Source organism: Mycobacterium sp. (genome assembly GCF_035633495.1).
Taxonomy (GTDB): domain Bacteria; phylum Actinomycetota; class Actinomycetes; order Mycobacteriales; family Mycobacteriaceae; genus Mycobacterium.
The window spans coordinates 1-57,671 of record NZ_DASQEU010000112.1; the positions used below are offsets into that span (position 1 = coordinate 1).

Here is a 57,671-nt window from a genome sequence, read left to right on the forward strand (position 1 = left end):
TCCACAGCACCGCCCCGATGACCAGGAGGATGATCCCGATGGTCCACAGGATCGGGATACCGAACACGAATCCGGCGATGAGAAGAATGATTCCGAGAATGATCATGGCGTTTCCCTACTTTGATATTTGTTGGCGGACCGGACACGAGCACGACGCGACAGCGATGGCGCAAGCACCGCCGACCTGTCGATCTCGGCGACATTCGACCACCGATGCGTCAATGAGATCATGCGCGCCGACATTGCTGATTGGGTGGGCAAGCTGGCTGACGCGAGCAAGTCGGCGTCGACGATCCGACATCACTATTTCGTTGTGCGACAGATACTTTCGCAGTGCGTGGCAGACGGACGACTCACCGTCAACCCGGCCGATCACGTAAAGTTGCCGTCCGAGCGAAGCGCGGCCGGCGGCACACCTGGCGTCGTGGACGATCCCGACATGTTTCTCACTGCCGCGCAGGTGGCCTCGCTGGTCGCCGCGACGCCCTGGCCTTGCTCGGTAATGGTGCACCTGGCCGCGTGGTGCGGTCTGCGCGCCGCCGAGCTGGCCGGTTTGCAGGTCGGCGACGTGGAGCTTCCAGACGCGCCGATCAACCCGAACGCACCGGCTAAACCGGGCGTTCTGCACGTTGAGCGAACCGTCATCACGATCGACGGCGCGTTGGTCTATGACTCGCCGAAGACGAAGGGGAGCCGTCGCCGCGTTCCGATGATGAGCGGGACCACCGAGCTTGTCCGGGACTACCTGGCCGCGCATCCGCGCCGTGACGATCCGGCCGCGCCGCTGTTTTGTGCCGTGACTCTGAAGCCGTCCAAACCGACCGGTAAATGCGCCACCGATTCGAGCGGCAATCGGATCGCGCCGACCGCTGTCGATGCGCTGGCAGCGCTGTCGGCCGACGAAGCGGCCGATCGTCTGGTGTTGGATTGGTTGGCCCCGATTCGCCACCAGACCTTCTACAAGGCCGTGTTTCGGCCCGCTGTGGCTCGCTCCAACCGCCTTGGCGGTGGCGACGTGTTGCCGTCTGCGCTGAAGTTTCACGCCTTGCGCCACACTTACGCGAGTCTGTGCGCGGCGGGGATTCCCCCGCTACAGCATTCGCGTTTCATGGGACACGCGAAGGTGACGACAACACTGGCGATCTACACGCACTTGTTCGATGACGATCACGCCGAGACGATGGCCTCTCTGGAAGCGATGAGCCGACCAGCCAACGCGCCGAACGTCGTACGGATGCGCCGGGCTCGAAGCGTTTGACCGCCGGCGAAGTTCCGTGTCCATCAAAATGCCACCCAGCCACCCGCAGGGAACGCCATCCGGGCCTGGGATTAGGGGTTGGCGGGTTGAAGGATGGCGGCGGCGACCGGGATCTGTCAGGCCACCTTCTTGAGCATCGCGGCGACGAGGCGTTGCGCGTCAGGCACCGCCCACGCCGGATCAGCCGGCTCCATGGGGGAATTGACATCGCCCCCGACGGCACCGAAAACAGGGAGCAGCCTATTTGACCGACTGGCGCGGGTCACAAAGGCAACTGGACAGCCACCGGCGAGAATTCGCCTGCGCACGCTCGCGCAGTGGTGCCCGATGACATCACTCCCTTCAAACCGCAGGAGTCAACCGAAAGAGAGGTTGCCTGAATACCGGCAATGGCAATTCCTCCCGTGGGACGATCACCTCTCCAGGCTTCGAATCGGTTTTCGAACTTCACGAGGAAGTGAGATGGCAGACGGCACCCGACGATCGCGTGATCGAGACGGCACGGCGACTCGTCGCCGAATTGGACAACACCGAACTCGGCGTGCTGATCGGCGAACTCGCACAAAATCCCGCAGTACGAGGACAAGGCGCTGATACCTGCCCCGTGCCGGTGAAATACTCCGAAGTGGTCACGACCGCATCCAGCAGAAGACGGCAGGCGCATGAGCGAACCCATTCCCACTGACGGCCTCGCCTGCGAGGACATCCGGACCTCGATGCGCCCCGATGCCTTGCGCAAGGCGATCGCAGATCACCTGCGGTACTCCCTCGGGCGCCCGGCGGCCCTGCTGGAGCCCAAGCACTACTACCACGCCCTCGCGTTGGCCGTGCGCGACCGCATGCAGCAGCGCTGGACCGAGACCACCCAGACCTATCTCGACCTCAGCCGAAAGGTGGCCTGCTATCTGTCGGCGGAGTTCCTGCTGGGTCCGCACCTGGGCAACAACCTGCTCAACCTACAGATCGAGGAGGAAGCCCGCGCCGCCCTTGCCGCGCTGGGCCAGGATTTCGACACCGTGCTGGCCTGCGAGCAGGAGCCCGGTCTGGGCAATGGCGGGCTGGGGCGGCTGGCGGCCTGCTACTTGGACTCGCTGGCCACCCTCGAGCGGCCCGCCATCGGCTACGGCATCCGCTACGAGTTCGGCATCTTCGACCAGGAGATCCACGACGGCTGGCAGGTGGAGACGACAGACAACTGGCTGGCCGACGGCAATCCCTGGGAGATCGCCAAGCCCGAGTTGAACTATCGCGTCAACTGGGGCGGCCACGCCGAGCGCTACCGCGACGAAACCGGCCGTGACCGGGTGCGCTGGGTTCCCGAACGTGTCGTCAAAGGCGTGTACTACGGCACACCGATCCAGGGTTACGCCGTGAACACCTGCAACACCCTCACGCTGTGGAGCGCCAACGCGGTCAATGCACTTGCCCTGGACGCCTTCAACGCCGGCGACTACTACCGGGCGGTGCAAGACCAAGTCGTCTCCGAGAACGTCACCAAGGTGCTCTACCCCAACGACGAGCCCGAAGTCGGCAAGCAGCTTCGGCTGGCCCAGCAGTACTTCTTCGTGTCCTGCTCACTGCAGGACATCCTGCACCTGCTGGAGGACTTCGCCGGCCAGTCCGCCCGAGAGCTCCCCGACCGGGTCGCCATCCAGCTCAACGACACTCACCCCTCGATCGCTGTCGCAGAGCTGATGCGGCTGCTCGTCGACGAACGCGATTTCGACTGGGACGAGGCATGGCGGATCACCGTGGCGACGATGGCCTACACCAACCACACCCTGCTGCCCGAAGCGCTGGAAACCTGGCCGCTGTCGATGTTCGCCCGATTCCTGCCGCGACACCTCGAGATCATCTACGAGATCAACAGCCGCTTCCTAGACGAGGTGCGCGCCCGATTCCCCGGCGACGAGGAACGGGTGCGTCGCATGTCGCTGATCGGTGAGGACGGCGAAAAGCGCATCCGGATGGCCCATCTGGCGACCGTCGGTAGCCACGCCATCAATGGGGTCGCAGCGCTGCACTCTGAATTGCTGAAAAGTACTGTGCTCAAAGACTTTTACGAGATGTGGCCGAACCGGTTCAGCAACAAGACCAATGGCGTGACACCGCGCCGCTTCCTGGGCCTGGCCAATCCGGGGTTACGCAAGCTGCTCGACGACACCATCGGCGGGGAGTGGATGGTCGACTTGACGCGGTTGCGCATGCTGGAACCCCTCGCCGACGACCCCGCGTTCCAGAAGCGGTGGCGCGCGGTCAAGCGGGCCAATAAGACGCGGCTAGCCGACTACGTCTTGTCGACGACCGGTGTGGAACTTGACCCGGATTGGATGTTCGACATCCAGGTCAAGCGAATTCACGAGTACAAGCGCCAACACCTCAACGTCCTGCACATCATCTCGCTCTACAACCGGATCAAGAAGAACCCCGACCTTGAAATCCCGCCGCGCGCTTTCATTTTCGGTGGCAAATCAGCGCCCGGCTACATCATGGCCAAGCTGATCATCAAATTGATCAATGCCGTCGCCGAGACGGTCAATGCCGATGCCGACGTCAACAGCCGCATCAAGGTCGCCTTCCTCCCGAACTTCAATGTGCAAAGCGGACAAATGATCTACCCGGCAGCCGATTTGTCCGAGCAGATCTCGACCGCCGGCAAGGAGGCCTCCGGCACCGGCAACATGAAGTTCATGATCAACGGGGCACTGACCATCGGCACCCTCGACGGCGCCAACGTCGAGATTCGGGAGGAGGCCGGCGAGGAGAACTTCTTCCTGTTCGGGCTGACCGTGCCGGACGTAGCGCGTGTGCTGAGCGAGGGTTATCGCCCGGGCCGTTATGTCGAAGAAAGCGAGGACCTCCGCGAGGTTCTGGGCCTGATCGCTGAAGGCCGGTTTTCCCAAAGTGACACCGAGGTATTCCGTCCCCTGATCGACAACCTGACCCACCACGACCCGTTCCTGGTGATGGCCGACTACACCGAGTACATCGCCTGCCAGCAGCAGGTGAGCAACACCTGGCGCGACACCGCAGCCTGGACGCGCAAGTCAATCCTCAATTCCGCGCGCAGCGGCAAGTTCTCCTCGGATCGAGCCATCGCCGAGTACTGCGACGAGATCTGGAATGTCCACGCCGCCGCCGTGGATGCTGATCTCGGAGCAGCACGTCACGAAGGGGCTCTGGGCGGCTAAGTAGGCAGTGTAGGTCTCAAACGAGGCTTTTCCAGGACTTCGCCCAAGCTACATCGCCTTCGACATCGCACTCTGACCCCGGCGCTGGCCGAGGGTTTGCAACCTAGTCCTGATGATCCGTTCGACGAGCAGCTGTGGCGGGAGCGGATCGGTCGGTGGTTCCCTGAGTTGGTCGATCCGAGCGTGCGGGCGTTGACGTGGTCGCAGATCGGCGTGCATCACCAGTGGATCGAGGATCAGCTCGGTGTGCCGGTGACGGTGGCCACCATCGCCGAGCGGCTGCGCAACGACTATGGCGTGGAGGTGTCCGAGTCGACGGTACGTCGTTATGTGGCAACGACGTTCGCTGAGCAACGCAGCGAAGACAAGGTGACCGTGCCCCGTGGTGCCGTCGTGCCGGGCAGTGAAGCCCAGATCGACTATGGCCGCCTGGGTATGTGGTCTGATACTGAGTCTGGGCGCCGGGTCGCGGCGTGGGTGTTCGCAATGACTCTGTCGTGCTCACGGGCGTTGTTCGTCCAACCGGTGCTCAAGATGGACCAAACATCATGGAACGCATCGCATGTGGGGGCGTTCGAGTTCTTCGGCGCTGCGGTGGGCCACCGAGGTTTATGGGGTCCACAAGCACCGCGGCATTGACGGTGCGACCCCGGCCACGGTGTTCGCCGCGGTGGAGCGTGATGCGCTGATGCCGTTGCCGCGTCGCGCTACATGAGCGGACAGACCCTGGTGCTCGACGGCGGTCTCACCGCGCAGAGTCCGATCGCCCCGAGCCGCCACATCTTGCTCGACGGCTGACCGCGAGCCTCCAGATTCCCGGACGCCGGCCGTGAGGTGATCTCGCGGGAAACAGGTCGAACCTTGACGTCGAACTACCCGCGGGCCAACGCGGTTAGCGGTACACAGAATGATGACTATCTGTTCAAAGAACCGCATTCCGCGGAGGCGCGGGAAGCGCGCCCGCCGCCTGATCGGTGGTGTGGTCACTGCCGTATCGGCGACCGGTTGCACGAGCACCGCCGGATCCGGCGACACCGCTGCGCTCCAGCCTGGCCAGTTGCTCACCGCGTGGCAATTGACCACTGTGGCTGCTCTACCCAGTGCCGCCGAAACACAGCTGATCACCTACGTCTCCGACGATTCGCACGGGCGTCCCATCGTCGTGTCCGGCACCGTGGCGGTGCCGAAGTCGACGCCGCCGAAGGGCGGATGGCCGGTGATCAGCTGGGCGCACGGGACGACCGGCTACGCCGACATCTGCGCCCCGTCGGTGGACACCAGCGACGGTCCCGAACATGACTACCTCGGTCCGGTCACCGCAATCCCTGGATACCTGGGTAACCCGCGGCTATGCCGTCCTCCAAACCGATTACCAGGGCCTGGGCACCCCAGGCGGGCACCCCTACGTCGACGGCACCAGCGAAGCGAACACCGTGATCGACATCGTGCGAGCCGCCCGTACGCTAGATCCGGCGATCGGTACCGACTGGGTTGCGATGGGCCACAGCCAGGGCGGGCAGGCGGCACTGTTCACCGCGCAGGACGCCCATAAGCGAGCACCCGAACTCAACCTGAAGGCGGCGGTGGCGATCGCACCCGGCGGGGTGGGTTTGAGCGAGGCGGTCGACTTGGCCAAATCCGGCCGCCCGGAAGCGGAGGCGGCGCAAGCATTCTTGCCCGTGATTGTGCTCGGTGCCCAGGTGGTCGATCCGTCGATCGACCCGGAGTCGATCTTCACGCCGCAGGCCATGCCGCTGATTGCCGCGGCCCGCGCCGGGTGCCTGGTCCAGATCCGTGAGGTTCCACCGGTGCCGGCGGCGCAAGTGTTCAAGGCCGACGCGGATGTCAGTGCGCTCACCGAATATCTCCGGCGCCAAGACCCCACCAACGTCACTCCGCAGGTACCGACCATGATCGTGCAGGGCACTTCGGATACGTTGGTGACCACACCCGGCACGGACGCGCTGGTAAAGGCGATGTGCGGCAGGGACGTGGCTGTGGATTACCGCGTCTATCCGGGCCAGGACCACCGCGGCACGGTGCCCGCATCGCTACAGGATGCGCAGGATTTCGTAGGCCGGGCGATGAGCGGGGAGTCGACGACCGATACCTGTCAGCGCTGAGCGGCGACGACCCGAGATGCGTTCTCCCAAGTCATCTTTCGGATGATCGAATCGGGCAAACCGCGGATCTGTTCGTGGATGGTGCGCTGGGCAGACCAGAAATTCCACGTGAACACCTCCGCCGGAGTCAACGTTTGGCCGAGCCCTTTCCAGGTTCCGGTCCCGCCGCGGGTTGGTGGACGCCGCGGCTGCGGTGCGGAGCCGACCGACGGCAGTGAGGGTGTCGGCGACCATGCGTGCCGCACCTCGCGGGGATCCACAGGATCCCTTGCGGAGGCCGTTGCCCGAGAATCACCGGAGCACACCTGTCGGTGGTGACGGTGGTGATCAGCGCGTTCAGTCCACGGACCCCGGAGTAGCCATATCCGGAGCCTTGCTTGCCGTGGCCGTGGACTTCGATGATCGAATCGTCGATGTCGACCAGCACCCGCCCGACGGTGATGCCCGCCACGACCGGGGTCCGCTGGGCCAACGCGTCCAGGAACCGGGATGCCACCGCGTCGAGTTGGCGGACGTGGCCGAAGGTGAACTGGCGCAGGAACGAGCCCAACGTCGAGGGTGCATACGGGCGATGAAACAGGGTGGCCATCGCCCCGTGCCGGACCCGATTCAGATCCGCGATGGAGTCCGCGCCGGCGATCATCCCGGCGACCAGGGAGCCGATCTTGCGGCCCGCGTTGGCGCCCTTGTCGGTCGGTACGCCCAGGTGCTCGTCGGCGAGCTCGAGGAGCCCGGATCGCTCGGCCAGTGCCATCACCGGCACCAGCCCGGCGCACGACACGAGGTTCGGATCGTCGAACCGTGCCGCCCCAACGGGGCGGGTGTGAGATAGTTGCATCTGCGAGATGCCCTTCGTCGTGGCCGAATGTTATCCTCAAGAAATCTCATTCTCTCACTGCGACAGGGCATTTCGTGTCTACAACTCACACCGAACCGCTACCGAATCGGTGCATTCAGGCTAAGCGCCCAAAATGATCGCAGCGAGATCTGTTGCGCCCCAAACAGAGTCGGGATATAGGGTAGCTTACTGGTTACCCTGCATATTCGACTCGGGCGTATTGCTGCGTGTCGGCGCGCTGCCGACGGGGAACTGGTATTCGACAGTTTGTCCGTCCACCCTGAATTGGCGTTCCAGGTCCTGGTCTGGCCGACCGGCAAGTCCGTGAGGGGCTGCCAGCCCCTACCCCCTTTTGTGGTTGCCGTGTCATGAGGGCCACCTGCTCTTCATCCGGGAGCCGTCGTGACAGGATTGTCACGCGCCGCAACCCGGCCGGACGGTCGTTGGGTGAACGCCAACCCAGGAGGAATTCCGAGCATGCGAATGACCAGGGCCGGTACCGGCGGCCCGCCGCTGGTCTTCGTGCACGGGTTGGCGTGCGATAGGACGGACTGGCGCGCTCAGGTCGACTCGCTTGCGACGAGGACGACCGTCGTCACGTGCGACCTGCCCGGGCATGGATCGAGCGCGGGCGCACCGGCCGACTGCACCATCGAGGCCTACGGAGCCGCCGTAGCGCGGGTCCCGACGGAGCTCGGACTGTCACCGGCGATCCTCGTCGGCCACAGCATGGGGTGCCGCGTGGTCCTCGCGGCCAGCCGGGTGCAACCCGACGCCGTGTCCGGGCTGGTACTCGTGGACGGCAGCCGGATTGGCGATGGTGATCCCGTGGCCGCCGAGCGGGCCATGGCCGATGAACTCGCCGGGGACGGCTACCTGCGATTCATGCGTCAGTTCTTCGTATCGATGTTCGTGCCTTCGAGTGATCCCGCTCTCGCCAAGGCGATCGTCGACCGCGCGTTGCGCTTCCCCGCGGCGGTGGGCATGCCCTTGCTGACAGATCTGGCCGGCTGGGACGCCTGCGAGGTGGAGAGCGCCCTCGACGCGGTTCGTGTCCCGCTGCTCGCCATTCAGAGCACGACGATGGACTCGGCACGCGAGCGGGTGTCGCTGAGACCAGGCCAGCGTTCATCCTGGCTCGACCTGGTGCGTGCCCATGTGCCCCAGGCCGCCATCGAGATGCTGCCCGGGACGAGCCACTTCCCGCAGATCGAACTGGCTGATGAGGTCACCGCGCTGATCGCCGACTTTGTCCTGAAAGATTAGCCACCAACCCCGGGTCCTGTTCGCACCCGGTAATTCCACCGCCCGGCACACCCTGCTGGAGCGCCGCTGTGGCATCAGCCGGCTGACCGACCCCGATCGCTGTTTGTGTAACTCTCGCGCAGCGCCCAGCAAACGATTTCGCGACGGTTGTCGTGCCGAGCCACGGTCGAGCTACGGTCAAAATGGATACTGGTCGGGCTTAGCTGCCGCCGAACATACCGCTGAACTGGTATTTCGTGGAGCCGATGACGGGAATCGAACCCGCGTATTCAGCTTGGGAAGCTGATGTTCTGCCATTGAACTACATCGGCCTGACCAGCTGTGCTGGTGATCACGAAGGCTAGCACTCCCACCCGCTAGGCTCGTCGGGTGCTGCTCTCCGATCGCGACATTCGGGCTGAGATCTCCGCCGGGCGGCTGGGGATCGACCCGTTCGACGACAGCCTCATTCAGCCCTCGAGCGTGGACGTCCGCCTGGACAACCTGTTCCGGGTCTTCAACAACACCAGGTACACCCACATCGACCCGGCAATACGTCAGGACGACCTGACCACACTGGTCGAGCCGAAGGAGGGCGAGCCCTTCGTCCTGCATCCCGGCGAGTTCGTGCTCGGCTCGACGCTGGAACGGTGCACCCTGCCCGACGACCTCGCCGGCCGATTGGAGGGCAAGTCGTCGCTGGGGCGCCTGGGGTTGTTGACGCACTCGACGGCCGGCTTCATCGATCCCGGTTTCAGCGGCCACATCACCCTCGAGCTGTCCAACGTCGCCAACCTTCCGATCACGTTGTGGACCGGCATGAAGATCGGTCAGCTCTGCCTGCTGAGACTGACCAGTCCGGCCGAGCATCCGTACGGCAGCGCGAAGGTCGGATCGAAGTATCAGGGGCAGCGCGGACCCACTCCGTCGCGGTCCTACCAGAACTTCATCAGGCACTGACTACGCCGACGCGAGTAGGGTCGAATCGCGGGCTCGGAGCCGACGCGACGGGTGTAACGACCGAGCCGGTGGAGGCGATGAAACATCAGGGCGCGCTGTGGCGTTGAGTCCTCTGTGAGAAAAGAATATGTAGCGCAGCAAAGACTTTGGAGGAGTCCGTGGACATCGTACTTGGTGTGTCCCTGACGCCAAAGACGGTGCGACTGGTGCTGGTCGAGGGCGTTCAAGGCGACGGTGCCATCGTCGACCACGACACCTTCGACGTGACGCCGTCCGATAGGTCAGCAACATCGAGCGCATCGTCGCAGGTGGTCGCCGCCGTCCTCGGCACGCTGGAAAGCGCCCGCGAGGGCGGCCATCAACTGAAGGCGATCGGTGTCACTTGGAGTGACCACTCCGAAGCGTCCGAACTACGCGACGCGCTGGCCGCCGCCGGCGTCGACGATGCGATCCTGGTGTCCGAACTGCATGCCGCGGGAGCGCTCGCCCAGACCGCCGGTCGTGCGGTGGGCTATGAGAGCACCGGCCTGTTGTTCCTCGACCGCGACACCGCGACGTTGTCGGTCGTGCGCACCGACGACGGCTCCATCGTGAAGGTGCTCAGCAGAAGCCTGCACAGTACAGACGCGATGGCGGTGCTCACCGAGATGGCGTCGGCCGTCGCCGCGCAGGACTCCCCGCCCCAGGGCATGTTCGTCGTCGGCTCCGGCGTCGACGTCGCGTCGGTCAAGTCCCACCTGCAGGACCTCGTGTCGATACCGGTCAACGCTCCCGAGGAGTCGGGGCTGGCCCTTGCCCGCGGCGCGGCGCTCGCGGCAGCCAGCGCGCCGATCTTCGACGCGTCCACCGTCGGGCTGGCCTACTCCCAGGACCCCGACGGTGCGACGGCAGGCAACGACCATCCCGGGCTGTCCGGCGCCGACACCCAGCTCCGTGCCGTAGCGACCGTCGCTCCGCTTGCCGACGAGATGGGTTTCGACGAGGACTTCGGCGACATGCCCGCCGAGGAGGGTCGCAAGCCGTTCCTGCTCGTGGGCAGCGCCCTGACGTCGGTCTTCGTCATCGGTGTCATCGCCTTGGTCATCTCCCTTGCCGTCAGCATCAGGCCGACGGCCGATCAGCGTCCCGACCCGGGTCAGAGCGCGATCATCCCCAGCGCCGCAGCACCCGCCGCGCCGCTGCCGGAGATCGCACAGCCGCCCGCCCCGGCGCCTGCTCCAGCGGCGCCCGCTCCGCCACCGGCGGAGACCATCAAGGCGCCGATTCCGGTCGTTCAGCAGGAACAGGCACCGCGTCGCCAGGTCTACGTGGCGCCGGAGGCGCCGGCACCCCAGGCTCCGCCCGCGCCCCTCCCGGACCCGCCGACAGCCCCGGTGCCCGATCCGGTGCCCGTGGTCGCCCCGCCGGTGCCCGCGGTGATACCGCCGCTGCTCCCACGGATCTTCAGCCCGCCGGTGCAGCAGTACCCGCGATATCCCCAGTACGGGCAGTACCCGCAGCAGTATCCGCAGGATCCGCCGCAGCAGCAGTACCCCCAGTACCCGCCGCAGCGGCAGTACCCACAGCAGCAGTACCCACAGCAGCAGTACCCACAGAAGCAGTACCCACAGCAGCAGTACCCACAGCAGCAGCAGCCGCAGAACCCATGGCAGCCGCCGAGCAACCAGGGCCCCTCGGGTGATGACGACGGATGGCCAGGATCGGGCTCCGGTGGCGGTAGCGGCCGCGGCGGCTCCGGTGGCGGCAGTGGGGGTGGCGGCGGCGGTTCCAACTGCTTCCTGATCTTCTGTGCCCCGGCTGGCGGCGGTCGTAACTAGGCCGAAGTCCACTCGTTACCCAGCGTTGGTCTGCCGCTCAGTGTCACTTTGCAGTTAGCTCATCGCAGAGGCCTATTCAGGCAGTATGCGATGCACTGTGTTCGGTACGGGGTACCTCGGCGCGACCCACGCCGCCGGCATGGCCGAACTTGGTCACGAGGTCATCGGCGTCGACATCGACCCCGGCAAGGTGGCCAAGCTCGCGTCGGGCGACATCCCGTTCTATGAACCCGGACTGCGAAAGGTCCTGCGCGACAACCTCGATGCGGGCCGCCTGCGCTTCACCACCGACTACGACGCCGCAGCCGAGTTCGCCGACGTGCACTTCCTCGGTGTCGGAACCCCGCAGAAGAAGGGTGAATACGGCGCGGATCTACGCCACGTCCGCGCGGTGATCGACACCTTGGTGCCGCGGCTGAAGCGGTCCGCGGTGATCGTGGGCAAGTCGACCGTGCCGGTGGGCACCGCTGCCGAGTTGTCCGACCGGGCACGCCAACTCGCACCGGAAGGGATCAGCGTCGAGATCGCCTGGAACCCGGAGTTCCTCCGCGAGGGCTTCGCCGTTCACGACACCCTGCACCCCGACCGCATCGTGCTTGGCGTGCAACATGACTCGCTGTGGGCGGAAGCCGCGATCCGCCAGTTGTACGCGCCACTGCTCGACGAAGGCGTGCCGTTCCTGGTCACCGACCTGCAAACCGCCGAACTGGTCAAGGTATCGGCGAACGCCTTCCTGGCGACCAAGATCTCGTTCATCAACGCCATCTCCGAGGTGTGCGAGGCCGTGGACGCCGACGTCACGCTGCTCGCCGACGCCCTCGGCTACGACCCACGGATCGGTAGGCGATTCCTCAACGCTGGCTTGGGATTCGGCGGCGGCTGTCTACCGAAGGACATCCGCGCGTTCATGGCCCGCGCCGGAGAGCTCGGCGCCAACCATGCTCTGACCTTCCTGCGCGAGGTGGACAGCATCAACATGCGCCGTCGCACCCGGATGGTGGAGTTGGCCACCAAGGCCTGCGGCGGGTCACTTCTCGGGGCCAACGTCGCCGTTCTCGGGGCGGCCTTCAAGCCGGAGTCCGACGACGTGCGCGACTCACCCGCGCTCAACGTCGCGGGTCTGCTGCAACTGAACGGTGCGACGGTCAACGTCTACGACCCGAAGGCGATGGAAAACTCCCAGCGCGTCTTCCCGACGTTGAACTACTCGACCTCGGTCCTCGAAGCGTGCGACCGCGCCGACGCGGTGTTGGTGCTCACCGAGTGGCAGGAGTTCGTGGACCTCGACCCCGCCGAGCTATCGGCCACCGTCCGCGCCAAAGTCGTTGTCGACGGCCGCAATTGCCTCGATGTGGACACCTGGCAGAACGCCGGTTGGCGAATGTACGCACTGGGTAGGCGCCTCGCCGCAACGGCGGGTCCCGTCGCGTCGTAGCTTGGAGCCATGACGGTCTACGCGCTGAACCTGTTCGACGTCGCCAACCGCGACGAATACCTGGCCTACTCCAAGCGGTCGGTCACCGAGGTGGCCAGGTACGGCGGCAAGGTCGTGGCGCTCGGCAAGTTCCGCGAGAATCTGCTCGGCGAGGTCGCCGGGCGGCAGGTGCTGATCCTGGTGGAGTGGCCCGACAAGGACGCGTTCGACGGGTATTGCAACGACCCCACGCTCGCCGACCTCCACGCGCACCGCGACAACGGAACGTCCGCCTACGTCTGGCAACTCTTCGATCGGTTGGACGATCTGCGACCGGTGCTTATGCTCGACGCATGACGCGGACAAAGAGGCCGAAGCTCAAACAGCGCCTGCACTGGTTCGCGCTGCACGGGGTCGTCCGCGCACTGGCGTCCTACGGCGCCAAGCGCGGCGAGATGCAGGGCAGGCTCATCGCCGACCCCGCAGTGCGCGCAGATCCCGGCGGCTTCGCCGACGAACTCCGTCAGCGCGGCCAGATCGTGCGCGGGCGCGCGGCGTGGTTGACCGCAGATCACGCCCTTGCCAATCAGCTGCTGCGCTCCGATGACTTCGTCGTCACGGCCATCGGCAAGACGCTTCCCGGGCCGTTGGGGTGGCTGGTGCAGAAGACCACCGTCAAGGGCCAGCTGCATCCGCTGCTGCCACCGTCGATGCTGTCCGTCGAGCCGCCCGAGCACACCCGGTACCGCAAGACCGTCTCATCGGTGTTCACCACCAGAGCCGTTGCGGCGCTGAGGGAAAGGGTGCAACAGGCAGCGACCGACCTCCTCGACGGGATCGACGCCGGGCCGGCCGACACCATCGACGTCGTGGACGGTTACTGCTCCCAGCTGCCCGTCACAGTCATCGGCGACATCCTCGGTGTCCCCGACCACGATCGCCCCCGCATCCTCGAGTTCGGTGAACTCGCCGCCCCCAGCCTCGACATCGGCCTGTCGTGGGACCAGTACCTACGGGTGGAGCGTGGCCTCGACGGATTCAACACCTGGCTCGCGCAGCATCTCGGTCAGCTGCAGCGCCATCCCGGTGACGATCTGATGAGCCAGATCATCCAGGCCGGTGACGACGGCGCCCGCCTCGACGACGAGGAGCTGCGGGCGACCGCCGGTCTGGTGCTGGCCGCAGGCTTCGAAACCACGGTGAACCTGCTCGGCAACGGGATTCGGATTCTGCTCGAACATCCCGACCAGCTGGCGATGCTCCTCGCGGCACCCGAATTGTGGCCGGGCGCCGTCGAAGAGATCCTGCGGCTGGAATCACCCGTGCAGTTGAGTGCGCGCATCGCCCGGGTCGACACCGAGGTGGCGGGACGCCCCGTCGCGGCCGGTGAGATCGTCATCCTGTACCTCGCCGGGGCCAACCGCGATCCCGAGGTGTTCGACGACCCCCACCGATTCGACGTCACGCGGGACAACGCAGGCAAGCACCTGTCCTTCTCCGGCGGCAGGCACTTCTGCCTCGGCGCGGCGCTCGCCCGTGCCGAGGGCGAAGTCGGGCTGCGGGCCTTCTTCGAGCGCTACCCCGACGCCCAACTCGACGGGGACGGGAGTCGCCGCGACACCAGGGTGCTGCGCGGGTGGTCGACCTTGCCGATCAGGCTCGGCGAGGCGCGTGCGGCGGTACGTTCCTAAGCGTGGACTTCCGCGCAACGCTGCTTGGGGAGACCCGAGCCCTCGGCGACGTCCTTCGCCACGCCGACCCCGAGACTCCGGTGCCGTCCTGCCCCGGCTGGACCATGAACCAGCTGCTCAAACACGTCGGACGAGGCCACCGCTGGTCGGCGCAGATCATCGTCGAACGCCGGCGCGAGCCGCTCGATCCGCGCGAGGTGCGCGGCGGCAAGCCGCCCGAGGACCTCGACGGTGCGATCGACTGGCTCAACGGGGGTGCCCAGCTGGTGATCAATGCCGTCGATCGGGTAGGAGCCGAGGCCAGGGTGTGGACGTACAACGGGCCGAGGCCGGCGGGGTGGTGGATCCGCCGTCGCGCCCACGAGGCGACCGTTCACCGCGCCGACGCCGTCCTGGCGCTGGGCGGTGACTTCGACCTGCCGTCGGAACTCGCCGCCGACGGCATCAGCGAGTGGATCGAGCTCGCCACCGTCGGCGCCAACCTGCGCGAGCCGCCGCTGCGGCGCGGGCTGACGCTGCACCTGCATGCCACCGACGCCGGGCTCGGCCCGACGGGGGAGTGGACGATCACCCACGACGAGGACGGCCTGCAGTGGTCACACGATCACGCCAAGGGTGAAGCGGCGGTGCGCGGCAGGGCCGTCGACCTGTTCTTGGCGCTGACCCGTCGCCGCACCGCGGCCGAGGCAGGCATCGAGGTGCTCGGCGACGCGGCCGTGTGGGATTCCTGGCTGAGCGGAACACCGTTCTAGGGCTGCCGTGTTTGGGGCGTGGCCAACACCGCGGCGATACCCGTCGTCAACGGCACCGACAACGCCAGCGCAATGCCTCCTATGGCGGACCGCGCGATCTCGATGGCCACGCTTTCGCTCGTCAGCACGTCGCCGAGGGACCGGTTCGCGACGCTGAAGAGGAGCAGAAGCGGTAATGCACTGCCCGCGTACGCCAGCACCAGGGTGTAGACGGTGCTGGCGATGTGATCGCGACCAACCCGCATCGCCCCGACGAAGATGGCCCGACGACTGGCACCATGCTCGGCGATCTCGAACGCCGTCGACGCCTGAGTGACCGTTACGTCGTTCAGGACACCCAGGGACCCGATGATGAACCCGGCGAGCAGCAGGCCGGTGATCGACACCTTGCCGAGGTAGGCGGCCACCTCGTTGTTCTGGTCTTCGGACAGGCCGGTGAGATGCACCAGTTCGATTGCCGCCCAGGACAATACGGCCGCGAGAAGTAGCGCAGTCAAGGTGCCGAGCAGAGCTGCGCTGGTCCGCAGGCTCACCCCGTGCGCCAGATAGATGACGGCATACAGGATGGCTCCCGACGCCACCAGCGAGACGGGCACGGCGGGGGCCCCGTCGCGCAGGGCGGGCAACAGGAACACCATCAGCACCGCGAACGCCACGACGATGCCGACGAGAGCGCGCAGTCCGCGCCAGCGCGCCACCGCGACGACCACGACCGCGAACGTGGCGGCCAGGATCCCGAGCGGCCACGTCCGCTCGAAGTCGAAGAACGCGTACGACGTCGCGCCGTTCTGGTCGACCTGCCTGCTGACCCGGATGTCGTCGCCCACGGCGAGGCTCGGCTGCCCGGGCCCACCGCTGAACTCCAGCAGGGTGTCCGCGCCCTTGTTGGGTCCCGAGTCGATCTGGACGAGGGACTGCACGCACTGGCCGCCCCCCGGCGGAGCCGCGACGGGTGCTGCCGTCAGTACGGCGCCTGCCGACGGGCTTCCGCACGTCCCCTGCGAACTGGACAGCACGTGCCCGGCCTCGGTGGTGACCGCGCCGCCCTCGGCGTTCTGGAACGGCAGCGGGATGTCGACCCTCTGGTGGCTGGGCCACAGCAGGGCCATTCCGGCGATGACGGCAACGCCTATCGCGACGAGCAGTCCGACGACGATCTTGGCGGCCACCGGACCCAGCGGCGCCGGACCGGAGGGATGGGAGTGCGAGTGCGAATGCGCCACCCGGTCAGGGTAGAGGTGCTTGCTGATTCGCCCCGATAGCTACTGCCGGTAGCTGGCCAGGAAGTTGCCCAGCCGGTCGATCGCGTTGGTGAGGTCCCGCGCCCACGGCAGGGTCACGATGCGCAGGTGATCTGGTGCAGGCCAATTGAACCCGGTGCCCTGCACCACCAGAATCTTCTCCTGCAGCAGGAGATCGAGCACGAGCTGCTCGTCGTCGTGGATGTCGTGCACCTCGGGATCGAGGCGGGGGAACGCGTAGAGCGCGCCCGCCGGCTTCACGCACGACACCCCGGGGATCTCGTTGAGCCGGTTCCACGCGACGTCACGCTGTTCCAGCAACCGCCCGCCGGGGAGCACCAGATCCTCGATGCTCTGGTGCCCGCCGAGCGCCACCTGAATGGCGTACTGCGCAGGCACGTTCGGGCACAACCGCATGTTCGACAGGAGGTTGATGCCCTCCAGGAAGCTGGCCGCGTGCTCCTTGGGCCCGGTGATCGCCAGCCAACCCGCGCGGTAGCCCGCCACGCGGTAGGCCTTCGAAAGACCGTTGAACGTCAGGCACAGCTGATCGGGTGCCACCGACGCCATCGCGATGTGCTCGGCCTCGTCGTAGAGGATCTTGTCGTAGATCTCGTCCGCGAGGATCAACAGTTGGTACTTGCGGGCCAGTTCGGCGATCTGCTCGAGGTTCTGGCGGGTGTACACGGCGCCGGTCGGGTTGTTCGGGTTGATCACGACGAGCGCCTTGGTGCGTTCGGTGATCTTCGACTCGAGGTCGGCGATGTCCGGCATCCAGCCCTGGGTCTCGTCGCACAGGTAGTGCACGGGGGTGCCGCCCGCCAACGCCGTCGACGCCGTCCAGAGCGGGTAGTCCGGCGCGGGGATCAGCACCTGGTCGCCGTTGTCGAGCAACGCCTGCAACGTCATCGTGATGAGTTCGGATACCCCGTTGCCGAGATAGACGTCGTCGATGTCGAGTCGCGGGAACCCTTCCACCAGTTCGTATTTGGTGACCACGGCGCGGCGGGCGGAGATGATGCCCTTGGAATCCGAGTAGCCCTGGGCGTAGGGGAGCGCCTGGATCATGTCGCGCATGATCACGTCGGGCGCCTCGAAGCCGAACGGCGCGGGGTTGCCGATGTTCAGCTTCAGGATGCGATGACCCTCAGCCTCCAGCCTGGCGGCGTGATCGTGTACCGGCCCACGGATCTCGTAGAGGACGTCCTGCAGCTTCGTCGACTGCGTGAACGTCCGTTGCCGCGGCTGATGGCTCGTGTGCCAGGGCAGCTGGTGGGTACTCACGCCGTCAATCGTCTCATTGCCGTCCAATGGTTTTGAGTCGTCGTCAGCGCTTGCCGGGACGACGCACCCCCGGCGCGATACCAAGGCCCTTCACCGGCGGTTCGGGCTGAGCGGGCTCGGCGGCGGCGGCGGGCTCGCTCACCGGCTCGTCAGCCGAAGCGCCGTTGGAGGGCGATGCTGCCGGTTCGGGTTGCGGCTCAGCAGGTTTCGCGGGCGCAGCAGTCTTCTTGCCTGGCCGGCGGGCGATCGCCAGTCCCTTCACCGGCGGTTCGGCCGTGGCGGGTTCGGCGGACGGCGTAGCTTCGACAGCCTCGGGTTCGGGGCTCGCCTCCGGCGCTGCGGCGGGTGCCGACGCGGCCTCGGCGGCGGGGGCGGACTTCTTACCCGGCTTGCGGGCCCCTGCGGCGATGCCGAGTCCCTTGACGGGCGGTTCGGGCTTGGCCGGTTCGGCCGCCTCCGCGGGCGCGGCCGCTGCGGGCGCGGCATCGGCGGACTTCTTGCCCGGCTTGCGGGCGACGGTGAGACCGCCCTTCGCCGGTGCGGCGGGCGTCGACGGTGCCTCGGGCGCTTCGGTGGCGGCCTTGGCTGCCGGTGCGGCTTCTTCCTCGTCGTCGACCGGCTTGACCGCGGCGGGAGCGGTAGCGGCCTTCGCGGCGGCGGCACCCTTCGCAGGTAGCGTGACGGCGCTCTTGTCCAACGACGCAAGCAGCAGCTGGGCGACGTCGAGAACCTCGGCCTCCTTGCCCATCTCCTCGGCGCGGTCCCCGACACCATCGGTCATCATCACGCGGCAGAACGGGCAGCCGGTCGCGATCTTCGCCGCGTCGGTGTTCAGCGCCTCCTCGGCGCGCTCGTGGTTGACGCGCTTGCCGATGTGTTCTTCCATCCACATGCGGGCACCGCCGGCGCCGCAGCACAGGCCGCGGTCGGCGTGGCGCGGCATCTCGGTGAGCGTGGCACCCGACGCGCTGATCAACTCACGCGGAGCCGAGTACTCCTTGTTGTGCCTGCCGAGGAAGCACGGGTCGTGGTACGTCACGTCCTGGCTGACCGGGCTGACGGGGACCAGCTTCTTGTCCCGCACCAGGCGGTTCAGCAGCTGGGTGTGGTGCAGAACGGTGTAGTTGCTGCCCAGCTGCGGGTACTCGCGGCCGATCGTGTTGAAGCAGTGCGGGCAGGTGGCGATGATCTTGCGGTCGACGGTCTCGACGCCCTCGAACACCCCGTTGATGGTCTCGACGTTCTGAGCCGCCAACTGCTGGAACAGGAACTCGTTGCCCGCGCGCCGGGCGGAGTCACCCGTGCAGGTCTCACCGGAGCCCAGCACCAGGAACTTCACGCCCGCCGTGGCCAGCAGTTCGGCGACGGCCTTGGTGGTCTTCTTGGCGCGGTCCTCCAGAGCGCCGGCGCAGCCGACCCAGAACAGGTACTCGAAGCCGTCGAAGGAGTCGACGTCCTCGCCGTAGACGGGCACGTCGAAGTCGACCTCGTCGATCCACTTGGTGCGTTCCTTGGCGCTCTGGCCCCAGGGGTTGCCGTTGCGCTCGAGGTTCTTGAACAGCCCGTTGAGCTCGGCGGGGAACTCGGATTCGACCATCACCTGGTAGCGACGCATGTCGACGATGTGGTCGATGTGCTCGATGTCCACCGGGCACTGCTCGACGCACGCGCCGCAGTTGGTGCAGGACCACAGCACGTCGGGGTCGATGACGCCACCCTGCTCCAGGGTGCCGACCAGCGGGCGGGTGGCCTGCTCGGGGCCGGACCCGAGGATTCGCTCGAAGCCCGACTCGGGGACGGCGTGCGTCTCGGAGTGCTTCTCGCCGCGCAGGTCCTCGCCGACTCCGCCGACCGGCGTGTTCTCGAGCGGGGTCTCGTGGTCGCCGAGGATGTACGGCGCCTTGGCGAACAGGTGGTCGCGCAGATTCATGATGATGAGCTTGGGAGACAACGGCTTTCCGGTGTTCCACGCGGGGCACTGAGACTGGCAGCGGCCGCACTCGGTACACGTCGTGAAGTCGAGATAGCCCTTCCAGGTGAAGTCCTCGATCTTGCCGCGGCCGAGAACCGCGTCCTCGGCGGGATCCTCGAAGTCGATGTACTCGCGGTTGTACTCCATTGGCAGCAGCGGGCCCAAGGCGTCGGGAAGGCGCTTGAACGTCACGTTTACCGGTGCCAGACCGATGTGAAGATGCTTGGAGTGCAACACGATCAGTAGGAAGACGAGGGCGACGCCGATGTGGCTGAGCAGGGCGACGGTCTCGATGATCTCGTTGGCGTGATCCCCGAACGGTTCCAGCAGAGCACCCATCGCGTGGGAGAAGAACGCTCCCCATCCGTAGGGCAGGTTGCCGGTGACGACGGCGGCGCCGCGGAAGAACGCATAGGTGAGGATGACCAGGGCGATCATCAGGAGGATCAGCCAGGCGCCACCGGTGTGTGATCCGTAGAAGCGGGAGTCCCGGCCGTGCTCCTTGGGTTCCGACCGGAGTCGGATGATGGCGAACGTGATGATGCCGGCCAGCACCGCCAAGGCGATGAAGTCCTGTAGAAAGCCCAGCGCGTCCCAGTGCCCGACGATCGGGATGGCGAACTTCGGGTTGAACAGCACGCCGTACGCCTCGATGTACACCGTGATGAGGATGAAGAAGCCCCACATGGTGAAGAAGTGGGCCAAACCTGGGATCGACCACTTCAACAATCGGGTTTGGCCGAGGACTTCCTTGAACTGCGTCGTGATGCGAGTCTGGAGGTCATTCTTGCGGGCGCCCTCGTCGATCGTGGGTTGCCCCGAGCTGATGAGGTTGACCAGGAAGAGCACGCGTTTTGCGGCGAAGGCCAATACGATCGCCGTCATCAGTAGGCCAAGGGTCAGCCTGATCAGAGTCTGCGTGTCCACGCGCCGCCTCCCGGGTTAAAGTTACCGAACAGTAGGGCGTCTGATTACCGCCCAGTAACTTAATGCTAGATGCCAGCTCATAGTGGCATCCAGGGCTTTGGCATCGCTACGAAGGCTGGCCTAACTCACCGGTTGGTCGCTCGCATGATCAGTGCTCGTGTGCAAGTCGTGAACGTGGGGATCGCCATTGCTATGGCGCTTGTCACGCTCGCCGAGATTGCGTCGAGGGTCGTGAGATTCGCCAGCGGACAGCCATGAGTGCAATTTCGACTCCCATGAGCTCAACCCGGCGAGCCGAGGATGGCTCGCAGCATCGAGATCAGCTCGGACCGCGACTCCGCGCCCAGCCTGCGCCGGATCCGTGCCACGTGGTGTTCCACCGTCTTCGCCGAGATGAACAATTGGCTCCCGATGTCGCGGTAGGGCATGCCCTGCAACAGCAACTCGGCAACCTCGCGCTCCCGCTCGGACAGTCGAGACGACGGCGCCATCGAGGATCCCCGCCCAGCAGCGGCCGCGGCGGGGGCTTCGGCGACGTCGGCGATGTCCTCACCGCCGGACGCGGCGAGTTTGAGGTCGCGCGCCAGCTGCAGCATGGCCCCGGACACGCGACCGTCGGGCGTCTGCAGCGCTGCCTGGCTGGCGAGTCGCGTCGCGTCCCACGTGAGGCCGAACTGCTTCAGCGAGCGGGCGGCCGCGGTCACCTCGCCGGTGTCGACGTGGTTGGCCAGCACCCGCAGCCAGGTCCGGCCCGCAGAGGCCAGCGCCCGTGCGAACGGACTGTGAACGGCGGCGGCGGTCAACGCCTGACCATGCGGCGCCACTGACCCCGGGGAGTTCGCCAGAATGCCCGCGTGGACGCCCGACCAGTGCAGTGGCACGGACCACAGCGTCGGATTGCCAAGTGTGTCAAGGAGATTGAACGCTGCATCCAACGCGGGCTGAATGAGGTCGACCTGCCGCAGCCGGGCGGCGGCCACCCACAACTCGCCGAGCGGTAGCAACGCGAAGAGGTCCATGGAGTACTCGGTGAGCACCTCCATGGCGGTGTACCAGTGCTTCTGCACGGCGCCACCGTCGCCGCCGCGGCGCGCGACGGCCGTCTGGAGCGCGGCCGCCCACAGCGCGTCGCGCCGGTGCAGGTTCGCCCCCGAGACCGAGGCGGCGTCGGCCGCGGCGGCTGCCAACTGACCATCCAGCATCCGAGCCCAGCCCAGCAGCAGTGTGTGTCGGTGGGCGACGAAACCGTGGTCGTCGCCGGTATCCCGGACGGCCCTCCCTATCGCGCTGCGGGCGCGCACGGAGTCGCCACCGTGCAGCGCCACCAGCGTGACCAGCGCCGAAGGGGTGTCGGGCGTGACGACGGCGGACGCCTGCTCCGTCATCGACTGGGCCAACCGGGCGATGGCCGTCGGGTAGGTGCCGTCGAGCGTCAGCAACAGACCTTCGGCGAGGCCGCGAGCCGCGCGGGCGGTCGACGTCGGCAGACCCGAGGCGTCGACGTTGAATGCGGCCCGCGCCGCCGCGACGTCACCCACGCCGAGTGTCGCCACGACCGCCGCGGCCCCCACGACCGCATCGGGGTACGGCCCCAGCCATCGGAACAACTCGGCGGCCTGGGTGGCGCTTCCGTCGTGCAGGGCGACGCTCGCCGCGATCCGCACCGCCGCGGCCCGCTCGGCGGGGTCCTCGGAGCCGAGCAACTCGTCGGCGAGGCGGCCCGCCGTGGCGCAGTCCCCCGTCAACGCGAGCGCGTCGGCGAGTTTGGCGTTGATCTCGCGCGCCCCAACCTCGGTCGCGGCGCGATACAAGCGTGCGGCCGTCGCGGGGTGGTCCTGACTGCGCGCGGCCAGATCGGTGAGCGCCTCGGCCAACTGGGCGTCGCGCAAGCCGTGCTCGGCGAGTCGCAGCGCCAGGTCCATCGACAGCGTCGAGTTCTCAATCTGCGTCTGCAGCAACGCCGTTTCCACCTGACGATGTCGTGCCGCACCGACGATCTGCGCCAGGCTCTGATGCAGCGATTCGGTGAACGCGGGGCGGTGCGACGGGGCGATCAGCCCGCTGGCGCGTGCCACGTCGACGAGTCGCTGCGCCTCGCCCTGGTCCGTCCCCAGCGCGGCGGCGACGTCGTCCGGCCCGAGTTCCTGGCTGAGCGACGAGAGCAGGAGGGTGTCGAGCACCGGTTCGTCGACGCGCCGCAACCGCTCGATCAGTGCGACCCTGGTCGCGGTCGCGATGGCTTCTCCTGCAGGTACGCGGTCGGGGGACGCCAAGGCCGTCAGGGCAGGGTGAACGAGGAACGGCAGGCCCTCGGTCGCCGCCATGGTGGCCTTGACCAGATCGGCCGGTGGCGGAACGCCGAGGACGTCGATGGCGATGCGGTGTACGTCCGCGGCGGTGAGCGAGCCCAACGCGACGACGGGCGCCTCCCGCATCATGGCCGTGTGCAGAGCGGCGAGTGCGGGCCGATGAGACAGCGGTTCGGTGGCGAGCACCACGGTCGCTGCACGGTCGCCGGCCATCTCGACCAACCGTTCCAGGTCCGCGGTGTCGAGCAGGTGAGCGTCGTCGATGACCACCGCCGCGTCCGCAGGATCACCGTCCCGAGGGGCGCGGGCGATCACGGTGACCCCCGCTGCGCGCAACGAGGTCCGGATGTCGTTGAGGAGCAACGTCTTCCCGGTGCCGACGCCGCCCGACACGAGCACCTTCGCGGGCTCGGTCGGCGACGACGCCCACGTCGCGACCGCGGCGCTTGCGGTCACTGTCCCTGGGGTACCACCGGGGCGATCACCAGAGTGGTCGGTGTGTCGGGCGGCGGGGCCAACGTGGTCGTGGGGGTGATCGGCGGCTTCGTCGTCGTCGTGGTCGGCGGCGGGGTTGTCGTGGTGGGCGGCGGCGTCGTGGTGGTCGTGGTGGGCGGCGTCGTGGTGGTCGTCGTAGTCGTGGTCGTGGTGGTGGGCGAAGTCGTCGTGGTCGTGGTGGTGGGCGACGTGGTCGTCGATCCGGACGTCGGTGAGTTCGAGACCGTCGACGTGCCAGTCGGTTCACCGCTCTCCGAGGACGGCGCCGAGGTTCGCGTGGAAAGGCTCGTGGTCACCAAGCCGTTCGCGCCCGTCGACGAAATCGTGACGACCTCGGTGACGGTGCCGCTGTCGGTGGAATTGCCGGTCAGCGTGACCGCGAGCCCGCCGACCGCCAGCAGCGCGGCGGCCGCCGCTGCGCCGAACAGAACGGGTGGCCGCTTGTACCAGGCCAGTGGCTCCGAATCCGGAAGGTCGTCCCCCTCCTCGTGCGCGAAGGCCATCTCCGGCCTGGCGCCGGTCGACGAGTACTCCGACTCGTAGTCACCGCCGGCGTAGGGCACGGGCTCGCCGGTCGGCGCGTCGTCCTGCGACCATGCCAGCGCGTCGGAGGTCGACGAACCGTCGTTCGGCGGCGGGCCCATCAGAGGGGCGCCCGCCACCCACCCCATCGTCGGCGCCAAACCCGTCGGAGCGTCCGCCGTCGGGGCCATGCCGGTCGGCGCCATGCCCGTCTGGGCGTCGTCGAACCCCGCGGCGGCGGCGACGGCTGCGCCCACGGCGTTCGCCAGGACCGGAAATGGGGTGGTCACGACAGGTGCCCGGAGCTGTTCCGAAAGCCGCTGCGTGACAATGGGAATCGCGGCACCCCCACCGACGGTGGCAACCGCGGAGACGCTCGCGAGCGGAATTCGATAGCGTTGCAGCGTCTCCGTGACCGTCGACAGCAGGCCGGCCAGTGGTGCTTCGATGAGTCGCTCGAGCTCGGGCCGGGTGATGCGGACGTCGGAGGAGTAGCCGGGCAGTTCCGCCTGGATTACGGTGGCGGTATCGGCGGACAGCCGTTCCTTGGCTGCTCGACACTCGTCGCGGAGGCGGCTGAGCGACCCGACCGCGGCCGTGCTGGCGGGGTCGGAGGAGTTGGCCTCCGCGATGCCTGCGATGACGTGGTTCAGCAATGCCTGATCGACGAGATCACCGGAGAAGTCCTGGTACCTGACGGTGGCACCGATGACGGCCAGGCCGGCGCGTGCGTCCGCCAGGGTGATGCTGGTTCCGCCACCGCCGAAGTCGCACAACACCACGACGCCGTCGGAGGGCAATCCCGGCGCCGCCCGCAGGCCGGCGAGTGCGGCTCCCGCGTCGGGGATCAGCGTGGCGGGGATCCCGCCGGGGGACAGGCCGGGCTTGGCCCGCAGCGCGTTGCGCAGGGTGCCGACGACCCCCGGACCCCAGTGCGCGGGCACCGCGATCGTGACCGGTGCGCCACCGCCGACCGTGCGGGCCATCACGTCGAGGGCCTCGACGAGTAAAACCTCGGCGCGATGGGAGGACCCGTCGGACGCCACCAGCGGCACCGGGTCGCCGACCCGTTCGACGAACCCCGTCAACACCAGCCCGGGCTGGCTCGGGTCGGGAAGTTCACCGACCTCTGGCGCGCGGTCGTCGAACACCGTCAGAACCGACCGCCGCGTGACCGGTGCCGCACCGACGCGGGCAGCCACCAGGTTGGTGGTCCCGACGGACAATCCGAGTGCGTCGTTCGTTCCGCGTGTTTCGCTCGTGCCCTGTGGTTCGCTCATCAACAAGCACATCCCTGCCGGTTCGGAGAAATCAGGACCCACCATAGCGGCTGTCCGGTCCGTCCCGACCTCGATCCCCCTAACGGTCGCGAACCCCTAACGGGCAGTCCCCTAACGCCCGTCCGGGACGGGTGGGTTGAGCACCGATCCCCGGAGCTAGCGACGCCGATAGCATTCGAGCTGAACCCAAAGTTCCCGAGCAGCAGATTGGAGGTACCTCGTGGCGAATTCACTCTTGGACTTCGTCATGTCGCTGGTACGTGATCCGGACGCTGCCGCCCGGTACGCGGCCAATCCCGCGCAGGCCATCGCCGACGCCAACCTGACCGACGTGACCAGTGTGGACGTCAACCACCTGATCCCCGTCGTCGCAGAGTCGATGTCGACGGTCGTGCCGTCGGGGGGATTCGCAGGGGGAACCGACACCCTCCTCGACTCGGCCCACAACGTCTGGGCGAGTGGCGCGGCGACGGCCGCGTTCGATGCGTTCGACGACCACCTGCCGGTCCAGGGCAGCGACATCGTCGCAGATCACGTCCCTACCGTGGCGAACGTCATCGAAATGCCGGAGGATTCGGCGCCGACCATCGTCGACCATGTCTTCGGCGATCCAAGCGTTCCGTCCGTCGCGGGTCCGTCGGATCTCGACATGGCGTTGGATGGGCCCGTGATCGACGACCCGCACCTCCCGGACGCCGTTCCGATGGACGACTCGGTCGCCGACGGGCATCACGCGTTCAACGATGACCAGGACCATCCACTGGACCCGGGTTTCGACATCTTCACGTGACCCATCGACCACCAGCTACTGACGATTCGCGACAGCGCGGCCAGCAATGGCCGCGCTGTCGTCGTTCGTTGGCCGGGATTCGTGCAGGTCAGCGGCCTTCGGCCGTGATCACCCTACAACCCCCTAATCCCCTAACCAATGCCCCTAGGGCACCCCGTAACAACCTCGACGAGCGAGGGGTGGCGGCCCCGTTTCCGGCGAGTGGACGGGCCCATAACGTAGTCACCAGATCGCCGGGAAGCCGGCGACACGAACCACACACCCACAACCGAAAGGCACTCCGATGACGACTCTCCTCGACTACATCCTCGACCTCTTCCGCAGCCCCGATGTGGCCGCGTCCTTCGTCCGGGACCCGGACGGCGCCCTGCGTGACGCCGGCCTGCCGAACGTCAGCCCGGCCCAGCTCCAGGCCGTGGCCGCCACCGCCGCGCCGGCGGGTCTGGCCCTCGGCGGTGGCGGCGATCCGGTCGTCGGCCTGCAGCGCGCGGTGGCCAACCACCACAGCATCGCTTCGCCGTTCTCCCCGCAGACGACGTTCGCGCCGCAGACCCAGACCGAATTCGCCAGCCGCAACAACACCGACGTCGCAAGCAACAACGACTTCATGAGCCCTGATCAGGCCGCTGGGGCGAACGCCCAGAACGGCGCATTCAACCTGGGTTTCGGCGACATCACCTTGGGTGACAAGACCACGAACACCGCCACCGACGGCGGCGTGGTGAACACCGGCAACGCCGGCGACATCGACGCCACGAACGTCGAGGGTGACGGGAACGTCGTCGGAAACGAAGACACCAACGCCAACACCGGCGTCATCAACGACTCCAACGTCAACATGGGTGACGACAACGAGATCGACGACAGTGGTGACACCACCGCAGGCGGCGACGTGATCCAGGACAACGAGGGCCCGGTCATCAACGACGTCGACATGAGCGGCGGCAACGGCGGCAATGCCAGCTCCAGCGGCGGCGGCGGTCTGCTCGGGATCGGCAACGACAGCGAGGCCAACGCCGGTGGCGGCGGTGGCGGCGGTGGCATCGTCATCAACGACAACGACTCCACCTCGACCAATACCGGTGGCGGTGACGTCACGACCGTCGACACCGGCGGTGGCGACATCTCCGGCAGCGTCGACGCCAGCCACGACGACAACTCGGTGGACAACTCGCAGACCGACAACTCGGTGGACAACTCGCAGACCGTCGAGACGAACGTGGACGTCACCAACGACGTCGGCATCTTCTGATCCACACTTGAACAATGCGGCTGGCGGGGACCTCCTCTCAACGAGGTGGTCCCCGCCAGTTCGTGCGCCTACCGTTGGACCCACGCAGGCAGGAGAAGAAAGCCGATGACGCAACCGAACGACCCCCGCAAGGTCAAGGTCATCGTCGAGTTGATCGATCACAGCACCAAGATCGCTGCCACCTACGATCGCGGCGATCTGGTGGAACGACTGGGCCGGGCCAAGGAGCGGATCTCCGACCCGCAGATCCGGGTGGTGATCGCCGGCCAGCTCAAACAGGGCAAGAGCCAGCTGCTGAACTCGCTGCTGAACGTGCCCGTGGCCCGCGTCGGCGACGACGAGACCACGGTATTGGCCACGGTGGTGTCCTACGGCGAGCAGGCGTCGGCGCGGCTGATCGTCGCTCGGGGCGATGGCGCCGAGCCAGAGGTGATGGAGATTCCTCCGAGCGAGGTCCAGACCGACCTGCGCCGCGCGCCCCAGGCCGGCGGCCGCGAGGTGTTGCGCGTCGAGGTCACCGCGCCGAGTCCGCTGCTCAAGAACGGACTGGCGTTCGTCGACACCCCCGGCGTCGGCGGCCACGGCCAGCCGCACCTGTCCGCGACGTTGGGCCTGCTGCCCGAAGCCGACGCCATGCTGATGATCAGCGACACCAGCCAGGAGTTCACCGAGCCGGAGCTGACCTTCATCCGGCAGGCGCTCGAAATCTGCCCGCTGGCAACGATTCTCGCGACCAAGACCGACCTCTATCCGCACTGGCGCGAGATCGTCGCGGCCAACGTCGGTCACCTGCAACGGGCGGGTGTCACGACGCCGGTCCTACCCGTCTCTTCAGTCCTGCGCAGCCACGCGATCCAGATGAACGACAAGGAACTCAACGAGGAATCGAACTTCCCGGCGATCGTGAAGTTCCTCAGTGACCGGGTGCTCAGCCGCGAGAACGACCGGATACGCGACCAGGTGCTCACCGAAGTGCGTTCGGCGGCCGAGCATTTGACCCTCGCCGTCACCTCGGAGCTGTCGGTGATCAACGATCCCGATGCCAGGGGCCAGCTCACCGACGACCTGGAACGGCGCAAACAAGAGGCGATCGATGCCCTCGCGCAGACGGCGCTATGGCAGCAGGTGCTCAACGACGGAATCTCCGACCTGACCGCCGACGTGGACCACGACCTGCGCGGCCGTTTCCGAGCGATCACCCAGCACACCGAGAAGGTCATCGACGGCTGCGACCCGACGAAGCACTGGGCCGAGATCGGCACCGAACTCGAGAACGCGGTCGCCACCGCCGTCGGTGACAACTTCGTGTGGGCCTACCAGCGTGCCGAGGCGCTCGCCGAAGATGTGGCACGCACCTTCATGGAGGTCGGCATCGACGCGGTCGAGATGCCGCACATCGACGCGCGGGAGATGGGAGCGGGCTTCGGCGAGATGAAGTCGATTTCCCAGTTGGAGGCCAAGCCGGTGCGCGCGGGCGACAAGGTGGTCTCGGGTATGCGGGGCTCCTTCGGCGGCGTGATGATGTTCGGCATGCTGACGACGTTCGCCGGTCTGGGGATGTTCAACCCGCTGTCGTTGGGTGCTGGGGCGTTGCTGGGCCGCAAGGCCTTTAAGGACGACATGGACAACCGGATGATGAGGGTGCGAAGCGAGGCCAAGAACAACATGCGCCGCTTCGTCGACGACGTGTCCTTCGTGGTCAGCAAGGAGTCGCGGGACCGGCTCAAGGGGATTCAGCGCCAGTTGCGCGACCACTACCGCGGCATCGCCAACCAGGCCACCCGCTCGCTGAACGAATCGCTGCAGGCGGCGCTCGCCGCGGCGAAGCTGGAGGAGAACGAGCGCGCGACGCGGGTCAAGGAACTCGAGCGCCAGCTGAACGTCCTGCGGCAGGTCACCGAGTATGCGGTGAAGCTGTCGCCCGGGCAGGAAGCCGTCCCCAAGTGACTTCGCAGCCGCAATAACTAAGCTAAGCACCCGACATGAGTACCAGTGATCGAGTGCGCGCGATCCTCGGCGGCACCGTCCAGGCCTATCGGAGCGACCCGGCCTACCGCGAGCGTCCCGACGTCCACAACGAACTGGACTGGATCGGCAGACGCCTCAATCAGCCGATCCGCATCGCCCTGGCCGGGACGCTGAAGGCGGGGAAGTCGACGTTGGTCAACGCGCTCGTCGGGGAGGACATCGCGCCGACCGACGCCACCGAGGCCACGCGCATCGTGACCTGGTTCCGCAACGGTGCCACGCCCAAGGTCACCGCGAACCACCGCGGCGGCAGGCGGTCGAACGTGCCCATCGCCCGGAGCTCGGGCGGTCAGTCCCACGAGAGGGGCCTGACGTTCGACTTCGCCAGCCTCGACCCCGACGACGTCATCGACCTCGACGTCGAATGGCCCGCCGCGGAACTCATCGACACCACCATCATCGACACCCCCGGCACGTCGTCGCTGTCCCGCGACGTCTCCGAGCGCACCCTGCGCCTGCTGGTCCCCGACGACGGCGTGCCGCGCGTCGATGCCGTCGTCTTCCTTCTGCGCACGCTCAATGCGGCGGACATCGCGCTGCTCAAGCAGATCGGCACGCTCGTCGGCGGATCGGCGGGTGCGCTCGGCGTCATCGGCGTCGCGTCCAGGGCGGACGAGATCGGCGCAGGCCGCATCGACGCGATGCTGTCCGCCAAGGACGTCGCGAAGCGGTTCACCGCCGAGATGGACAAGACGGGCATCTGCCAGGCCGTGGTCCCGGTGTCCGGGCTGCTCGCACTCACCGCGCGAACGTTGCGGCAGAGCGAGTTCGTCGCGCTCGAGAAGCTGGCGGGCGTGGACGTGGCCGAGCTGACCAAGGCCATGCTGTCGGTGGACCGGTTCGTCCGCGAGGACAGCCAGTTGCCCGTCGACGCCGCCACCCGTGCGGCGCTGCTGGAGCGCTTCGGCATGTTCGGCATCCGGATCTCGATCGCGGTGCTGCGGGCGGGCATCAGCGACTCGGTCGCCCTGGCCGACGAACTCCTCGAGCGCAGTGGGCTGGTCGCGTTGCGCGACGTCATCGACCAACAGTTCGCGCAACGGTCCGATCTGCTCAAGGCGCACACCGCGCTGCTCTCCCTGCGCAGGTTCGTCGAGGCCAACCCCACCTTCGCAACGCCGTACATCGTCGCCGACATCGACCCACTGCTGGCTGACACCCACGCGTTCGAGGAGCTGCGTCTGTTGAGCCAATTGCGCTCGCGGGCAACGACGTTGAACGAAGAGGAGATCGCTTCGCTGCGCCGCATCATCGGGGGCTCCGGCACCGACGCGGCGAGTCGGCTCGGCCTGCAACCGGACGCCCCCTACGACGGTCCCCGGGCAGCCTTCGCCGCCGCGCAACGATGGCGGCGTCGGGCCGATCACCCGCTCAACGATCCGTTCACCACGCGCGCCTGCCGGGCGGCGGTGCGCAGCGCAGAGGCGATGGTCGCCGACTTCACCGCCCAGGGACGCTAGGGCCGGGGGTACAGCGTCCGCGTCTCGTTCAGCCTCGGCCGCTGACGCGTCGAGGTCTCACCGTCGTTCGTCGTCGAGCGTCGCGTCCTGGGCGGAGTCGTATCGCTCGAAGAGGTATCGGTACTCGAGGTCGTCGTCGTGTCGCCGGGATTGATGTCGGTGGTGATCGGAGGACTGGTGCTGGTGATCGTCTCGGTGCTCGTCGTCGACGTAGACGAAAAGCTACTGCCCGTGACACTCGGTTCGAGGAAGTACTGGGAAGCGGGTTCCGGATCGTTCGACCCGCCGACCACGTAGGAGATGACGAGCCACAGCAGCCCGATTACGGCGAGAGCGCCGACGCTGGCACCGACGACGGTCGACGTGCGCTCGTGCCACGCAGGCTCGTCCTCTCTGGAGTCGTCGCCGGTCACGGCCTCCGATAGTAGCCGCGGGCGGCCCGCGTCCGACGGGTCAGCCCAGGAGCGGGGCGACCTCGCTGGCGAAGAACTCCACGTGCTCGAGATCGGACATGTCGAGGAATTGCAGATAGACCCGTTGCACACCGGCTTCGACGAACGCGCCCAACCGGTCGGCGATCTCCGCGGGCGTGCCGACGGCGGGTGAGTTGCTGCGGAGCTCGTCGACCTCGCGGCCGATCGCAGCCGCCCGTCTGGCGATCTCGGCGTCGTCGCGCCCGGCGCACACCACGAATGCCGCCGAGTACGTCAGCGAGTCGGGCGCGCGGCCCGCGTCGGCGACCGCCGCTGCGACGCGTCCGTACTGGGTCACGAGGGTGTCGAGGTCGACGAACGGGATGTTGAACTCGGAGGCGAACTTCGCCGTCAGGGCGGGGGTCCGCTTGGGCCCGCCACCGCCGATGATGATCGGTGGGGACGGCGTCTGCGTGGGTTTCGGCAACGCCGGCGAATCCTTGATGGAGTAATGCCCGCCGGTGTAATCGAAGGTCTCACCGACGGGCGTGCCCCACAGCCCGGTGAGGATGTCCAACTGCTCGCTCAGCCGGTCGAACCGCTCGCCGAGCGGCGGGAACGGGATGGCATACGCCTCGTGCTCGGCCTCGAACCAGCCCGCGCCGATGCCCAACTCCACACGGCCACCGCTCATCTCGTCGACCTGGGCGACGGAGATGGCCAGCACGCCCGGATGCCGGAACGTGGCTGAGGTGACCATCGTGCCCAGCCTGATCGTCGACGTCTCGCGGGCGATGCCGCCCAACGTCACCCAGGAATCGGTGGGCCCCGGCAGACCGTCACCCGCCATCGCCACGTAGTGGTCGGAGCGGAAGAACGCCGAGTAACCGGCCGCCTCCGCGGTCTGCGCCACCGCCAATTGATCGGCGTAGGTGGCACCCTGTTGCGGTTCGACGAAGACGCGGAAGTCCATGTGCCCCAGCCTAGAGGCCGTCAGAGACCGCCGCGCCCGGCGCGCACCGCGCTGACGGCGTCGTCGTCCCCCGCGAGCGCGACCTTGGCCTCGTCCCGTCCGGTGATGAACATCAGCAACTCCCCGGGGGCTCCGGTGACCTCCACGGCTGGCCCCTTCCCGATCGTCGTCAGCGTCTTGCCCTCCGGCGTGCGCAGCGACACGTGCCCAGGAACCTTCGACATCGCCATCCGTGCCATTAGGGAGACCCGGCGCGCCAGGGCCGATGTCGTGGCCTCGTCGAGCTCGCGCGGCTCCCAGCCGCTGACGGCACGCCGGACGTCCTCGTGATGAATGAACATCTCGGCCACGTTCACGAACGGATCCAGCAGTTTGAAGGGTGAGAACGAGGGTGGTCCCGACGCGATCTGATCGAGCAGCACGTTCCAGTCGTTCTGCGCGGTCACCTGCTCCTGCACCCTGGCGGTGTAACCGGCGAGCGCAGGGACCAGGATGCCCGGCGCGGCGTCGAGGCGTCGTTCGCGCACGACGAGGTGGGCAGCCAGGTCGCGGGTGGTCCAGTCACCACAGAGGGTCGGCTGTTCCGGGCCGACGCCGCGCATGGTGGTGACGAGCGCGGCGCGTTCCCGCTGAGCGATGGAAGTCATCGGTGTTTCCTCTTGTCCAGTGCGCGGTCGAGGTTGATCGCCGCGCTGATGAGTGCGAAGTGGGTAAAGACCTGCGGAAAGTTTCCAACCTGGTCGCCGGTGGCATTGACCTGTTCGGCGTAGAGACCGACGTGGTTTGGCGTAGGTGAACATCTTCTCGAGCGCCAACTGCGCGTCCCGCAGCCGACCCGCGCGGGTCAGGGCCTCGACGTACCAGAAGGAGCACAGCGAGCGCCGAGGACGCTCGGCGAGTCGAAGCGGGGTGCGCAGAACCAGTCGATGGTGCCATCGGTGCCGACCAGGGCGCAGGTCCGCAGGTCCGCAGGTCAGGCCGCGATCGGCGATCGCCGGCCAGTCGTCAGTCATCGGGCAGCCGCCACCCTCGTGGTCCTGCCAAGGCGATCGCCTCGTCGGGGCCCCACGACCCGCGAGCGTATGACAGCGTCGGCGGTGGCGCGTCGAGCACCGGCTGACAGATCTGCCACAGCCGGTCCACCTCGTCGGCGCGGGTGAAGAGCGTCTGGTCGCCACGAATCACGTCGAGCAGGAGCCGCTCATAGGCCTCCAGCGGAACGTCGTCGGGATCTTCGGCGCCGACGTCCAGATGAAAGGTCAACGGCATCAACTCCATTCGCGGTCCCGGTCGCTTCGCCACGAGGCTGACGCCGAACTCGGGGGTGTCGCTCAACTCGATCGTCAGCTGGTTCGGCCCGTAATCTCCGTCACCGAAGCGGCCCATCGGTGGGGTGCGAAATGTCAGCGTGACGGTGCGCCGATTGGCGGCGAGCGCCTTGCCGGTGCGCAAGTGGAAGGGGACGCCCTGCCACCGCTCGGTGTCGACGAAGGCTTCCAGCGCCACGAACGTCTCGACGGTGGAGTCGTCGGCGACGCCGTCCTCGTCGCGGTACCCGTCGTACTGGCCGAAGACCACCCGCTCGGGGTCCAGCGGCCTCATGGCGGCGAACACCTTGGCCTTCTCGTTGCGCAGGGACTGCTCGTCGAGGTGGACCGGCGGCTCCATCGCCACGAAGCCGAGGACCTGGCACAGGTGGGTGGAGATCATGTCGCGGAAACAGCCCGTCGACTCGTAGAAGGCGCCGCGGCCCTCCGCGGTCAGATCCTCCGGGACGTCGATCTGCACCGACACCACATGGTCCCGGTGCCATGCGGGTTCGATCAAGCCGTTGGCGAAGCGCAGCGCCAGGATGTTCTGCACCGCTTCCTTGCCCAGGAAGTGGTCGATGCGGTAGACCTGCTGCTCGCTGATCACGTCCTTCAGCGCGGCGTCGAGTTCGCGTGAGGAGTCGAGGTCGGTGCCGAACGGCTTCTCCACGACGACGCGAGCATCGGCGGTGAGATCCTCGCGACCCAGCATGCCGATCATCGGCTGCATCGCCGTGGGCGGTACCGACAGATAGATCAGCGTCCGTGTCTCGTCGCCGAGGCGCTCGCGTGCTTCCTTGACCGCAGCGGCCAGGTCGGTGCCGTCGTCGGCGTCGGACGCCTGAAAGGACAGTCGTCCGATGAGATCGGCTAGCACGCCGTCGTCGATGTCGGACACGGAGTCGCGCAGGCCCTCTTCGACGTGAGTGCGGAATTCCTCGTCGGAGCCCGGCGAATGTCGACCCGAGCCGATGATGGCGTAGTCGTCGGGCAGGCGCGCCGCAGCGGCCAGCCGGTACAGGCCGGGGAAGAGCTTTCGCTTGGCCAGGTCACCGGTCGCGCCGAACAGCACGAAGACGTGCGGCGCGAGTTGCTCGTCGACAGACGGAGAAGTCACGAGCCTTTATCTTCCCGGAACGGGCGGTGGCCTAACCGTCAAGACATCACGGTCAGAAGACTTCGACCCCTTGGACCGCGACGAACATGCCGTGTCGAGTGCCGTCATTGGTGAAGCGGGTGCCGTCCTCGGTCGCCACGATGGTCCACCCCTCCGCAGAGTAGGTGCGGTAGTCGAGGGTGACGACTGGGATGTCGCCGAGGTTGCCGAGGACCCACTCCAGACGCCCCGGTGCGGTGACCCGTACTCCGTTGGCGGGCAAGCCGTTGACTACCGGTGCATTGGCGAACTGTGCCTCGCAGCCCACTTCCGCGGCGCTGATCTGGCATCGCGTCTTGCCCGACTTCGTCTCGATGAAGACGTAGCCGTTTTGCGGCGGGAGCGCCTCACCGGGAGGCGGTGCGGCGGTCGCGGGCGGCGTCGGCGTGGGGCTGGGGGACGGCGGTGTCGTCGAAGTGGTGCGCGACGGCCGCGACGTGGGGAAGGTCGGTTCGGTCGGGTTCTGTGCGTTGGGTTGCGGGGTTCCCGGAATCGTGGACTGGCAGCCCGCGAGGAGAACACCTGACGCCAGCAAGCTCCCCGCCATCAGCTGCGCCTTCATCGACTCCAAGGCTACGCAGACAGTGACGGAAGTTACTGCAGTGACTCACCGTGGTCCGGTCGTGGATACCCTTTGAAACTCGGTATCACCGGTGATATCGCGTTCAGTCGAACAGGTCGGGTTGCTCCCTGGTGATCTTGGCGAACAGCGGCTGGAAGCTGAACCAGCCCGCGAAGTGGCTACCGACTTGACCGCGGGTGAGCGCGGCCATCTCCGCGTCGATGAGGACCGGGGTGCCCGCCGCCTCGGCCATCAGCTGCGCCTGACAGGACCGCTCCATCGTGATGAACCACCATGCGGCCTCCTCCACCGAGTGGCCGACGGTGAGCAGTCCATGGTTGCGCAGGATGGCGGCCTTGCGGTCACCGAGCGCGTGCGCGATGCGCTTGCCCTCCTCGAGGTCGAGGACGACGCCCGAGTAGGCGTCGAACAAGGCATGGTCGTCGTAGAACGCGCAGGCGTCCTGGGTGATCGGGTCGAGCAGCTTGCCCAGCGTCGACCACGTCTTCCCGTACACCGAGTGTGAGTGGGCGGCGCCGATCACGTCTGGACGGGCCGCATGCACCTGCGAGTGGATGGCGAACGCCGCCTGGTTCACCGGCCTGTCCCCGTGCACGATCTCGCCGTCGTGTCGCACCAGCAGGAGGTCGCTGACGCGGATGTGGCCGAAGTGCATGCCGAACGGGTTCACCCAGAAGTGGTCGGTCAACTCGGGGTCGCGGGCGGTGATGTGTCCGGCCACGCCCTCGTCGAACCCGAATCGGCTGAACAGTCGGAAGGCCGCGGCGAGATTCTGCTTGCGGTGCAGCCGCTCCTCCTCGCCCGTGCGGTCCGTGCGGGGGAGCAGCGCGGCAACGTTCCCGCCTGCGAGCTTCTTGGCGTCTTCGACTCCGGTGTCGACCATGGCGATCCCTTCGACCAACGCCGGTCGTTCGGCCGGCCTGCGGCGTACTCGATGGTACGTGCGGTTGCCGGGGTTGGCGGATCTGCTTGCATGGGGGAGTGGCGGCGGCGACGCGCAGGCTTCGCCGATCGCGCTGGCGCCGCTGGGCGTGCCATCGGTCTGCGTGCACGGCACCGCGGACACCTTGCTGCCGATCAGCCAGTCGGAGTGCTTCTGTGTAGCGGCCCGCGCGGCGGGCGACCCCGCCGATCTGCGGACGTTCGACGGAGACCACTTCGACCCGATCACCGTCGGCACCACGGCGTGGGGCATCTGCATCGACGGACTTCGCAGGCTCACTGGCGGATGACGTACACCAGGCCCTCCCCCGGGGATTGGATGGGGAGGGCCTGGTGGGTTCGTGGGGTCCGCAGTGGTTAGCGGACGTTGAGGTGGGCGATGTAGGCGGGGCCGTGGTTGTCGTGCCAGCCGGGCTTGGCGGTGGGGGCGGGCTTGGCGTAGGTGCCGGGGCTGTAGGAGTAGCCGGGGCCCTGGGGTGCGGTGGAGGTGGTGGTGGCGTTGGCGATGCTTGCCAGTCCGAGGGCGGCGCCGCAAAAGATGGCGGGCACGGCGAGGAAGCGAGCGAAGTTGCGGACGGTGGCGTTCATGGTGACGGATCCTTTTGTCTGAGTGAGGTTTTCGGTTGTCCGGCCGGTGTGTTCCGGCGATGAGACAACTATGTCTCAGCCCGGTCGCGGTGTCTGTCGGGTGACCGGTGGAGCGTGGGGTGGAAACCGTTGTCCACCGATCGGGGGAACGTCGGGCAGGGCATCTGCTTGCATGGGCGGACGGCATCAGCGCAGTGCAGTCGTAGGACCGCCCTCGGCATCGCCGGGGGCCTGGCGGCGATGGCGGCCGGATGCTCATTTAGTACGCCGAACTCTCGCTGACGACGGGATCGGTGCGCGCACCCGTGGTCGTCATCCACGGCGGCTACTGGTCGTCGAGCTACGGCGCCGAGCTCGGTCGGCCGCTGGCCGCCGACCTGGTAAGTCGGGGCTTTGCGGCGCTGAACGTCGAGTACCGCAGGGTGGGTGACGGAGGGGGCTGGCTGCAGACGGGCCAGGACGTGGCCGCCGGGGTCGACGCCTTGCAGGGATCGATCGACCAATCTCGACGTGAACAGGGTTGGTGCCCTTCGTTATTCGCCGGGTGGTCAGCTAGCCGGCTGGCTCGGGGCGCGTCGCGGTGGCGCCGTACCGTTGACTGGCGCGGTATTTCAAGCGGGCGTCCTGGACTGGTCCGACGAGGACCGCGACGGCCGATCGAGGACCAATGGCTCTGTCGTCCGCAGACATCATCCCGAAAGCTGTTGGCACACAGTGTTTGGAGGTCGATCCTGCCGGACGTTATGGTCGAAGCAGAGGTCATCAAGAACGCGTCCAGCTCGACCTCCCTGGCGAGGGATTGACCAACAACCAGAACGCCGGGCGCGCACCCGCGACTCGGAGAACTTCACGGGAAGGCCGTTCAGCAAGGACGAGAGGTGCTGGTTCAGGCTATCGCCGTGGCAGGTACCGCGATCGGCAAGGCGTTCGTGACGGGAACACCATGCCGATTCGATCGACTTGACGACGCAGGACCCGCGCTAGTGCTCCCGTTGTGCACCCCCGATTCGGTTTTTGGCGTGGTCATCGCGCTGCGCCACCCCTTCTCAGCCCTTCCCCATTGCTACGATTCCGTGACGACGTCGGCCGGGCTAGGGACCGAAGACCCCTATACGACTGCCCCGGCCCTGCCGGGGCAGAGGGTGGGACCTCATGCGACGGCTCATCTTCGGTTTGTCATGGCGCTGGTGACGTTTTCCAGAATCTCGGGAAGCTTCAGGAACGGGGTGATGATGTCGACGGGCAAGGGGAACACCACGGTCGAGTTCTGGTCCGCGCCGAGTTCCAACAGTGTCTGGAGGTAACGCAGCTGCAGCGATGCCGGGTTCTTCGACAGCGTCTCGGCGGCCTGGCGCAGCTCTTCGGAGGCTTGAAGTTCTCCGTGCGCATTGATGACCTTCGCGCGGCAACGTCGCGCCACGTTCCTGGGGTGTCCTTCACCGGGATCGTCCACCCCGGGCTGATGGGAACTGCGCCGTCCGCGGAGTTGCTGGCCAAATGGAATGCCCGCGAAGGTGCGCTTATCGCGACCGACCCCGACCGAGTGCCACCGTTGGCGCTGCCGCCGCTGCCCCAGGATGCTGTCCTGGGCAGCCTCAGCGGGGATGCCTTCACCCGCGCCGCCGCAGAGGCGGCCCGCACCGCACCTCCTCGGGAGAACGGTGGTAATCAGGACATCAAGGACCTCACGAAGGGCACCCGGGTGTTCTACCCGGTCTTCGTCGACGGAGCGAACCTGTCCGTGGGTGACCTGCATTTCTCCCAGGGCGACGGCGAGATCACCTTCTGCGGCGCGATTGAGATGGGCGGCTTCATAGACCTGCACGTTGATCTCATCAAGGGTGGCATGGAAACCTACGGCGTCTCGGAGAACGCCATCTTCATGCCCGGCAATGTCGAGCCCCAGTACAGCGAATGGCCCGCCTTTTCCGGCACGTCGGTGACTCTGGACGGCGAGCAACGGTATCTCGATTCACACCTGTCGTACCAGCGAGCCTGCCTGCACGCCATCGACTACCTCACCAAATTCGGCTAAAGCCCCGAACAGGGTTAACATGATCCTGGGCGCAGCCACCATTGAAGGACGACTCTCCGGGGTCGTGGACATCCCGAACTCGTGCTCGACGGTGTATCTGCCGACTGCGATATTCGCGATCGATGTCCGCCCGTCTGCGAACGGTCCGACTCAGGTCGCCCCGGGTATGGGCGTACCGAGGGCGAGTTTCTGAGTCGTCTGCAGTTCTGATCGGGGCTGGGCGCCCGCCCGACGCTGGTGGCGCCCAGCCCGCTCGAAAGGATATGCAAGGTTCCCGCAGGAGCCTTTCAAGGCCTAGTTCGAGTTGAGCTGGAAGACGCGCTCGGCGTTGCCGCCCAGGAAGAGTGCAGTCGTCTCGGCGTCGAGGCCTAGTTCGTCGAGCCGCTGCAGGCAGCGGGACGCCGACAGCATTGGCCAGTTCGTTCCAAACAGCACCCGGCTACGTCCGCGACCGCGCAGGTAATCGATGAGTGTGGGCGGTAGCCGGTGCAGTGCGTAGGCGGAGGTGTCGACATGGAAGTTGGGGTACTTCATCGCCAGCGAGATCACTTCATCGATCCACGGATAGCCGACGTGGCCGCCAACCACCACCAGGTCCGGGAACTCCAGCAGAACCGTGTCCAGGTAGGGGATCGGCCGACCGGGTTCGGACGGGCACAACGGGCCGGTGTGCCCGATCTGGGTGCAGAACGGGATGCCCAACTCCACGCAGGTTGCGTAGAGCGGGTAGTAGCGGCGGTCGTCGGGGGGAAGGTTCCACAACCACGGCACGACCCGCAGTGCGCGTAAGCCGAGATCCAACACCGCGCGGCGCAGTTCGCGCACCGCGGCCACGGGATAGCGCAGATCGACCGCTGCGACGCCGGTGAAGCGATCAGGATGGGCGGCTACCAGCGCGGCAACCTCCTCATTGCCGATCAGCATCCCGGTGGGGCTCGACCACGCGTTGAGCATCGCGCGATCCACACCCGCGTCGTCCATCGCCTTCAGCGTCGCGTCGATGGGTAACGCACCGAGACCTTGCTGGCGGGTCCAGTGCAGCAGCGTGGCGAGCCATGGTTGCTCCATGAATAGTGCGTTCGGGTGCTGGGCCCAGGCATCGACGATCATCGCCATGCGAACGAAATTACTTTACATGTGTAGTAATTGTCTAGGATGGGCTCATGAGCCGCGACCAAGGACGCGCAGGACGGCGGCTCGCGTACTTCCACCTGCAGGCGGCGGCCCAGCGGGTGCGAACGATCGCCGACCAGGAATGCCTGTCACGCGCGGGGATCACTGCCGCTCAGGCCGGAGCGATGTTCGTCATCGCCCGAACCCCCGGAGCGAACCAGCGAACTCTGGCCGAAGCACTTCAGCAGCGGGAGTCTGCCATCACCGGGATGGTGGGCCGGCTGTCCGCCGCAGGATTGGTTGAACGTCGCCCGAGTCAGACCGACGGCCGAGCCTGGGAGATACGCCTGACGGCGGCCGGAGATCGCGCCTTGCGCACGCTCACCGCCGTACTCGACACGCTGAACGCGACGATCGAGGAAGCCATCGGGGCTGGCGGCGTCGACCGATTCGTCGACGGACTCGAGCAGCTGGAAGCCGTACGGCCAGCCGTCACCAGAACTGACGACGTGCCAGACACCCGCCCACCGGACCCAGAACATCGCTGAGTGGATGCTGAGTCTGCACGGTCTTGTCGGCCTCGACGATCACGGAACTGACCTGCCCGATTGCCGAGATTGACGTGACGGATGTTGAGCGGGCCGCTTGACGACAGGGAATGCGGTTTCGGCGCGGCGGATGGGACCGCTGTAGAAGTCGCCGAAGGTGTCGACGATTGTTTCTGCTGATAAATCGTCGCCATCGGCGCCCATGGTGCGATCGACGTAAGAACTGCGCATGGTCTTCGAGCGGTGCGTTGTTCAGAATGGCTGACATCGGAGCACCCAACCACTACCGTGGCGACGGTGACCGCGGGTCGAGGGGTTGGCCGTTCCATATTTCTGGCTTGGTCCGAGTGTGGTTGGGTGTTGGGATTCGGTGACCTTCCCGGTCATGGCCCCGAGGTCGATGCAAAGGAGCTAACAGATGGTGCAGTCAGGCTTTGTCGTCCACCGCGCGATGGCTGGATTGATCTGCAGTGGGGCGATCGCTGGTGCGATGCTGTTCGGTGGCGCATCGGTGGCCCTTGCTGAACCAACGCCCCCGCCCGCCCCAGCGCCGCCCCCTAATTGCACGGCGGCTGACCTCGCACAGGTTTCGGGCGGTGTCGGGACTGGGATGGGCGTCTATCTGTTCACCCACCCGGACGTCAACAACTTCTTCACCAGCCTTCGCGGGAGGCCGCAAGAGGAGATCCGCGACGAGGTCCAGAACTACATGAACGCCAACCCTCAGGTCGAGTCCGAAATCAACGGAATCCGTCAACCCCTGACCGACCTGAGGACTCGGTGCGATGTCAGCGGTGGCTTGCCTGGCTGATCTCAGCCTTTGCCGTTGGGCCGGAGCGGGCATGGCGTGTGCCAATCCGCGATCGCCAGCACATCGGGGCCATAGAGTTCAAGGGCACGCGGGTCGATTAGTGAGGAGACAAGAATCATGGGTCATCGGACTCGGTCATTGACCGCGGCTGTGATTACCGTTTTGACGCTCGGGGCCGTTCCCGGGGCCATTGTCACGATTCAGCCCGCCGGGGTGGCCAACGCCGACGTGTGCGCAAGCGCCGGCCGACGGGTTTCTGTCAGCGGCTGCGCCAACATCGCCGACGTCGTCGCACCGTACGTTCCGCCGCCGGCCTATTACGCGCCGATGCCCTACGACCCGCCGCCGCCGCCGAATGTCAGCGGTTGCGTGAGCTACAACGGCAGGTGGGTGAACGCTGCCGGGTGCAATTAAGCCTGCAATCAAGCTGAAACACCATCCCGAGCGGATGGTCGCACGCCCTCGGTTATGGCGAAGTGGCTTCTGCGACTGGTTTGTTGTTGTTCAGGCGGGTTGGGTGCGCGCGGTAGATCATTCCTGTTAGAGGATTCAGGCGATTGGGAGAGTGAAGAGCATGGGTGGGGACACGAGTAAGTCCAGGACGCATCTGCCGGTTCCGAGTGCAGAGCGAACGGGTCTGATCACCTATGACGCGAAGGATCCCGACACGTCGTATCCGCCGATCGAGCAGTTGCGTCCACCCGAGGGTGCGCCGAACGTGCTCGTCATTCTGCTGGACGATGTCGGGTTCGGTGCGGCCAGCGCATTCGGCGGGCCGTGTCAGACGCCGAACGCGGAGCGCCTGGCGGCGGATGGTTTGAAGTACAACCGCTTTCACACCACCGCGTTGTGCTCACCGACCCGGCAGGCGCTGCTAACCGGACGCAACCACCATTCGGCCGGGATGGGCGGGATCACGGAGATCGCCACCGGTGCGCCGGGGTACAACTCGATCCTGCCCAACACCATGTCGCCGATCGCGCGCACGCTGAAGCTCAACGGGTACAACACCGCACAGTTCGGCAAATGCCACGAGGTGCCGGTCTGGGAGACCAGCCCGGTCGGGCCGTTCGACGCGTGGCCCACCGGCGGCGGTGGCTTCGAGTACTTCTACGGCTTCATCGGCGGCGAGGCCAACCAGTGGTACCCGACCTTGTATGAGGGCACCAACGCGATCGAGGTGGACCGCACGCCCGAAGAGGGCTACCACTTCATGGACGACATGACCGACAAGGCGATCGCCTGGATCGGGCAGCAGAAGGCACTGGCACCGGATAAGCCGTTCTTCGCCTACTTCGCTCCCGGCGCCACCCATGCGCCGCACCATGTGCCGAAGGAATGGGCCGACAAGTACGCGGGCAAGTTCGATCAGGGCTGGGACGCGTTGCGCCAGGAAACGTTTGCGCGGCAGAAGGAACTCGGGGTGATCCCGGCGGACTGTCAGCTCACCGTCCGCCACAAGGAGATTCCGGCATGGGATGACATGCCCGAGGACCTCAAGCCGGTGCTGCGCCGCCAGATGGAGGTGTATGCGGGCTTTTTGGAGTACACCGATCACCATGTCGGGCGTCTGGTTGACAGCCTGCAGACGATCGGGGTTCTCGACGACACGCTCGTCTACTACATCGTCGGCGACAACGGTGCCTCGGCCGAAGGCACGCTGAACGGAACGTTCAATGAGATGCTGAACTTCAACGGGATGTCGGCGATCGAGACGCCGGAGTTCTTGACCGAGCGGCTCGACGCGCTCGGCGGGCCGGAGTCCTACAACCACTACGCGGTGGGCTGGGCGCACGCGATGGACACCCCGTATCAGTGGACCAAGCAGGTCGCCTCGCATTGGGGCGGCACCCGCAACGGCACGATCGTGCACTGGCCCAAGGGAATCAGCGCCACTGGTGAGATGCGGTGGCAGTTCCATCACGTCATCGATGTCGCGCCGACCATTCTGGAGGCCGCCGGACTGCCAGAGCCGATCTCGGTGAACGGTGTGCAGCAGCACCCCATCGAAGGGGTGAGCATGCTGTACTCCTTCAACGACGCCGAGGCGCCCGATCAACACGAGACACAGTATTTCGAGATGTTCGGCAACCGCGGGATCTACCACAAGGGGTGGACCGCGGTGACCCGGCACAAGACGCCATGGCTGCTCGTCGGCGAAGAGACCCCGGCCTTCGACGACGACGTGTGGGAGCTCTACGACACCACCACGGACTGGAGCCAGGCCAAGGACCTAGCGAAGGAGATGCCGGAGAAGCTGCACGATCTGCAGAGGCTGTGGCTCATCGAGGCCGTCCGGTACAACGTGTTGCCGATGGACGACGACCTCGGCAGGCGGATGAATCCCGACGTCGCCGGCCGCCCGGTGCTGATCAAGGGCAACACCCAACTGCTGTTCGGCGGCATGGGTAGGTTGTCGGAGAACTGCGTCGTCAGCGTCAAGAACAAGTCGCATGCCGTGACCGCGGCCATCGAGGTGCCGGATTCCGGCGCCGAAGGCGTGATCATCGCCCAGGGTGCGAACATCGGTGGCTGGAGCCTGTACGCGAAGGGCGGCACGCTCAAGTACTGCTACAACCTGGGCGGTGTCAAGCACTTCTACGTCGAGGCCACCAGCCCGTTGCCGGCCGGAGAGCACCAAGTCCGGATGGAGTTCGATTACACCGGCGAGGGGTTGGGCAAGGGCGGCGCCGTGACCCTATACACCGACGGCGAGAAGGTGGGCGAGGGAACTGTCGACGCCACCTTGCCGATGATCTTCTCCGCCGACGACGGCTGCGATGTCGGCCAGGACACCGGCGCGCCGGTCTCGCCCGACTACGGTCCGCGCGGCAACGCGTTCAACGGCCGGGTGAAGGGTGTACAGATCGCGATCGCCGATGCCGCCGAGGCCGACGGAAACGTGGTTGACCCTAAGGAAGCCGTCCGCATCGCGATGGCGCGCCAGTAGCCGAGCCTACTGGTTTACAAGTACCTTTCGCGCAGTATGCGTCGAGCTCGTCGAACCGGGGCACCAGGCGCATGAAGTTCAGGATCGCCGGCACGGCGCCACCGACGGAGACCCGTTCGTCGACGATCAGCGACCACATTTTCACCGGATCAAACTGTGGCATCGAGATCAGGCTGATGCCGCGCATGGCGCAGAAGATGACCGTCGTCAGTGCCGCGACGTGGAACATCGGCAGGGGCAACAGGACGCGGTCCTTGTAGTGCCCATCGACCGTCATTGCCCATGCAGTCGCCGCGGTGTGCACCGAATCATGGCTGTGTACAACGCCTTTCGGGAGTCGCTCACGGATGCTCCAATCCTGTTCGGGCCCAATCGATGTGTTCGTAGGCGCACTCGAACACCACGGCCGCCCACCGAAGAGTCGAGCCCTCGATGGCGGTGACCAGAAATGTCACGACTCCCGAAGGCGCCACGGGCCCAGCCGATTGCCCTCGAACATCACTCGGTCCGACACGGATCTCAAACGCCGCCGTCGCGTAAGTAGCACTTGCGGTCCTACTACGGTAGCATTCCGGTGTGAAGCTGAGTGTGAGTCTCTCCGACGAGGATGTCGCGGTGCTCGACGCCTATGTCGAACGGGTGGGATTGTCGTCCCGGTCCGCGGGCGTCCAGCGCGCCCTTCGCATGCTCCGCTTCCCGTCACTCGAAGACGACTACGGGAGCGCTTGGCAGGAGTGGTCGACCACTGGCGAGGAGCGGGTGTGGGACGCGACCGTAGGCGACGGACTCGGCGATGCTGCGGGGTGAGATCTGGCAGGTCGACCTTGATCCCGTGCGCGGTAGCGAAGCGAACAAGGAACGCCCCGCGGTCATTGTCAGCAACGACCGTGCCAACGCCGCCGCGACTCGTCTTGGGCGTGGCGTCATCACCGTGGTGCCCGTGACAAGCAACACCGCCAAGGTGTTCCCGTTTCAGGTGTTGTTGTCCGCCAAGACAACCGGGCTGGCGGTTGACTCGAAGGCGCAAGCCGAGCAGATCAGGTCGATCGCTGCCGAACGACTGCGCCGTCGCGTCGGCAAAATCTCGTTCGCAGAACTCGCGCAGCTCGACGATGCGCTTCGACTCCATCTCGAGGTGTGAATGCGCCTCGTAGACGCTCGGCGCACGGCATTCAGCTCGCCCAGCACCGCCGCCACCGCATCAGGCACCGCGCCGGGTCAGTGACCGCCGCTAGTTCGAAAACCCATACGCCGTCCTGAAATTCACGAGCCAAGTGTGCAGCGACTTCAACTCCCAGTCGCGTCTTGCCCACCCCGCCGAACCCGGTGAGCGTCACCAGCCGACGATCGCGGAGTGCCGCGGTGACCTCAACGAGTTCTGACTCGCGCCCGATCAGGCTGGTGGCCGCTGGTCGGAGATTGCCGGGTGACGTGTCGAGTGCCCGCAATGGTAGGAACTCCGTCGGCAAGCCCTCGGCGCGGACCTGAAACACACCGACCGGTGTCGGCAGGTCCCGCAACCGCCGCCTTCCGAGATCGAGCATATCGACTCCACTGACCAGGACCGCGGTGGAGTCAGCGAGCAGGAGTTGTCCGCCGTGGCCGACGGCCATCACTCGCGCGGCACGGTTGAGCGCGGTGCCGAAGTAGTCCCCTTCGCGGAGTTCCACCTCGCCGGTCGCGATCCCATCCGCACAGGCAGTTCGAGCGTCCGCTGGGCGGCGACCGCGGCGTCGACCGCAGCGCGCGGCGAGGCGAAGGCAGCGCACACTCCGTCGCCGGTGTGCTTGAACAGCCAACCACCATGTTCCGCAATGGCTTCACGCAACACGTGGTCATGTGCCGCCAGAGCGGTACACATCTCAGCCGCGTCGGCCTCCCACCGGCGCGTCGACCCCTCGATGTCGGTGAAGAGGAAGGTCACGACCCCCGTCGGTGGAATCACGCTGCGGGCACCTCGGCGCGGGCCTCATCGATCTGGGCGTAGGCATAGGCCACCATTTCTGCGTTGCTCATCGCTTCGCCCGCGTAGGCCAGAGCCTCATAGGCCGAGTCGCCGAGGACTTCGCGCAGGTGGACGATCGAAGTAGTGAGCTCGGGTACCGCCGCCGTGGTGAAGGGATTGATGGCGAATCCGGCGATGGTGGCTGCCGGTTCGTGGTGGCCGAGCCGATCGAGCACGGTGGACAAGATGGCCAGTGGGCTGCAGACCGTGGTGGTGTTGCCTGAGTCGTGGAGGTTGCGGATAGCGAGCGCGACGTAATCGAACGCGGCTGTCGGGTCAACGGATTTGGCCTCGAGTGTGGCCAGGCAGATCGCCAGCTGCGATTCAGTGGAGCGGTTCGCGGTGTCCCGGGCCATCTTGAGGCCCCGTTGCAAGGCGTTGCGCGAGCGCAGTGGATCGGTGCGTCGGAAGGCGAAGCCGAAAGCCAGTAGCGCGAATGTGAGGGTGTATGGATTACGGCTGGCTTCGGCGGCCTCGATCAGGCCATCCCCTGTGGCCATCGCCTCGTCCTCGGAACCGGCGACCATGAACGTGAAGATGAGGAACGAACGGGTGAGGGCGTGGGTGTCACGACCGCGAGTGAGATTGGTCCGGCACCAGTCGATGGCCCGTTCGAGTTGTCCGCTATTCATGTACGGAGTGCTCAGCAGACCCTCGGCGCCGAACGGCAGCTCGTCGCCGACACTGCCGATCAGCAGCTGGCCGGCGTCGCCGTAGCGGACGGCGTCATCGATCCGTCCGGGCAGCCAGCATTGCGACGCCATCGCGTATAGGAAGGCGAGTCGCGGATGGCTGACCGCGTGCGCGGGCTCCAGGAGTTCTTCGGCCCAGGCCACGGGTTCGTAGTTATCGATCCCGTAGCCGAGGAAAAAGGTGCCCGTCACGATTGCGACCGCAGCCGCGAGGTCGCCGCGGTTGGATACCCACCGAAACGCCGACCGAAGGTTGGCCAGCTCGATGGTGAACCACTCATAAGCCTCGCGCTGCCGGGGGCTGTCCCACAGCGCGACGATTGTGGTTTCGAGCTGCGCGAAGTGGCGAGCGTGTGCATCGCGGGCGGTGGTTTCACCGCCGCTAGTGACCAGCTGCTCGCCGGCGAACAGGCGGATCGTTTCCAGCATCGAGTAGCGGGTCCGCCCAGCTGACAGGTCGGCGACGAGCAGAGATTTGCGCACCAACGCATCGAGCAGATCCAAGGTCGTGTAGTCATCGGATCCTGCAACGGCACAGGCGCCTTGGAGGTCGAACCCGGCTGAGAACACCGAGATGCGTTCCAGCAGATCCTTTTCTGCGTCGTCGAGTTGTTCGTAGGACCACTGCACGGCGTGACGCAGTGTTTGGTGGCGCGCCGGTGCTCGCCGCGATCCGACGAGTAGCCGGAACCGTTGATCGAGACGGTCACGCACTTCCGACGCCGTCATCGATGCCATGCGTGAGGCCGCCAGTTCGATGGCGAGTGGTATTCCGTCGAGGCGGTTGCAGATCTCCACCACCGCGGTCGCCTCGCTGGCGTGGGCCAGTGACATGCGCGGCGACACGGCGCTGGCTCGTTCTACGAACAGTCGCACCGCGGCCGAGTCGCTGCCCGCGACGTCCAGCGAGGGCACCTGCCACAGCTGCTCGCCGGCGACCCTGAGCCCCTCGCGGCTGGTGGCCAAGATCTTCACCGTCGACGACTGCGCGAGGATGGCCTCGATCAGACCGGCGGCGGCGTCCAGAACGTGTTCGCAGTTATCGAACACCAACAGCCGGACCCGGCCCTCCAGCGCAGCCGCGACGCTATCGATCAGGCTCTTCCCTGGCTGCTGGGTGATGCCCAGCACCCCTGCCACGGCGTCGGGCACCGCGCCCGGATCAGTCACAGCCGCCAACTCGAAAAGCCAAACGCCGTCGGGGAATTCGTTGGCCAGGTGCTCGGCCACCTCGAGCGATAACCGCGTCTTACCGACCCCGCCCATCCCGGTCAACGTCACCAACCGATGCCCCCGCAACACCGTGACCACATCCGCGACCTCGGGCTCCCGCCCGATGAAGCTGGTTGCCGCAGGACGTAGGTTTCCCGGCGTCACGTCGAGGACCTTCAGTGGTGGGAACTTGACGCCTAGGCCGTCGGCGCGGACCTGCGATATCTCGACCGGTGTCGACACATCCCGCAGCCGCCTCGGCCCGAGGTCGATGAGATCGACATTGGTGATGTGTTTCGCCGTCGAATCGGCGAGCAGGATCTGGCCGCCGTGTCCCGCACCCATCACCCGCGCGGCGCGATTGAGCACCACACCGAAGTAGTCTTCTCCCTTGAGCTGCGCTTCTCCGGTAGCGATGCCCATCCGGACCGGGAGCTCCAATGCCCGCTGCGCGGCGACGGCGGCGTCGACCGCCGAACCCGGCGAGGCAAACGCGGCAATCACGCCGTCACCCGTGTGCTTGAACAACCGCCCGCCATGGACCTCAATCGCATTGCGAAGTACTTCGTCGTGTGCCGCAAGCGCTTTCCGCATCGCGTCGGCGTCTGCCTCCCACCGACGGGTCGATCCCTCGATGTCGGTGAACAGGAACGTCACGACCCCGGTAGGCGGATTCACGGCGCAGCCAAATCTGCGCGGGCATTGTCGATCTGGCCGTAGGCATACGCCACCATGGCGGAGGTGGCCATGGTTTCACCCTGGCGTGCGAGCGAGTCGTAGGCCGGGTCACCAAGGACCTCGCGCAGTTGAGCGATCGCGGTCTTGAACCAGGGGAACTCCGCACTGACCGGGCTGATGGCGAAGCCGACGATGGTCGCCGCCGGTTCGTAACGACCGAGCCCGTCGAGAATGGCGGCGAGTACAGCCAGCGAGGTGCGGATCAAGGTGGTGTTGCCCGCGTCGTGGTAGTTGCGGATCGCGATAGTGAGGTGGTCGAGCGCGGCAAGCGGGTCGTCGTACTCGGCCTCGACTTGGCACATAGTGCTCGCCAAGAGTGACTCGGTGTAGCGGTTGCCGCTGTCTTGAGCGATCACCAGGCCCCGGCGCATGGCGTCGAGCGCTCCGGCGGGATCGGTGTCGCTGAAGGCGAACCCGTAGACGTATAACGCGAAGGAGAGCACATGTGGGTTACCGGTGGCTTCGGCCGCGTCGATCAGACCGTCCGCAGCGGCCCTGGCATCGTCGCCGAAACCGGCCAGCATCAGTGCGTTTACGAGGGTAGCCCTGGTGAATGTGCGAGGGTCGCGACCGCGTGCGAGCTGGGCGCGACACAAATCGACCCAACGCTCGGGTTGACCTATCGTCAGGTATGCAGCGCCAAAGGCGCCTTCGAGACCGTACGGCACCTCATGGCGGTCGCTGCCGACTACCAGCTGGGCGGCGTCGGTGTAGCGGACAGCGGCTTCGATCCGTCCGGTCGTCCAGCACTGCGACACCAACACGTACAGGAACGCGAGCCGGGGATGGTCGGCGGCGCGGGCGGGCTCGATGAGCTCTTCGGCCCAGGTTATCGGCTCATACTGTTCGACCCATAGGCCCAGGAACGCTGCGTACGTCGCGATGGTCGCGGCGACATCGAGATCGCCGTGGTCGGCAGCCCACCGGAACGCCGTGCGCAGATTGGCCACCTCGACGGTGAACCACGCGTAGGCCTCCCCCTGCCGGGGACTGTCCCACAGGGCCAGGACGGCGGCTTCGCGCCCGCCGAAGTGGCGGGCATGCGCGGCCCGGGCCTCGGTCGCCGCACCGTGGGCGCCGAGTTGCTCCTCGGCGAACGCCCGGATCGTCTCCAGCATCGAAAACCGGGTGCGGCCCGATGACCGGTCGGCCACGAGCAGCGACTTGCGCACCAGGGCACCGAGCAGATCAAGGGTAGTGTACTCGTCGGGGTCGTCGAATCCTGCTACTGCGCAGGCACTTTCGAGGTCGAAACCACCGGCGAACACCGAACAGCGCTCCAGCAGCCTCTTCTCGGTGTCGTCAAGTAGTTCATAGGACCACGCGACCGCGTGACGAAGTGTCTGATGTCGCTCCAGGCCCCGCCGGGACCCGACCAATAACCGGAACCGGTGATCGAGCCGATCGCGAACCTCCACCGCGGTCATCGATGTCATCCGCGAGGCCGCCAGCTCGATGGCCAGCGGGATCCCGTCGAGTCGTCGGCAGATCTCGAGCACCGCTGCCTCGTCCGCCGTCGCCAACGAGAAGTGTTGCGCCACAGTGCGAGCGCGTTCGCCAAACAGACTCACTGCAGCGGACCCTTTGCCCGCTTCGAGGTCCAGCGACGGCACAGTCCACAATTGCTCGTCGACGACCCCCAGTCCCTCACGGCTGGTGGTCAGGATGCTCACGGTCGCCGACTGCGTGAGGATTGCCTCGATCAGATCCGCCGCCGCGTCGAGCAGGTGTTCGCAGTTGTCGAACAAGAGCAGGCGGGCTCGGCCCTCCAACGCGGCGGCAACGCTCTGGGTCAGGCTCTTGCCGGGCTGTTGGGTGATGCCCAGTACGGCGGCGACGGCATCGGGCACCGCGGCGGGATCGCTGACTGCGGCGAGCTCGAAAACCCAAACGCCGTCTAGGAATTCGTCCGCAAGCTGGTTAGCCACTTCGAGCGCCAGCCGTGTCTTACCGACGCCGCCGACCCCGGTCAGGGTGACCAGCCGATGCGTCCGCACCGAGGCAGCCAGATCCGCGACTTCGGACTCGCGCCCGACGATGCTGGTCGCTGCGGGTCGCAGGTTTCCCGGTGACGCGTCCACCGCCTTCAACGGCGGGAACTCCGTGCGTAGGCCCTCTGCTCGGACCTGAAACACCTCGACAGTGGTCGACAGGTCACGCAACCGCCGTTGCCCAAGGGAAACCAGGTCGACGCCCGCGAGCAGACCCGCGGTCGTATCTGCCAGCAGCACCTGGCCGCCGTGGCCGGCCGCCATCACCCGCGCGGCGCGATTGAGCACTGGACCGAAATAGTCGTCTCCGCGAAGCTCTGCCTCCCCGGTCGCGATGCCCATCCGGACGGGGAGCTCCAACGCCCGCTGTGAGGACACTGCAGCGTCGATCGCCGAGCGTGGCGAGGCGAACGCGGCGAGCACCCCATCTCCGGTGTGTTTGAAGAGCCACCCGCCATGGGCCTCAATGGCATGGCGCAACACCTCGTCATGGGCGGCCAACGCCGCGTGCATTCCAGGGGCGTCCGACTCCCACCGACGTGTCGATCCCTCGATGTCGGTGAAGAGGAACGTCACCACTCCAGAAGGCGCCCCCGCTGCGCACACCCCCGCAGAATGTCACAACTACCGCCCGCAAACAGCGGTTTTGCGTGCGGAACACGCTGCTGGATTCGACGCCGGACCAGCATCGATCAAAGGGTGGTGTCGGGTCGGTCCAGCCCTAGCGGCGGGCGACGCCGACGATGCTGACGCCCGGCAGCTCGTAGCCATCGGGGGTCGCAAAGACAGCCAGGGCGGCCTCCGCTTCGGTCCGGATTGCCGCGGCCACCTGGGCGGGAATCGAGGCCAATAGCTGCGCGAGTGGACCGGCCAGCGACGGGATGACCGACCACCACTCGTCAAATGAGGTGGCGTGCATGGGGGCGGGGACCTCACCGACTGCGTAGTCGCTGAACCCGGCCGGTACCATTAGCGCTTCGAGCGCGCCGGGGGCGTCGAGCGAGAACGGCCCCGGAATGCCCGGCGGCGGGACCGTCATCCCGAGCTGAGCGGTGACCGCGTCGAACAGGACTCCCAGCCAAGGGTTGCGTTCACGCGGCCCCCACACGGCGAATACCGCTCGCCCGCCCGGTCGCAGGACCCGCCGGGCCTCCCGCGCGGCGGTTGCCGGGTCCAGCACCAGCATCAGGCCATCACGGCACAGGACCGCGTCGAAGGACGCGTCCGGGTAGGCGATCCGCTCGATGTCCAGTTCGCGCGTCGTGACGTTCGCCAAGCCGCGACCCTTCGCTCGTCTCGCCGCGATCGCGGTCATCTCCGGTGCGAAGTCAGAGAGCACCACCGCTCCGTCTGGCCCGACGATCTCTGCCGCGGCAATTCCCACTCCACCGGGGCCACAGGCGAGCTCGAGGACGCGCTCGCCACGGCAAAGGCCGGCGGCATCGAGCATCGCCTGCGCCACGACGGAGCCCTTGGCGTCGACGTAACTGGCGTGCTCGCCCCACGACGCAGCTACCGAAGCCCACATCGCATGAATCGACTCGCGCAACGGATCGGCCACGACCCCATTCTCGTCCCCTTTCGCCGTCGGCGGCGGTCATTTGGAGCGGTGCGTTGTTCAGACAACGATCATGCGAGGCGGATCTCTAATGTCACGTTATAACGTTGATATTCTTCATAGGTGAAGAACGACGCGCCCACTTCCAGCCTCGAACCCGGGCGATACGACGAGCAGCGACAAGCCATCATCGCGGTCGCCCAACGTCTCCTGTCCGAGGAGGGCCCGGCCGCCTTGACGACGCGGCGCATCGCCGAGGAGTCCGCAGTGACGACGATGACGATCTACAGCCGGTTCGGCGGCAAGGAGGGACTGGTCGCGGCCGTGTTCGCGGCCGGTTTCGACGGCTTGGCCGAACACCTCGCCACGGTTCGAGCGACCAAGTCCGCGACTCGCGATCTGGTCCGGGTCTGCGGGGCATACCGAGCATTCGCCCTGGAGCATCCAGCGTTGTATGCCTTGATGTTCGAGCGCGTCATTGCCGAATTCCGCCCAAGTCCGGAGTCAGCGACCGACGCATCTCGGACCTTCGTGGTGTTGGTGCGCGCTACGGCGCGGGCGATTGACCGCGACGTCTCCGACGGGGCCGCGCGGGCGGGTGCGTACTCACTGTGGGCGCTGTGTCACGGCCTGGTGAACCTGCAACTGTCGGGCATGGGCGCCCAAAAGCGGCCGCAGGACTACGATTTCGCTTTCGACAACGCGATACGCGCCCAAGTCGCGGGGTTGACGGGCAAACCGGGGGAGACCTCCTCGGCGGCTTCCTAGAGATTCGCCACCTCGTGGCGGGCGACGTAGTGCCCGAAGTCGGTGGCGTCGGGGACGAGACCGCGCAGGCCGTCGGTGCCGAAAGACCAGCCGACCCGGTTGTGCCACCGAAGCTGGGCGGCGAAGTCGCGGGCGAACATTCGCAACATCAGGTTGGGTATCGCCCAGCGCTTCGGATGTCGGCCGGAGGCTTCGGTGTAGCTGGCCTTCAGCTCGGGCAGGGTCAGGACGTCACCGGCCAGGTCGATTCGGCGGCCCAGGTGACGGTCACGTTCGATGATGATCCGGGACACCGCGGCGCCGAGGTCCTCGATGCACAGCATGTGAAATTTCGTGGCTGGTGCGAGGGTGCCGTTGAGGGCTGGGAACGTCAGCTTCCCGCCGTTCTTGGGGTCGCTGACGTTGTCCATGAACCACACCGTACCGACGAACGTATATGGCAGGTCGAACGATTCCACGATCCGTTCGATGGCGAACTTCGAACGGAAGTGATCGACGTCGCCAGGGTCAGACGTCGCTGCCATGGTCGACTGCACGTAGTGGGCGACCCCGGCGCACTTGGCGGCACGGGCCAGGTTGGTGCCCTGAGCGACTTCGCCGTCGTACCCGGCGTCCTTGGCGTAGAAGTCCTGTACCGAGAACACCGTGGCGACACCATCCAGCGCGGCGTCGAGCGTGTCCGCGACACTCATGTCCCCGGTGACTATCTCGGCGCCCGCCGCGGCGAGCTGCCGGGCTGACTCCGAGCCGGGGGACCGGGTCAGCGCCCGGACGGGTATCCCAGCCTTGAGCAATTGGTGGGCCACGGCGCCGCCCTGCCGCCCGGTGGCGCCCGTGACCAAGACCAGGTTCGCGTGTGCTTCCGTTCGTTCATTACTCATGGTCCGGGCTTTCCTATTTCGAGCTGACGCCGGTGTCGGGAATCCAGTTCCCGTGGAACCCTGCGGGTACTCGCGCAGGGAGCAGTACTCGGGCCACGGGCTGCTCGGTCATGTCGCGGGCGTCGAGGATGACGAGTTCGCTGCGCCCGGCCGCCCGGTCGCTGACGTAGGACAGCAGCCACCCGTCGTCTTCGTCGGTCCCGCCGGGCCTGGCCACGAAAGCGGGTTCGGCAGTCCCTCGGCCGGGGCCGTGGTCGTGCTCGGTGAGCGTCCCGGTCGCGAGGTCGTGCTTGTAGGTGCTCCCGGGAGCGAAATGCTCACCTACCGCAGCGGTGTAGCCGAATCGGTGAAACCGCCCGGTGCGGTCGTCGCGGACGCGGGGGAACTCGTGGAAGCGATCGTCGATGCGTTCCTCGCGGACCGTGCGACGCTTGGGGTCCACGGTCCAGCGGTCCAGGGTGGGCAGGCAGTCGCCGGCCGGACCGTAGACGTCGCGGTCGAACATCTTGTCGTACCGGCACACGTCGATCACCACCGTGCCGTCCGGCGCATCGTAGGCGTTGAGGACGTGGTAGACGTAGCACAGGCTGACGTCACACCAGATGATCGCCTCGGCCGCACCGCCCAGGGGCATCAGGCCGATCCGGGCGCCGTAGCCGGGATTCCATCGAAACGGGAAGCTCTCGGTGATCGACATGTCGTGGACCATGGACATGCCGGGCAGGGGTACCTCGGCAATGTGCTTGACTCGGCCCTCTGATCCGATGACGACGTATTCGATGTGGTCGGCCAGTTCCCCCCAGGAATGGCACATCGCGTGCATGTCGCCGGTCGCCGGATCCACCTTGGGGTGGGCGCTGAAACCGTTTGGCAGCGTGCCGAAGAAGTCATTGCGGCGGATCGTGGCAAGGTCGTAATCGAGTTCGGCCGGCGGGCTGCCGCCCTCGACCAGCGCCCAGGTGGTGCCGGCGAACCCGCTGACATTGGTGTTGGGAGAGCTTTCTGCGTGCCGCGGCGGCCCCGGTACTTCCGGTCTGCCCAGGGCGTCGGTGACCGCTTTGCCGGCCACCCAACGGTTGCGGTACCACTCGGCCCCACCGCCGCGCAGCCGAACGCCGTGCACCATTCCTGGTCCGGAGAACCAATGACTCGCCGGATCGACATCGCCGATCGGATTGGGGCCGTTGCGAATATAACGGCCCTCCAACTCTGGTGGAACGGCACCGATCACCTCGAGGTCGGTGGCCAGCACCTCGGAGTCCACCGGCGCGAAATCGCCACCAAGGTAGATGTTGTCTGCCTTCGGCTCGATCGTCTGCGTCATCGTCGTCCCTCCAGCGTCAGCGGTATAACAGTGTTATATCACTGACTGTTACTCGACTTCAAGCCCAATTGGGCACACGGCTGCCTGACCCGCCTGACGGTTTGACCGAAGGTGCCGCGGGCCGGGTGTGGTGATCTCGCCAAGGCTCTGCAGACCCAGCCTGACGATCGGATGTGGCTGGCCGCGCCAGGTGGGGCGCAACCCGACGCCCCGCTCTAGTGATGGGTGCTGGACTGGCCGGCGTGCGCGCGGCGTTGCGAGACCGAGGTGGCGGCGAGATCGCGATTGATCTGCACGCTGCGATCACTGCGAACGGCATATCGCGTCCCCCAGGGGAGCATCACGCGACTGGCGGTCGGCGAGTCGTCTCCTAGACAGGTCCGTCGATGGCGAGCCTCGCCACCGTCACTTCAGCCGCGACGAGGTCTTGGGCGCCGATCCCGACGAGTTTGGCGATGGTGATGTCGGCGTCCGAGGTGCGTCCCGCGGTCTGGCCACAGATCACTTCGCCCAACTCGCCCGACAAATCCTCGAGGGAATAGCGGCCGGCGTGAATTGCTCGGTGGACGTCACCGTTGGCCGCAGTGGTCTCTCGCGCGTCCACGAAGACTCGAGCACGGCCGAGCGCTGTCGAGTCGAGTTCGCATTTGGTGGGGTCGTCGGCGCCGACGGCGGTGATATGCAGGCCCTCTCGCAGCCACGCTCCTTGGACCAACGGTTGGTGCGCCAGCGTCGCCGTAATGAGGACATCAGCGCTGCGGACGGTGCGCTCGACATCGGAGGAACAGCGGATGTCGACGTTGGGCAATTCGTCGGTCAGCCGGGACTTGAGCTGTTCGGCCTTCTGCTGGCTGCGCGCCCAGATCAACAGGGTGGTGAACGGGCGTTCGCGATGGAGCGCCAAGGTTTGCCAGTAGGCTTGCACGCCGGCGCCGAGCACGGCGGCGGTCGTGACGTTGGGGGGCGCGAGCATCCGGGCGGCGAGTGCTCCGGCGGCGGCGGTACGGATGTCGGAGAGGTAGTGCTCGTCGTTCAACAGCGCCAGCGTTCGCCCGGTGTGGCTGTCGAAGACCCCGACGAATCCCCCTTGGGGGTGGCCGCGTTCGAGATTCGCGCTGAACCAGGGCGATACCTTGACGATGTAGACGTCGTGACCTCGGAGGCTTCCGGTCTTCACATAGACATCGCCCAGTTCGGGGCGCTCGGCGGGAAACATCACGATCAGCCCGTTGTCGGCGAGGCCGGCGCTGGACTCCTGAAATGCCCGCGACACGGGCTCGATGAGATCTTCGAAGCCCACGCTCGCGCGGATGTGGTCGGCACTCACGATCCGGACGCTCACGCCAACCCCACTTCGTCGAGGGACCGGTCGTCGGAGCGTGCACGCACATCGAGGCAGTCGGCCTGTCGCCGCCGCGAACGTCCGGTCATGGAAGGGCCTCGATGACGCCGTGTCCGACGAAGGAGACATCGCCGCCCACCTTGACCGTTTCGACGCGGTTCGCGGCGCCCTCTGGGAGTACGCGCAATGTGCTTGGGCGGCCGGTGAATTGGCCCTGGTTCAGGATGAAGGTGTCGCCGCCGCGGACCAGTCCATGGCGCAGGCGGTAGGCGCCGATCGTGCCTGCGGCGCTGCCCGTGGCCACGTCCTCGATGATTCCGTCGTTGTTCCAGTGACGCACTTCCACGGCCGATTCGTCGAGCAGAACCGCGAACTGGGCTCCCGCGCCCTGCAGCAAGTCGGTGATGTCGGCCGAGATTCGGGCTCGCGCCAAGGCGCCCGGTCGGACGGGCACGATCAGGTAGCGAAGCCCGGTGCTCACCACTTCGATCGGCAGGTCTGGGTCGAGATCGTGTGGCGTGAGATTGAACGCCGCGGCGAACTGGGCGCAGTCGTCGGGCAAGCCTAGAAATTCCGGGGCGCCCTGATCCAGGAGACCGGCGTAGCCGCCGGCGGTGACCTCGGTCGTGACCTCGACTGTCTTGCCGGGAAGCTGGAACTGCCAGCGTTGTGCGCGGCCAGTTCCCGAGCGGTCGTGCAGGACCGCCGCCGCCCCGATGATCGGGTGTCCGGCGAAGGGTAATTCTGCGAACAGATCGAAGATCCTGGTTTGAACGGCGCCGGGCCGCCCCGCAGGTTGGAGAAAGATGGCTTCGAAGTGCCGCATCTCCTGGGTGATGCGCAGCATCTGTTCCGCACCGAGGTCCCCAGCGTCGGGAAAAACCGGCAG

At 66.6% G+C, this 57,671-nt stretch carries 43 protein-coding genes, 1 tRNA gene and 7 pseudogenes (1 of these 51 running past the window's edge); 25 read left to right on the forward strand and 26 right to left on the reverse strand.

Going from position 1 to position 57,671, the window contains the following annotated elements; all coding sequences use genetic code 11:
• Window positions 1-130: 130 nt before the first annotated feature.
• The 5 genes and pseudogenes from VET27_RS16885 (at window position 131) to VET27_RS16905 (ending at window position 6,572) form a co-directional block, all read left to right on the forward strand.
• Window positions 131-1,258, forward strand: a complete 1,128-nt coding sequence (locus VET27_RS16885) for a site-specific integrase (RefSeq protein WP_526520134.1) — start codon at window positions 131-133, stop codon at window positions 1,256-1,258.
• Window positions 1,259-1,745: 487 nt separating this feature from the next.
• A complete protein-coding gene (locus tag VET27_RS16890) occupies window positions 1,746-1,943 on the forward strand; it encodes a hypothetical protein (protein WP_526520136.1) in 198 nt (65 codons plus the stop codon).
• Window positions 1,944-1,974: 31 nt separating this feature from the next.
• A complete protein-coding gene (locus VET27_RS16895; RefSeq protein ID WP_526520245.1) occupies window positions 1,975-4,449 on the forward strand; it encodes a glycogen/starch/alpha-glucan phosphorylase in 2,475 nt (824 codons plus the stop codon).
• A 168-nt stretch (window positions 4,450-4,617) separates the two neighbouring features.
• Window positions 4,618-5,088 carry a hypothetical protein gene (locus tag VET27_RS16900; protein ID WP_526520138.1) on the forward strand — a complete coding sequence of 157 codons (471 nt, stop codon included), beginning with the start codon at window positions 4,618-4,620 and terminating at the stop codon, window positions 5,086-5,088.
• A gap of 271 nt (window positions 5,089-5,359) precedes the next feature.
• Window positions 5,360-6,572: pseudogene (locus VET27_RS16905) on the forward strand (alpha/beta hydrolase family protein).
• Here the strand turns inward: VET27_RS16905 and VET27_RS16910 are convergent.
• Together VET27_RS16910 and VET27_RS16915 are read right to left on the reverse strand one after the other, a co-directional pair.
• Window positions 6,563-6,730, reverse strand: a pseudogene (locus VET27_RS16910) (amidohydrolase family protein); the annotation flags it as partial. The pseudogenes VET27_RS16905 and VET27_RS16910 sit on opposite strands and share 10 nt — an antisense overlap.
• 16 nt (window positions 6,731-6,746) lie before the next feature.
• A pseudogene (locus VET27_RS16915) lies at window positions 6,747-7,410 on the reverse strand (transposase family protein); the annotation flags it as partial.
• Between the two features lie 477 nt (window positions 7,411-7,887).
• Here VET27_RS16915 and VET27_RS16920 point away from each other — a divergent pair.
• Complete coding sequence (locus tag VET27_RS16920) at window positions 7,888-8,676, forward strand: alpha/beta fold hydrolase (RefSeq protein WP_526520140.1); 789 nt, start codon at window positions 7,888-7,890, stop codon at window positions 8,674-8,676.
• Between the two features lie 237 nt (window positions 8,677-8,913).
• Here the strand turns inward: VET27_RS16920 and VET27_RS16925 are convergent.
• A tRNA-Gly gene (locus VET27_RS16925) sits at window positions 8,914-8,987 on the reverse strand.
• Between the two features lie 58 nt (window positions 8,988-9,045).
• Between VET27_RS16925 and dcd the strand changes: the two genes are divergently transcribed.
• From dcd to VET27_RS16955, 6 genes are all read left to right on the forward strand, one after another.
• Window positions 9,046-9,615: a dCTP deaminase gene (gene dcd, locus VET27_RS16930; RefSeq protein ID WP_526520142.1), complete on the forward strand. Its 570-nt coding sequence runs from the start codon at window positions 9,046-9,048 to the stop codon at window positions 9,613-9,615.
• Window positions 9,616-9,773: 158 nt separating this feature from the next.
• Window positions 9,774-11,432 (forward strand): DUF7159 family protein, encoded by a 1,659-nt coding sequence (locus VET27_RS16935; RefSeq protein ID WP_526520144.1) that lies wholly within the window; start codon window positions 9,774-9,776, stop codon window positions 11,430-11,432.
• A gap of 85 nt (window positions 11,433-11,517) precedes the next feature.
• A complete protein-coding gene (locus tag VET27_RS16940) occupies window positions 11,518-12,867 on the forward strand; it encodes a UDP-glucose dehydrogenase family protein (RefSeq protein ID WP_526520146.1) in 1,350 nt (449 codons plus the stop codon).
• 9 nt (window positions 12,868-12,876) lie between these two features.
• Window positions 12,877-13,203, forward strand: a complete 327-nt coding sequence (locus VET27_RS16945) for a DUF1330 domain-containing protein (protein WP_526520148.1) — start codon at window positions 12,877-12,879, stop codon at window positions 13,201-13,203.
• Window positions 13,200-14,537, forward strand: coding sequence for a cytochrome P450 (locus VET27_RS16950; RefSeq protein WP_526520150.1), 1,338 nt, complete (start codon window positions 13,200-13,202; stop codon window positions 14,535-14,537). The genes VET27_RS16945 and VET27_RS16950 overlap by 4 nt, the downstream gene beginning before the upstream one ends.
• Before the next feature lie 2 nt (window positions 14,538-14,539).
• Window positions 14,540-15,289, forward strand: a complete 750-nt coding sequence (locus VET27_RS16955) for a maleylpyruvate isomerase family mycothiol-dependent enzyme (RefSeq protein WP_526520152.1) — start codon at window positions 14,540-14,542, stop codon at window positions 15,287-15,289.
• Here the strand turns inward: VET27_RS16955 and VET27_RS16960 are convergent.
• From VET27_RS16960 to VET27_RS16980, 5 genes are all read right to left on the reverse strand, one after another.
• Window positions 15,286-16,512 carry a YibE/F family protein gene (locus tag VET27_RS16960; RefSeq protein WP_526520154.1) on the reverse strand — a complete coding sequence of 409 codons (1,227 nt, stop codon included), beginning with the start codon at window positions 16,510-16,512 and terminating at the stop codon, window positions 15,286-15,288. The two genes, VET27_RS16955 and VET27_RS16960, sit on opposite strands and share 4 nt — an antisense overlap.
• Window positions 16,513-16,551: 39 nt before the next feature.
• Window positions 16,552-17,841 (reverse strand): pyridoxal phosphate-dependent aminotransferase, encoded by a 1,290-nt coding sequence (locus VET27_RS16965; protein WP_526520157.1) that lies wholly within the window; start codon window positions 17,839-17,841, stop codon window positions 16,552-16,554.
• Window positions 17,842-17,857: 16 nt separating this feature from the next.
• Window positions 17,858-20,713, reverse strand: a complete 2,856-nt coding sequence (locus VET27_RS16970; protein WP_526520159.1) for a (Fe-S)-binding protein — start codon at window positions 20,711-20,713, stop codon at window positions 17,858-17,860.
• A gap of 281 nt (window positions 20,714-20,994) precedes the next feature.
• Window positions 20,995-23,478 carry an isoniazid response ATPase/transcriptional regulator IniR gene (gene iniR / locus VET27_RS16975; RefSeq protein ID WP_526520161.1) on the reverse strand — a complete coding sequence of 828 codons (2,484 nt, stop codon included), beginning with the start codon at window positions 23,476-23,478 and terminating at the stop codon, window positions 20,995-20,997.
• Complete coding sequence (locus tag VET27_RS16980; protein ID WP_526520163.1) at window positions 23,475-25,319, reverse strand: Hsp70 family protein; 1,845 nt, start codon at window positions 25,317-25,319, stop codon at window positions 23,475-23,477. Before VET27_RS16980 ends, iniR begins: the two co-directional genes overlap by 4 nt.
• 220 nt (window positions 25,320-25,539) lie before the next feature.
• Here VET27_RS16980 and VET27_RS16985 point away from each other — a divergent pair, with 220 nt between their 5' ends.
• The 4 genes from VET27_RS16985 (at window position 25,540) to VET27_RS17000 (ending at window position 30,849) form a co-directional block, all read left to right on the forward strand.
• The gene (locus VET27_RS16985) at window positions 25,540-26,109 is read left to right on the forward strand and encodes an Rv0340 family IniB-related protein (protein WP_526520165.1); all 570 of its coding nucleotides are present in this window, start codon (window positions 25,540-25,542) and stop codon (window positions 26,107-26,109) included.
• Between the two features lie 283 nt (window positions 26,110-26,392).
• Window positions 26,393-27,361: an IniB N-terminal domain-containing protein gene (locus tag VET27_RS16990; RefSeq protein ID WP_526520167.1), complete on the forward strand. Its 969-nt coding sequence runs from the start codon at window positions 26,393-26,395 to the stop codon at window positions 27,359-27,361.
• A 105-nt stretch (window positions 27,362-27,466) separates the two neighbouring features.
• Window positions 27,467-29,308 (forward strand): dynamin family protein, encoded by a 1,842-nt coding sequence (locus VET27_RS16995; protein WP_526520169.1) that lies wholly within the window; start codon window positions 27,467-27,469, stop codon window positions 29,306-29,308.
• Window positions 29,309-29,343: 35 nt separating this feature from the next.
• Window positions 29,344-30,849 (forward strand): dynamin family protein, encoded by a 1,506-nt coding sequence (locus VET27_RS17000; protein ID WP_526520171.1) that lies wholly within the window; start codon window positions 29,344-29,346, stop codon window positions 30,847-30,849.
• Here the strand turns inward: VET27_RS17000 and VET27_RS17005 are convergent.
• The 6 genes from VET27_RS17005 to VET27_RS17030 all read right to left on the reverse strand — a co-directional run bounded on the left by VET27_RS17005 (window position 30,846) and on the right by VET27_RS17030 (window position 36,167).
• Window positions 30,846-31,262, reverse strand: a complete 417-nt coding sequence (locus VET27_RS17005) for a hypothetical protein (protein ID WP_526520173.1) — start codon at window positions 31,260-31,262, stop codon at window positions 30,846-30,848. The genes VET27_RS17000 and VET27_RS17005 overlap by 4 nt on opposite strands.
• Before the next feature lie 40 nt (window positions 31,263-31,302).
• The gene (locus VET27_RS17010; RefSeq protein WP_526520175.1) at window positions 31,303-32,235 is read right to left on the reverse strand and encodes an LLM class F420-dependent oxidoreductase; all 933 of its coding nucleotides are present in this window, start codon (window positions 32,233-32,235) and stop codon (window positions 31,303-31,305) included.
• Window positions 32,236-32,255: 20 nt separating this feature from the next.
• Window positions 32,256-32,882 (reverse strand): TIGR03085 family metal-binding protein, encoded by a 627-nt coding sequence (locus tag VET27_RS17015; protein WP_526520177.1) that lies wholly within the window; start codon window positions 32,880-32,882, stop codon window positions 32,256-32,258.
• A 358-nt stretch (window positions 32,883-33,240) separates the two neighbouring features.
• Window positions 33,241-34,662 carry a glucose-6-phosphate dehydrogenase gene (zwf, locus tag VET27_RS17020; RefSeq protein ID WP_526520179.1) on the reverse strand — a complete coding sequence of 474 codons (1,422 nt, stop codon included), beginning with the start codon at window positions 34,660-34,662 and terminating at the stop codon, window positions 33,241-33,243.
• A gap of 52 nt (window positions 34,663-34,714) precedes the next feature.
• Entirely contained in the window at window positions 34,715-35,263 is a 549-nt protein-coding gene (locus VET27_RS17025) for a hypothetical protein (protein ID WP_526520181.1), read from the reverse strand.
• 103 nt (window positions 35,264-35,366) lie between these two features.
• Window positions 35,367-36,167, reverse strand: a complete 801-nt coding sequence (locus tag VET27_RS17030) for a class II aldolase/adducin family protein (protein WP_526520183.1) — start codon at window positions 36,165-36,167, stop codon at window positions 35,367-35,369.
• Between VET27_RS17030 and VET27_RS17035 the strand changes: the two genes are divergently transcribed.
• Entirely contained in the window at window positions 36,166-36,516 is a 351-nt protein-coding gene (locus VET27_RS17035; protein WP_526520185.1) for a hypothetical protein, read from the forward strand. The two genes, VET27_RS17030 and VET27_RS17035, sit on opposite strands and share 2 nt — an antisense overlap.
• A gap of 67 nt (window positions 36,517-36,583) precedes the next feature.
• Here VET27_RS17035 and VET27_RS17040 read toward each other — a convergent pair whose 3' ends face one another.
• Window positions 36,584-36,814 (reverse strand): hypothetical protein, encoded by a 231-nt coding sequence (locus VET27_RS17040; RefSeq protein ID WP_526520187.1) that lies wholly within the window; start codon window positions 36,812-36,814, stop codon window positions 36,584-36,586.
• A gap of 1,162 nt (window positions 36,815-37,976) precedes the next feature.
• A pseudogene (locus tag VET27_RS17045) lies at window positions 37,977-38,228 on the reverse strand (slipin family protein); the annotation flags it as partial.
• Here VET27_RS17045 and VET27_RS17050 point away from each other — a divergent pair.
• A pseudogene (locus tag VET27_RS17050) lies at window positions 38,214-39,042 on the forward strand (acetamidase/formamidase family protein); the annotation flags it as partial. The pseudogenes VET27_RS17045 and VET27_RS17050 sit on opposite strands and share 15 nt — an antisense overlap.
• A 101-nt stretch (window positions 39,043-39,143) precedes the next feature.
• Here the strand turns inward: VET27_RS17050 and VET27_RS17055 are convergent.
• A complete protein-coding gene (locus tag VET27_RS17055) occupies window positions 39,144-39,959 on the reverse strand; it encodes an amidohydrolase family protein (RefSeq protein ID WP_526520247.1) in 816 nt (271 codons plus the stop codon).
• Between the two features lie 53 nt (window positions 39,960-40,012).
• On the opposite strand from VET27_RS17055, the gene VET27_RS17060 reads away from it, so the two are divergent.
• The 4 genes from VET27_RS17060 (at window position 40,013) to VET27_RS17075 (ending at window position 44,271) form a co-directional block, all read left to right on the forward strand.
• On the forward strand, window positions 40,013-40,510 hold the full coding sequence (locus tag VET27_RS17060) for a MarR family winged helix-turn-helix transcriptional regulator (RefSeq protein ID WP_526520189.1): 498 nt from the start codon (window positions 40,013-40,015) through the stop codon (window positions 40,508-40,510).
• 490 nt (window positions 40,511-41,000) lie between these two features.
• A complete protein-coding gene (locus VET27_RS17065) occupies window positions 41,001-41,321 on the forward strand; it encodes a hemophore-related protein (RefSeq protein WP_526520249.1) in 321 nt (106 codons plus the stop codon).
• A gap of 117 nt (window positions 41,322-41,438) precedes the next feature.
• The gene (locus VET27_RS17070) at window positions 41,439-41,735 is read left to right on the forward strand and encodes a hypothetical protein (RefSeq protein ID WP_526520191.1); all 297 of its coding nucleotides are present in this window, start codon (window positions 41,439-41,441) and stop codon (window positions 41,733-41,735) included.
• Between the two features lie 160 nt (window positions 41,736-41,895).
• Entirely contained in the window at window positions 41,896-44,271 is a 2,376-nt protein-coding gene (locus VET27_RS17075; protein ID WP_526520193.1) for an arylsulfatase, read from the forward strand.
• Between the two features lie 37 nt (window positions 44,272-44,308).
• Here the strand turns inward: VET27_RS17075 and VET27_RS17080 are convergent.
• A pseudogene (locus tag VET27_RS17080) lies at window positions 44,309-44,605 on the reverse strand (AMP-binding protein); the annotation flags it as partial.
• 242 nt (window positions 44,606-44,847) lie between these two features.
• Here VET27_RS17080 and VET27_RS17085 point away from each other — a divergent pair.
• Both VET27_RS17085 and VET27_RS17090 read left to right on the forward strand, forming a co-directional pair.
• Entirely contained in the window at window positions 44,848-45,078 is a 231-nt protein-coding gene (locus VET27_RS17085; protein ID WP_526520195.1) for a ribbon-helix-helix domain-containing protein, read from the forward strand.
• The gene (locus VET27_RS17090) at window positions 45,065-45,412 is read left to right on the forward strand and encodes a type II toxin-antitoxin system PemK/MazF family toxin (protein WP_526520197.1); all 348 of its coding nucleotides are present in this window, start codon (window positions 45,065-45,067) and stop codon (window positions 45,410-45,412) included. The genes VET27_RS17085 and VET27_RS17090 overlap by 14 nt, the downstream gene beginning before the upstream one ends.
• Before the next feature lie 38 nt (window positions 45,413-45,450).
• Here VET27_RS17090 and VET27_RS17095 read toward each other — a convergent pair.
• From VET27_RS17095 to VET27_RS17110, 4 genes and pseudogenes are all read right to left on the reverse strand, one after another.
• Window positions 45,451-46,216, reverse strand: a pseudogene (locus VET27_RS17095) (adenylate/guanylate cyclase domain-containing protein); the annotation flags it as partial.
• Complete coding sequence (locus VET27_RS17100) at window positions 46,213-48,858, reverse strand: ATP-binding protein (RefSeq protein ID WP_526520199.1); 2,646 nt, start codon at window positions 48,856-48,858, stop codon at window positions 46,213-46,215. The pseudogene VET27_RS17095 and the gene VET27_RS17100, both read right to left, overlap by 4 nt.
• Window positions 48,855-51,485, reverse strand: coding sequence for an ATP-binding protein (locus tag VET27_RS17105; RefSeq protein ID WP_526520201.1), 2,631 nt, complete (start codon window positions 51,483-51,485; stop codon window positions 48,855-48,857). Before VET27_RS17105 ends, VET27_RS17100 begins: the two co-directional genes overlap by 4 nt.
• A gap of 145 nt (window positions 51,486-51,630) precedes the next feature.
• Window positions 51,631-52,470: a methyltransferase domain-containing protein gene (locus VET27_RS17110; protein ID WP_526520203.1), complete on the reverse strand. Its 840-nt coding sequence runs from the start codon at window positions 52,468-52,470 to the stop codon at window positions 51,631-51,633.
• 120 nt (window positions 52,471-52,590) lie between these two features.
• Between VET27_RS17110 and VET27_RS17115 the strand changes: the two genes are divergently transcribed.
• Complete coding sequence (locus tag VET27_RS17115) at window positions 52,591-53,235, forward strand: TetR/AcrR family transcriptional regulator (RefSeq protein ID WP_526520205.1); 645 nt, start codon at window positions 52,591-52,593, stop codon at window positions 53,233-53,235.
• On the opposite strand, the gene VET27_RS17120 is transcribed toward VET27_RS17115, so the two are convergent.
• The 4 genes from VET27_RS17120 to VET27_RS17135 all read right to left on the reverse strand — a co-directional run.
• The gene (locus tag VET27_RS17120) at window positions 53,232-54,116 is read right to left on the reverse strand and encodes an NmrA/HSCARG family protein (RefSeq protein ID WP_526520207.1); all 885 of its coding nucleotides are present in this window, start codon (window positions 54,114-54,116) and stop codon (window positions 53,232-53,234) included. The genes VET27_RS17115 and VET27_RS17120 overlap by 4 nt on opposite strands.
• A 13-nt stretch (window positions 54,117-54,129) precedes the next feature.
• Window positions 54,130-55,440: a carotenoid oxygenase family protein gene (locus VET27_RS17125; RefSeq protein WP_526520209.1), complete on the reverse strand. Its 1,311-nt coding sequence runs from the start codon at window positions 55,438-55,440 to the stop codon at window positions 54,130-54,132.
• Between the two features lie 370 nt (window positions 55,441-55,810).
• A complete protein-coding gene (locus VET27_RS17130) occupies window positions 55,811-56,782 on the reverse strand; it encodes an ornithine cyclodeaminase family protein (RefSeq protein ID WP_526520211.1) in 972 nt (323 codons plus the stop codon).
• 85 nt (window positions 56,783-56,867) lie between these two features.
• Window positions 56,868-57,671, reverse strand: the 3' portion of a protein-coding gene (locus VET27_RS17135) for a PhzF family protein (RefSeq protein WP_526520213.1). Its footprint extends 75 nt past the window's final position; the window shows 804 of its 879 coding nt (coding positions 76-879); its start codon lies off the right edge, out of view; it ends in the stop codon at window positions 56,868-56,870.

Coding starts and splice junctions, on each gene's coding strand:
- VET27_RS16980 (WP_526520163.1), bottom strand. CDS start 25,319: ATGAGCGAACCACAGGGCACGAGCGAAACACGCGGAACGAACGACGCA.
- VET27_RS17015 (WP_526520177.1), bottom strand. CDS start 32,882: ATGACTTCCATCGCTCAGCGGGAACGCGCCGCGCTCGTCACCACCATG.
- VET27_RS16995 (WP_526520169.1), top strand. CDS start 27,467: ATGACGCAACCGAACGACCCCCGCAAGGTCAAGGTCATCGTCGAGTTG.
- VET27_RS16895 (WP_526520245.1), top strand. CDS start 1,975: ATGCGCCCCGATGCCTTGCGCAAGGCGATCGCAGATCACCTGCGGTAC.
- VET27_RS17125 (WP_526520209.1), bottom strand. CDS start 55,440: ATGACGCAGACGATCGAGCCGAAGGCAGACAACATCTACCTTGGTGGC.
- VET27_RS16990 (WP_526520167.1), top strand. CDS start 26,393: ATGACGACTCTCCTCGACTACATCCTCGACCTCTTCCGCAGCCCCGAT.
- VET27_RS17030 (WP_526520183.1), bottom strand. CDS start 36,167: ATGGTCGACACCGGAGTCGAAGACGCCAAGAAGCTCGCAGGCGGGAAC.
- VET27_RS17090 (WP_526520197.1), top strand. CDS start 45,065: ATGCTGCGGGGTGAGATCTGGCAGGTCGACCTTGATCCCGTGCGCGGT.
- VET27_RS17120 (WP_526520207.1), bottom strand. CDS start 54,116: ATGAGTAATGAACGAACGGAAGCACACGCGAACCTGGTCTTGGTCACG.
- VET27_RS17060 (WP_526520189.1), top strand. CDS start 40,013: ATGAGCCGCGACCAAGGACGCGCAGGACGGCGGCTCGCGTACTTCCAC.
- VET27_RS17075 (WP_526520193.1), top strand. CDS start 41,896: ATGGGTGGGGACACGAGTAAGTCCAGGACGCATCTGCCGGTTCCGAGT.
- VET27_RS17025 (WP_526520181.1), bottom strand. CDS start 35,263: ATGAAGGCGCAGCTGATGGCGGGGAGCTTGCTGGCGTCAGGTGTTCTC.
- VET27_RS17035 (WP_526520185.1), top strand. CDS start 36,166: ATGGCGATCCCTTCGACCAACGCCGGTCGTTCGGCCGGCCTGCGGCGT.
- VET27_RS17040 (WP_526520187.1), bottom strand. CDS start 36,814: ATGAACGCCACCGTCCGCAACTTCGCTCGCTTCCTCGCCGTGCCCGCC.
- VET27_RS16950 (WP_526520150.1), top strand. CDS start 13,200: ATGACGCGGACAAAGAGGCCGAAGCTCAAACAGCGCCTGCACTGGTTC.
- VET27_RS17000 (WP_526520171.1), top strand. CDS start 29,344: ATGAGTACCAGTGATCGAGTGCGCGCGATCCTCGGCGGCACCGTCCAG.
- VET27_RS17065 (WP_526520249.1), top strand. CDS start 41,001: ATGCTGTTCGGTGGCGCATCGGTGGCCCTTGCTGAACCAACGCCCCCG.
- VET27_RS16920 (WP_526520140.1), top strand. CDS start 7,888: ATGCGAATGACCAGGGCCGGTACCGGCGGCCCGCCGCTGGTCTTCGTG.
- VET27_RS17055 (WP_526520247.1), bottom strand. CDS start 39,959: ATGATCGTCGATGCCTGGGCCCAGCACCCGAACGCACTATTCATGGAG.
- VET27_RS16940 (WP_526520146.1), top strand. CDS start 11,518: ATGCGATGCACTGTGTTCGGTACGGGGTACCTCGGCGCGACCCACGCC.
- VET27_RS17070 (WP_526520191.1), top strand. CDS start 41,439: ATGGGTCATCGGACTCGGTCATTGACCGCGGCTGTGATTACCGTTTTG.
- VET27_RS17010 (WP_526520175.1), bottom strand. CDS start 32,235: ATGGACTTCCGCGTCTTCGTCGAACCGCAACAGGGTGCCACCTACGCC.
- VET27_RS16945 (WP_526520148.1), top strand. CDS start 12,877: ATGACGGTCTACGCGCTGAACCTGTTCGACGTCGCCAACCGCGACGAA.